Origin of the sequence: Pseudooceanicola sediminis (assembly GCF_003575965.1) — a bacterium.
Classification (GTDB): domain Bacteria; phylum Pseudomonadota; class Alphaproteobacteria; order Rhodobacterales; family Rhodobacteraceae; genus Pseudooceanicola; species Pseudooceanicola sediminis.
This window is the reverse complement of sequence record NZ_QWJJ01000009.1, coordinates 57,672-114,406: the sequence shown is the minus strand read 5'-3', so window position 1 is coordinate 114,406 and position 56,735 is coordinate 57,672. Positions and strand designations below refer to the sequence as shown.

At 64.1% G+C, this 56,735-nt stretch carries 53 protein-coding genes, 1 other RNA gene and 2 riboswitches (2 of these 56 cut by a window edge); of the genes, 30 read left to right on the top strand and 24 right to left on the bottom strand.

Annotated features, from left to right (window positions below):
- From DL237_RS11710 to DL237_RS11690, 5 genes are all read right to left on the bottom strand, one after another.
- Positions 1-324: the 5' portion of a GNAT family N-acetyltransferase gene (locus DL237_RS11710; RefSeq protein ID WP_233544968.1), read on the bottom strand. The gene continues 105 nt to the left of window position 1, outside the view; 324 of the gene's 429 nt are visible here — the first part of the coding sequence; it begins with the start codon at positions 322-324; its stop codon lies beyond the left edge, outside the window.
- Positions 321-956, bottom strand: coding sequence for a tRNA (adenosine(37)-N6)-threonylcarbamoyltransferase complex dimerization subunit type 1 TsaB (tsaB, locus tag DL237_RS11705; RefSeq protein WP_119399246.1), 636 nt, complete (start codon positions 954-956; stop codon positions 321-323). The genes DL237_RS11710 and tsaB overlap by 4 nt, the downstream gene beginning before the upstream one ends.
- Positions 946-1,512: a NifU family protein gene (locus DL237_RS11700; RefSeq protein WP_119399245.1), complete on the bottom strand. Its 567-nt coding sequence runs from the start codon at positions 1,510-1,512 to the stop codon at positions 946-948. The genes tsaB and DL237_RS11700 overlap by 11 nt, the downstream gene beginning before the upstream one ends.
- 412 nt (positions 1,513-1,924) lie before the next feature.
- Positions 1,925-2,827: a hypothetical protein gene (locus DL237_RS11695; protein WP_119399244.1), complete on the bottom strand. Its 903-nt coding sequence runs from the start codon at positions 2,825-2,827 to the stop codon at positions 1,925-1,927.
- 170 nt (positions 2,828-2,997) lie between these two features.
- Positions 2,998-3,453, bottom strand: coding sequence for a universal stress protein (locus DL237_RS11690; protein WP_119399243.1), 456 nt, complete (start codon positions 3,451-3,453; stop codon positions 2,998-3,000).
- A 225-nt stretch (positions 3,454-3,678) separates the two neighbouring features.
- On the opposite strand from DL237_RS11690, the gene rnpB reads away from it, so the two are divergent.
- The 4 genes from rnpB to DL237_RS11670 all read left to right on the top strand — a co-directional run bounded on the left by rnpB (position 3,679) and on the right by DL237_RS11670 (position 6,349).
- Positions 3,679-4,103, top strand: an RNA gene (rnpB, locus tag DL237_RS11685) — RNase P RNA component class A.
- 343 nt (positions 4,104-4,446) lie between these two features.
- Entirely contained in the window at positions 4,447-5,187 is a 741-nt protein-coding gene (locus DL237_RS11680) for a PRC-barrel domain-containing protein (RefSeq protein ID WP_119399242.1), read from the top strand.
- A 200-nt stretch (positions 5,188-5,387) separates the two neighbouring features.
- On the top strand, positions 5,388-5,555 hold the full coding sequence (gene rpmG, locus DL237_RS11675; RefSeq protein ID WP_076648137.1) for a 50S ribosomal protein L33: 168 nt from the start codon (positions 5,388-5,390) through the stop codon (positions 5,553-5,555).
- A 134-nt stretch (positions 5,556-5,689) separates the two neighbouring features.
- Positions 5,690-6,349 carry a GNAT family N-acetyltransferase gene (locus DL237_RS11670; RefSeq protein ID WP_119399241.1) on the top strand — a complete coding sequence of 220 codons (660 nt, stop codon included), beginning with the start codon at positions 5,690-5,692 and terminating at the stop codon, positions 6,347-6,349.
- 91 nt (positions 6,350-6,440) lie between these two features.
- Here the strand turns inward: DL237_RS11670 and DL237_RS11665 are convergent, their stop codons facing one another.
- Positions 6,441-7,178 (bottom strand): Bax inhibitor-1/YccA family protein, encoded by a 738-nt coding sequence (locus tag DL237_RS11665; RefSeq protein ID WP_119399240.1) that lies wholly within the window; start codon positions 7,176-7,178, stop codon positions 6,441-6,443.
- A gap of 312 nt (positions 7,179-7,490) precedes the next feature.
- Positions 7,491-7,709, bottom strand: coding sequence for a DUF1127 domain-containing protein (locus DL237_RS11660; RefSeq protein WP_119399239.1), 219 nt, complete (start codon positions 7,707-7,709; stop codon positions 7,491-7,493).
- Between the two features lie 126 nt (positions 7,710-7,835).
- Here DL237_RS11660 and DL237_RS11655 point away from each other — a divergent pair, with 126 nt between their 5' ends.
- Positions 7,836-8,732 (top strand): LysR family transcriptional regulator, encoded by an 897-nt coding sequence (locus DL237_RS11655; RefSeq protein WP_119399332.1) that lies wholly within the window; start codon positions 7,836-7,838, stop codon positions 8,730-8,732.
- 3 nt (positions 8,733-8,735) lie between these two features.
- Here DL237_RS11655 and DL237_RS11650 read toward each other — a convergent pair whose 3' ends face one another.
- On the bottom strand, positions 8,736-9,707 hold the full coding sequence (locus DL237_RS11650) for an NADPH:quinone oxidoreductase family protein (RefSeq protein WP_119399238.1): 972 nt from the start codon (positions 9,705-9,707) through the stop codon (positions 8,736-8,738).
- A 331-nt stretch (positions 9,708-10,038) separates the two neighbouring features.
- Here DL237_RS11650 and DL237_RS11645 point away from each other — a divergent pair, with 331 nt between their 5' ends.
- From DL237_RS11645 to DL237_RS11630, 4 genes are read left to right on the top strand one after another with little or no spacing between them, the layout of a single operon-like run.
- Positions 10,039-10,407 carry a helix-turn-helix domain-containing protein gene (locus DL237_RS11645; RefSeq protein WP_119399237.1) on the top strand — a complete coding sequence of 123 codons (369 nt, stop codon included), beginning with the start codon at positions 10,039-10,041 and terminating at the stop codon, positions 10,405-10,407.
- Positions 10,408-10,463: 56 nt separating this feature from the next.
- Positions 10,464-11,267 (top strand): histidinol-phosphatase, encoded by an 804-nt coding sequence (gene hisN / locus DL237_RS11640; RefSeq protein WP_119399236.1) that lies wholly within the window; start codon positions 10,464-10,466, stop codon positions 11,265-11,267.
- Between the two features lie 3 nt (positions 11,268-11,270).
- Positions 11,271-12,611 carry an 8-oxoguanine deaminase gene (locus DL237_RS11635; RefSeq protein WP_119399235.1) on the top strand — a complete coding sequence of 447 codons (1,341 nt, stop codon included), beginning with the start codon at positions 11,271-11,273 and terminating at the stop codon, positions 12,609-12,611.
- An 11-nt stretch (positions 12,612-12,622) separates the two neighbouring features.
- A complete protein-coding gene (locus DL237_RS11630; protein WP_119399234.1) occupies positions 12,623-13,114 on the top strand; it encodes a CAP domain-containing protein in 492 nt (163 codons plus the stop codon).
- Positions 13,115-13,118: 4 nt separating this feature from the next.
- On the opposite strand, the gene guaD is transcribed toward DL237_RS11630, so the two are convergent.
- Positions 13,119-14,414: a guanine deaminase gene (gene guaD / locus DL237_RS11625; protein ID WP_119399233.1), complete on the bottom strand. Its 1,296-nt coding sequence runs from the start codon at positions 14,412-14,414 to the stop codon at positions 13,119-13,121.
- A 190-nt stretch (positions 14,415-14,604) separates the two neighbouring features.
- On the opposite strand from guaD, the gene mgtE reads away from it, so the two are divergent.
- From mgtE to gltX, 4 genes are all read left to right on the top strand, one after another.
- Complete coding sequence (gene mgtE, locus DL237_RS11620) at positions 14,605-16,029, top strand: magnesium transporter (RefSeq protein WP_119399331.1); 1,425 nt, start codon at positions 14,605-14,607, stop codon at positions 16,027-16,029.
- A complete protein-coding gene (locus DL237_RS11615; protein ID WP_119399232.1) occupies positions 16,029-16,589 on the top strand; it encodes a 5-formyltetrahydrofolate cyclo-ligase in 561 nt (186 codons plus the stop codon). Before mgtE ends, DL237_RS11615 begins: the two co-directional genes overlap by 1 nt.
- A gap of 107 nt (positions 16,590-16,696) precedes the next feature.
- Positions 16,697-17,776, top strand: a complete 1,080-nt coding sequence (locus DL237_RS11610; RefSeq protein WP_119399231.1) for a zinc-binding metallopeptidase family protein — start codon at positions 16,697-16,699, stop codon at positions 17,774-17,776.
- Positions 17,777-17,803: 27 nt separating this feature from the next.
- Positions 17,804-19,126: a glutamate--tRNA ligase gene (gene gltX, locus DL237_RS11605; RefSeq protein WP_119399230.1), complete on the top strand. Its 1,323-nt coding sequence runs from the start codon at positions 17,804-17,806 to the stop codon at positions 19,124-19,126.
- A 257-nt stretch (positions 19,127-19,383) separates the two neighbouring features.
- Here gltX and DL237_RS11600 read toward each other — a convergent pair whose 3' ends face one another.
- Positions 19,384-20,055: a gamma-glutamylcyclotransferase family protein gene (locus DL237_RS11600; RefSeq protein ID WP_321186039.1), complete on the bottom strand. Its 672-nt coding sequence runs from the start codon at positions 20,053-20,055 to the stop codon at positions 19,384-19,386.
- A gap of 134 nt (positions 20,056-20,189) precedes the next feature.
- On the opposite strand from DL237_RS11600, the gene DL237_RS11595 reads away from it, so the two are divergent.
- From DL237_RS11595 to gcvP, 5 genes are all read left to right on the top strand, one after another.
- Positions 20,190-20,657, top strand: a complete 468-nt coding sequence (locus DL237_RS11595; RefSeq protein ID WP_119399229.1) for an RrF2 family transcriptional regulator — start codon at positions 20,190-20,192, stop codon at positions 20,655-20,657.
- Positions 20,658-20,694: 37 nt separating this feature from the next.
- A riboswitch (glycine riboswitch) is annotated at positions 20,695-20,782 on the top strand.
- 3 nt (positions 20,783-20,785) lie between these two features.
- A riboswitch (glycine riboswitch) is annotated at positions 20,786-20,849 on the top strand.
- A 77-nt stretch (positions 20,850-20,926) separates the two neighbouring features.
- Positions 20,927-22,051, top strand: a complete 1,125-nt coding sequence (gcvT, locus tag DL237_RS11590; protein WP_119399228.1) for a glycine cleavage system aminomethyltransferase GcvT — start codon at positions 20,927-20,929, stop codon at positions 22,049-22,051.
- A 19-nt stretch (positions 22,052-22,070) separates the two neighbouring features.
- A complete protein-coding gene (gene gcvH, locus DL237_RS11585; RefSeq protein WP_119399227.1) occupies positions 22,071-22,430 on the top strand; it encodes a glycine cleavage system protein GcvH in 360 nt (119 codons plus the stop codon).
- 4 nt (positions 22,431-22,434) lie between these two features.
- Positions 22,435-22,788, top strand: a complete 354-nt coding sequence (locus DL237_RS11580; RefSeq protein ID WP_119399226.1) for a VOC family protein — start codon at positions 22,435-22,437, stop codon at positions 22,786-22,788.
- Positions 22,789-22,831: 43 nt separating this feature from the next.
- Positions 22,832-25,684, top strand: coding sequence for an aminomethyl-transferring glycine dehydrogenase (gene gcvP, locus DL237_RS11575; RefSeq protein WP_119399225.1), 2,853 nt, complete (start codon positions 22,832-22,834; stop codon positions 25,682-25,684).
- Between the two features lie 295 nt (positions 25,685-25,979).
- Here gcvP and DL237_RS11570 read toward each other — a convergent pair whose 3' ends face one another.
- Entirely contained in the window at positions 25,980-28,514 is a 2,535-nt protein-coding gene (locus DL237_RS11570) for an ABC transporter permease (RefSeq protein WP_199672072.1), read from the bottom strand.
- Positions 28,511-29,248, bottom strand: a complete 738-nt coding sequence (locus DL237_RS11565; RefSeq protein WP_119399329.1) for an ABC transporter ATP-binding protein — start codon at positions 29,246-29,248, stop codon at positions 28,511-28,513. Before DL237_RS11565 ends, DL237_RS11570 begins: the two co-directional genes overlap by 4 nt.
- Before the next feature lie 73 nt (positions 29,249-29,321).
- Here DL237_RS11565 and DL237_RS11560 point away from each other — a divergent pair, with 73 nt between their 5' ends.
- Positions 29,322-30,020, top strand: coding sequence for an arylesterase (locus DL237_RS11560; RefSeq protein ID WP_119399328.1), 699 nt, complete (start codon positions 29,322-29,324; stop codon positions 30,018-30,020).
- A 160-nt stretch (positions 30,021-30,180) separates the two neighbouring features.
- On the opposite strand, the gene DL237_RS11555 is transcribed toward DL237_RS11560, so the two are convergent.
- The 3 genes from DL237_RS11555 to DL237_RS11545 form a co-directional block, all read right to left on the bottom strand.
- Positions 30,181-30,387 (bottom strand): cold-shock protein, encoded by a 207-nt coding sequence (locus DL237_RS11555; RefSeq protein WP_119399223.1) that lies wholly within the window; start codon positions 30,385-30,387, stop codon positions 30,181-30,183.
- A 278-nt stretch (positions 30,388-30,665) separates the two neighbouring features.
- On the bottom strand, positions 30,666-31,883 hold the full coding sequence (locus DL237_RS11550; RefSeq protein WP_119399222.1) for a geranylgeranyl reductase family protein: 1,218 nt from the start codon (positions 31,881-31,883) through the stop codon (positions 30,666-30,668).
- A 30-nt stretch (positions 31,884-31,913) separates the two neighbouring features.
- Positions 31,914-32,813: an alpha/beta fold hydrolase gene (locus DL237_RS11545; protein ID WP_119399327.1), complete on the bottom strand. Its 900-nt coding sequence runs from the start codon at positions 32,811-32,813 to the stop codon at positions 31,914-31,916.
- A 145-nt stretch (positions 32,814-32,958) separates the two neighbouring features.
- Between DL237_RS11545 and trxC the strand changes: the two genes are divergently transcribed.
- The gene (gene trxC / locus DL237_RS11540; RefSeq protein ID WP_119399221.1) at positions 32,959-33,390 is read left to right on the top strand and encodes a thioredoxin TrxC; all 432 of its coding nucleotides are present in this window, start codon (positions 32,959-32,961) and stop codon (positions 33,388-33,390) included.
- Between the two features lie 53 nt (positions 33,391-33,443).
- On the opposite strand, the gene DL237_RS11535 is transcribed toward trxC, so the two are convergent.
- The gene (locus DL237_RS11535; RefSeq protein ID WP_119399220.1) at positions 33,444-34,004 is read right to left on the bottom strand and encodes a L,D-transpeptidase; all 561 of its coding nucleotides are present in this window, start codon (positions 34,002-34,004) and stop codon (positions 33,444-33,446) included.
- A 662-nt stretch (positions 34,005-34,666) separates the two neighbouring features.
- On the opposite strand from DL237_RS11535, the gene rfbC reads away from it, so the two are divergent.
- The 5 genes from rfbC to DL237_RS20865 all read left to right on the top strand — a co-directional run bounded on the left by rfbC (position 34,667) and on the right by DL237_RS20865 (position 39,265).
- A complete protein-coding gene (gene rfbC / locus DL237_RS11530) occupies positions 34,667-35,230 on the top strand; it encodes a dTDP-4-dehydrorhamnose 3,5-epimerase (RefSeq protein ID WP_119399219.1) in 564 nt (187 codons plus the stop codon).
- Positions 35,227-36,264, top strand: coding sequence for a dTDP-glucose 4,6-dehydratase (gene rfbB / locus DL237_RS11525; protein WP_119399218.1), 1,038 nt, complete (start codon positions 35,227-35,229; stop codon positions 36,262-36,264). The genes rfbC and rfbB overlap by 4 nt, the downstream gene beginning before the upstream one ends.
- Positions 36,261-37,109, top strand: coding sequence for a dTDP-4-dehydrorhamnose reductase (rfbD, locus tag DL237_RS11520; protein ID WP_119399217.1), 849 nt, complete (start codon positions 36,261-36,263; stop codon positions 37,107-37,109). Before rfbB ends, rfbD begins: the two co-directional genes overlap by 4 nt.
- On the top strand, positions 37,106-37,978 hold the full coding sequence (rfbA, locus tag DL237_RS11515; RefSeq protein ID WP_119399216.1) for a glucose-1-phosphate thymidylyltransferase RfbA: 873 nt from the start codon (positions 37,106-37,108) through the stop codon (positions 37,976-37,978). The genes rfbD and rfbA overlap by 4 nt, the downstream gene beginning before the upstream one ends.
- Before the next feature lie 123 nt (positions 37,979-38,101).
- Positions 38,102-39,265 (top strand): DUF2793 domain-containing protein, encoded by a 1,164-nt coding sequence (locus DL237_RS20865; RefSeq protein ID WP_233544967.1) that lies wholly within the window; start codon positions 38,102-38,104, stop codon positions 39,263-39,265.
- A gap of 101 nt (positions 39,266-39,366) precedes the next feature.
- Here DL237_RS20865 and DL237_RS11505 read toward each other — a convergent pair whose 3' ends face one another.
- Positions 39,367-40,176, bottom strand: coding sequence for an ABC transporter permease (locus tag DL237_RS11505; RefSeq protein ID WP_407691906.1), 810 nt, complete (start codon positions 40,174-40,176; stop codon positions 39,367-39,369).
- A 140-nt stretch (positions 40,177-40,316) separates the two neighbouring features.
- Between DL237_RS11505 and DL237_RS11500 the strand changes: the two genes are divergently transcribed.
- Complete coding sequence (locus DL237_RS11500) at positions 40,317-41,585, top strand: capsule biosynthesis protein (RefSeq protein ID WP_233544966.1); 1,269 nt, start codon at positions 40,317-40,319, stop codon at positions 41,583-41,585.
- Between the two features lie 11 nt (positions 41,586-41,596).
- Positions 41,597-42,259, top strand: coding sequence for an ABC transporter ATP-binding protein (locus tag DL237_RS11495; protein ID WP_119399215.1), 663 nt, complete (start codon positions 41,597-41,599; stop codon positions 42,257-42,259).
- Positions 42,260-42,618: 359 nt separating this feature from the next.
- Here the strand turns inward: DL237_RS11495 and kdsA are convergent, their stop codons facing one another.
- From kdsA to DL237_RS11460, 7 genes are all read right to left on the bottom strand, one after another.
- Positions 42,619-43,458 carry a 3-deoxy-8-phosphooctulonate synthase gene (gene kdsA / locus DL237_RS11490; protein WP_119399214.1) on the bottom strand — a complete coding sequence of 280 codons (840 nt, stop codon included), beginning with the start codon at positions 43,456-43,458 and terminating at the stop codon, positions 42,619-42,621.
- The gene (locus DL237_RS11485; RefSeq protein WP_119399324.1) at positions 43,455-44,252 is read right to left on the bottom strand and encodes a 3-deoxy-manno-octulosonate cytidylyltransferase; all 798 of its coding nucleotides are present in this window, start codon (positions 44,250-44,252) and stop codon (positions 43,455-43,457) included. Before DL237_RS11485 ends, kdsA begins: the two co-directional genes overlap by 4 nt.
- A 28-nt stretch (positions 44,253-44,280) precedes the next feature.
- A complete protein-coding gene (locus DL237_RS11480) occupies positions 44,281-45,282 on the bottom strand; it encodes a KpsF/GutQ family sugar-phosphate isomerase (RefSeq protein WP_119399213.1) in 1,002 nt (333 codons plus the stop codon).
- A 500-nt stretch (positions 45,283-45,782) separates the two neighbouring features.
- Positions 45,783-46,757 carry an AAA family ATPase gene (locus DL237_RS11475; protein WP_119399212.1) on the bottom strand — a complete coding sequence of 325 codons (975 nt, stop codon included), beginning with the start codon at positions 46,755-46,757 and terminating at the stop codon, positions 45,783-45,785.
- A 41-nt stretch (positions 46,758-46,798) separates the two neighbouring features.
- A complete protein-coding gene (locus DL237_RS11470; RefSeq protein ID WP_119399211.1) occupies positions 46,799-49,072 on the bottom strand; it encodes a hypothetical protein in 2,274 nt (757 codons plus the stop codon).
- The gene (locus tag DL237_RS11465; protein ID WP_119399210.1) at positions 49,069-49,821 is read right to left on the bottom strand and encodes a hypothetical protein; all 753 of its coding nucleotides are present in this window, start codon (positions 49,819-49,821) and stop codon (positions 49,069-49,071) included. Before DL237_RS11465 ends, DL237_RS11470 begins: the two co-directional genes overlap by 4 nt.
- Before the next feature lie 312 nt (positions 49,822-50,133).
- The gene (locus DL237_RS11460) at positions 50,134-51,231 is read right to left on the bottom strand and encodes an AAA family ATPase (protein WP_119399209.1); all 1,098 of its coding nucleotides are present in this window, start codon (positions 51,229-51,231) and stop codon (positions 50,134-50,136) included.
- Between the two features lie 1,026 nt (positions 51,232-52,257).
- Here DL237_RS11460 and DL237_RS11450 point away from each other — a divergent pair.
- The 3 genes in view from DL237_RS11450 to DL237_RS11440 are tightly spaced (each overlapping or abutting the next) and all read left to right on the top strand, a layout consistent with a single transcriptional unit that may run on beyond the window.
- Positions 52,258-53,748 (top strand): ATP-binding protein, encoded by a 1,491-nt coding sequence (locus DL237_RS11450; RefSeq protein ID WP_119399207.1) that lies wholly within the window; start codon positions 52,258-52,260, stop codon positions 53,746-53,748.
- Positions 53,745-56,501: a Z1 domain-containing protein gene (locus tag DL237_RS11445; RefSeq protein WP_119399206.1), complete on the top strand. Its 2,757-nt coding sequence runs from the start codon at positions 53,745-53,747 to the stop codon at positions 56,499-56,501. The genes DL237_RS11450 and DL237_RS11445 overlap by 4 nt, the downstream gene beginning before the upstream one ends.
- On the top strand, positions 56,479-56,735 hold the 5' end (the start) of the coding sequence (locus DL237_RS11440; RefSeq protein ID WP_199672070.1) for a PD-(D/E)XK motif protein. The gene runs 721 nt beyond the window's last position; only the first 257 of its 978 coding nucleotides appear in the window; the start codon lies at positions 56,479-56,481; the stop codon falls past the right edge of the window. Before DL237_RS11445 ends, DL237_RS11440 begins: the two co-directional genes overlap by 23 nt.

Genomic DNA, 56,735 nt, shown 5'->3' with positions numbered 1-56,735 from the left:
GAGCGCAAGGGCGGCGGTGTTGTCGGCTGCGACCTCAAGATAGGCGTTTTCAACGCCTTTCGCGCGACAAATGCCTTCAAAATCATGAATAAGCGCGCGGGCCTGGCCCTGTCTGCGTGCAACCGGATCAATGGCGAGCGTCAAGATTTCCGCTTCGTCCAGAACGGCGCGGGCCAGTAGGAAACCTTGGGCGGAAGTGACGAGAAAACAGGCAGAATCAGCCAGAAGCTGAGTCAACTCAGCCTCGGACCAGGGGCGCGGGGTGGTGAAACTGGCCGCGTGGATCCGCGCCAGCTCGGCGGGCGGCAAATGCGGCGGCGTCACGCAATGATCCGTGGCGGCGCGTCGCGGGGCGGCGCGGCATCTGCCGGACGCAGGTAAACCGGCGCGGGCGGCGGCGTGGGATGACCCAGGGCGAGGCGCGCCCGGGCGATGCGGGCAATGGCGGGCGCGGGGTTGGCCGGGCCGGGGGTGGCACCGGGGGCGGCGCCGATCAGCGGGATGTTCGCAGGGTGCAGGTCGGCGGGGATCTGATCGGCTGGGAACATCTGCGGGGCAGAGGCGCCCGAGGCGCTGCGCAGCTGGCCATAGAGGTGGTCACGCGGGGCGGGCAGGGTGGCGAGATGGGGCAGCGCCTGGCCCTGCGACAGGGCCTCGAACCCGGTAACGCCGATGGCGGGGATCGACAGGCCGAGGGACAGGCCACGGGCCAGCGAAACGGCGATGCGAATGCCGGTGAAATTGCCCGGACCCGTGCCAACGGCCAGCGCCGAGAGGTCGGGCCAGTCATGCCCGCCTTCCCTAAGTACCTGTTCCAGAAGGGGAACAAGGCGTTCCGCCTGCCCACGGGCCATGTCTTCGCGGGCTTCGGCCAGAACCCTGTCGCCAGACAGCAAAGCGGCCGCGCAATGCGCGGCCGATGTGTCGAATGCCAGTATCAGCGTCTCAGACGGCAACAGGGCGAACCTCGGTCACTTCGGGGATGTAGTGACGCAGCAGGTTCTCGATCCCCATCTTCAGCGTCAGGGTCGAGGAGGGGCAACCGGCACAGGCGCCCTGCATGTGCAGATAGACAACGCCCCGATCAAAGCCGTGGAAGGTGATGTCCCCGCCATCCTGCGCCACGGCGGGCCGTACGCGGGTGTCCAGCAGTTCCTTGATCTGGCCGACGATTTCGCCATCGGGGCCGTCATGGGTGGCATGACCCGATGCGACTGGCGCCTCGTTTCCGGCCATAACCGGTTGACCGGATTGGAAATGTTCCATGATCGCGCCCAGCAGGGCGGGCTTCAGGTGGTCCCATTCGCTGGCGTCGGATTTGGTCACGGTGACGAAATCGTTGCCGAAGAAGATCCCCGTCACGCCATCGACGCCGAACAGGCGGGCGGCCAGCGGAGACTTTTCGGCGGCTGTGGCCGAGGGAAAATCTGCGGTGCCCGCGTCCAGCACGGTCTGGCCGGGCAGGAACTTCAGCGTGGCGGGGTTGGGTGTGGATTCGGTCTGGATGAACATCTGCGGACCCTTTTCTGTCTGGCCACCGATATGCGCCCTTCGACCCGAACTGTCAAGATTTAGAGCCGTTCTAAATTCTGTCGCGGCGTTAAAACGGACCAATCTGCAACGTCGGTATCCTGTCGGTATCGTGACGGACACCGAGCGGTGCATCGTCGCCACCGGCGGGCCGCCATGGGATGGTCCCGAACGGGGTGCCAAGGGGGCAGGGGTGACACGCCGGTGTCCGCACGTCCTGGCCGCGCGGTAGGAATGTGGGCGGCAAGAGCGGAGGCGCGAAGGCGCGGGGGGCGGAGGAGCGGGGGCCAGACGGCCGGGCGGGATCAGGGGGGCGAAGCGTGCCTGTCGAAGCCATGTGTTCGGGCGCGTTCCTGGAACCGGGGCGGGGGAGCCGACCTCTGATGCAGGCGGTCTAGAGCGGCTGGTCCACCGGGGCAGCCGGGTCGTCGACCCGGCGGGGCGAGGGGACGGAATAGCGCGCATCCGACAGGTCGGGGTGCGCGGCGAGAATTCGGTCGAGCAGGCTGCCGGGGTGAATCTGCGGTGCGGCGTGGCGACCGGGGCGGGCCGCGCTGGCGATCAGGCGGGCGCGGGTCAGATCGCCCGGCGCGGCGCGGATGACGACCGAGGTGTCCAGCGGCGTGCCGAAGGTGCTGTTCAGATAGGCCCAGCGACCGCCGGGCAGATAGCCGTTCGTGCTGGCCGACCTGTCGGTCTCTCGGTGGCCATGCAGGTCGGATCTGTCGATGCCGGCCTGAAGGGCCGCGTGCATGTCCAGCGTCGCCTGCCGGTCGGTGCGGATGATGCGAAAGAACACCCGGTCGTGCGCCAGGTGGTCATCGTAGCCGCCGCCGGTATCGTCCTGCGTGACGAGGGCACGGGGGTAGGTAAAGCTGAGGTCGATGTCCGGCGCATAGAGATTGACCCAATCGTTGCGCGCAACCTCGGCCGAAAATCGTTCGGCCAGGACGCCAGCGTCGCGCAGGGTGGGTTTCACGCTACCGAACTGGCGGGCGACGTAGCCGATCAATGCGTCGTCGCTGTCGATGCGCCACTGGCCATCGGCCACGCCGGTATAGTCGCCGGTAAAGATGAGGGCACGTTGCAGGAATTCCAGCTCGTCGGCGGTGAAGGCGCTGGCGTCGAAGGGGTGCGACAGGTCCACCGGCGCGGGGGCCTGGCTGGGCTGGGTCGGAGAGGCCGGAGCATCGGCCATGGGGACGGAGGTTTGCGCGGCGGCAGGCAGGGGCGAGGCCAGGAACGCCGGTGACAGCAGCAAGGCCAGCATCGGCAGGGTGAGCCGCCAGAGAGGCACCGGGCCGGTTCCTTTCATGGGGATGTGGGGTGCAGGCGCCCCGGCCAAGGGCGTGCAGCGCATGTTTGAAAGGCGTGCTGTGGCGCGGCGCGATGCGGGCGCTGGCGATGACCGGCCCGTCGCGGGGTCAGGCGGTGCCTGCAAGTGCGGTTGACGGGTGGCGGAACGGGTCAGGTGATCGCCTCCAGACGCTCCTTGGAGAGATCTTCGGGGACGATGGTGATCGGCACGGGCAGAGAGCCTGCGTTGCGCGACATCTGGTTGACCAGCGGGCCCGGCCCGCCCTTTCCGGTCGAGGCGCCGAGCACCAGCACGCCGATTTCGGGGTCGTCCTTGATCTGGGCAAGGATCTGTTCGTAGGGTTCGCCTTCGCGCACCACCAGCTCGGGGTCGATGTTCTGGCGGTCGCGCATCCATTTCGCGAAAACCTCGAAATGTGCCTCGATCCGTTCGCGGGCCTCGGCGCGCATGATGTCGCCAACGCCGATCCAGTGATTGAATTCGTCGGGCGAGATGATCGACAGGATGGCGACGCCACCGCCGCTGTTGGCGGCACGCATCGCGGCAAACCGCATGGCGTTGAGGCATTCGCGGCTGTCATCGAGGATGACGAGGAACTTGCGCATGATGTCTTCCTTTACGATGCGGGATCATGACGGAAACCTCCGGGCGCGGCAACGGGAATTGAACGGGAATTCGCCGCCGGGGCAATGCGCCGCGCGCAGGGGATGCCGCAGATCGCAGCGGGCGCGTATGTTTAGGGAAGCGGGCGCGTATGTTTAGGAGTGTCGCGCCGTCGCTGTCGAAGGCGATTGACCGGAGGGCGCAGAAACGGCTAAGGCAGCCCTCGCGCGGAGGGCCGGATGGCCGCGGGGGTGCAAGCCTTCGAGGAAAGTCCGGACTCCACAAGGCAACGGTGCCGGGTAACGCCCGGCGGGGGCAACCCCAGGGAAAGCGCCACAGAGAAGAGACCGCCCTGATCGGCCCGCATGGGCCAGGTTCGCAGGAACGGTCAGGGTAAGGGTGAAACGGTGCGGTAAGAGCGCACCGCGGGACGGGTAACCGGACCGGCACGGCAAGCCCCACCGGGAGCAATGCCGAATAGGGATCTCGGGCGGGTCACCCTCGGGGGTGACGCCGCAAGGCCGCCTTGGCCTGGAGATCCGGGTTGGCAGCTAGAGGCGCGCGGGTAACCGCGGGCCGAGATGAATGGTCATCGAACCGGTTCCGGAGACGGGCCGGGGAACAAAATCCGGCTTACAGGCCCTCCGCGCGTTCATCACATCGGCAACTGGAAGCACACCGGGATCTGGCACGGGGCGCGGCCGGGCGCCGGTTGGCCCGTGTGGTGGCGCTGGTCGGGGGTGCGGTCCCTGTGCGGGGGCCAAGAAAACGACGGGGAGGGCGTATTGAGAGGGAACCCGCCGATGCGCGCAGGGCCATGCGCCAGTTTCCGCGCATAACGGCGATGCACGGGGCGCGGGTGGTGAGATCGTTTGGAACACGCGGCGGTGATGGGTCGTTGCTTCTCCATACGCAACTCGACCCCGCCGCGAACGGCCAGACGAAATGGCCCGGACATGCGACAGGCGGGAGATGCCCCTTAAGGAGGAGTAGACATGACCAATCTGTTCAAGACCACCAGCCGCGCCGCCCTTATCGCAATGATCGCCGCAGCCCCGATCGCGGGCTATGCGCAGACCGCCGACACGGGCGCCGAAGTGAAGAAACCCGAAGCCTCTGCCGAGGCGACTGCCGACGCGCAGACCGGCACCGAGATGCCGAAAGCCGACGCCAAGGATGACATGGCCGCAGACACGGCCACCGATCCCGCAGCCCCGGTGGATGGCGAAAGCGACATGGCCGCCGGCGAAGCGCCGATGGACGACAGCACCGACATGGCTGCCGGTGACGCGATGACGGCCGACCCCGCAGCCGAAGACATGGCCGAAGCGGAAGAGCCCGCCAAGCCGGTCGATGGCCAGATCACCATGCAGGATGACGACACGATCCTGGCGGACGATCTGATCGGTGCGACCGTGTTCAACGGCACGGATGCAACCGTCGGCGATATTGATGACCTGATCATCGGCATGGACGGCACCGTCAAGGGCGTCGTGATCGGCGTCGGCGGCTTCCTCGGCCTGGGCGAAAAACACGTCGCCATCGAGATGGCCAGCCTGGATGTTGTCAACGACGACGCCGGCAACCCGCGCCTGATCACCTCGGCCACCGAGGAAGACCTGAAGGCCGCACCGGAGTTCGTCACCGCCGAAGCGCAGCAGCGTGAGGCCGACAACGCCGCGATGCAGTCCGAAGGCACCGGTTCGGGCACCATGGACGCCGCACCCGTGCAATAAGACGCGCGGATGATGCGACCCGTCACAGGGTAGGGAAGGGGGCAGCTTTGGCTGCCCTTTTTCACGTTTTCCAGAAAGAATACGCTTTTGCGCGAAGAATCCCCGAATGGGTGGTTGACTCGGGGGCGCTTCCGGGTAAAAGGCGGTCCTCATGAGATTTCGCAGGCGTGCACAGGTGCGCCCGCAGTAGGAGATGAAAAATGGCGAAGCCGACGACCATCAAGATCCGTCTTAACTCGACCGCGGGCACGGGCCATTTCTACGTGACCAAAAAGAACGCTCGTACCATGACCGAAAAGATGACCGTACGAAAGTTCGATCCGGTGGTGCGCAAGCATGTCGAGTACAAGGAAGGCAAGATCAAGTAAGATCTTAAAACCTTAGAAGACCATGCAAAAGCCGCGCCACAGAGCGCGGCTTTTTCTATTTTCGGGCCGCGCCCTGTCTCACCCCCCCTCCCCCTGCCGATCCGCCAGGCGGATCTGAGACAAGGACCCCTGCGATGTCTGTTTCAAGCGATATACCGCCCGAAGAGCTTTTATCCGAAGAGAGGCTGCCCGCCCGGAGCGGCACCCTGTCGGCAAGTCCCGCACCACGCCCGCTGAGCGGGAGCCTTGCGCCCCGCACGGCACAGCCGGAGCCAGAGCCGGACCGCTGGGCGGATGTGATCATCCGGCCCGCGCTGCCGGCCGATACCGAATCTGTCAGCCGGATGCTGGCGCGGTCCTACCGGGCGCTGCTGGCCCCGGATTACGAACCCGGCCTGCTGCGCGAGGCGCTGCCGCTGATCGGGCAGGCCCGGCCCAGCCTGCTGACCTGCGGCACATACTTCATTGCCGAGCAGGGAGAGCGCGTGCTGGCCGCAGGTGGCTGGACCGACTTTTCCCCGCATGGTGCGCCGGGGCGGGCAGGCGAGGGGCACATCCGCCACGTCGCGACCGATCCCGATGCCGCCCGGCAGGGGCTGGGCCAGCGCGTTCTGCGGCGCATCCTGCGGTCCGCGCGGGCAGCCGAGGTGCGCGTGCTGCACTGTCAGTCGACGGTCACGGCGGCCCCGTTCTATGAAAGCCTGGGGTTCGAGGCGCGGGCGCATATCGATGTGCGGCTGCCGACGGGGTTGTTGTTTCCCGCCGTGCAGATGCGCTGGCAGGCAGAGGCGTAGAGTGCAGCGATGGCAACCTGGATGCACAAATGAAAAGGCCGGCCCCTGTGTGGGACCGGCCTTTGTTCGTTTCGCGCTGTGATCGTGCCGATCAGTTGCGGTTGCCGAAGAGTTGCAGCAGGAACATGAACATGTTGATGAAGTCCATGTAGAGCTTGAGCGCACCCATGATGGCGGATTTGCCCAGCCATTCACGATCGCCCGACTGGGCCATCTGGATGTAGGTGTTCTTGATCTCCTGCGTGTCATAGGCGGTCAGGCCGGCAAAGATCAGCACACCGATGGCGGAGACGGCAAATTGCAGCGCCGCGCTGGCCAGGAAGATGTTGACGATCGAGGCGACCAGCAGGCCGATCACACCCATGATCAGGAAAGAGCCCCAGCCGGAGATGTCCTTTTTCGTGGTGTAGCCCCAGAGGGACAGGCCAGCGAAGGAAATCGCGGTGATCAGGAAGACCTGGGCGATCGAGATGCCGGTGAAGGCCACGAAGATCCAGCTGAGCGAGAGGCCCATGACGGCGGCGAAGGCATAGAAGAACAATTGCGCGCCAGCCGCCGACAGCTTGTTGATCGCCGCGCCGAAGCCGAAGATCATCAGCAGCGGTGCGAACATGATGACGTAGCCCAGCATGTTCGGCTTCATCGTCATCGGATCGCGGAAGATGCTGAGCATTTCCGGGCTGGTCCCGACGGCCCATGCCACGAGGAACGTCAGCAACATGCCGACGGACATCGTGCCGTAAACCTTGTTCATGTGGGCGCGCAGCCCTTCGTCGATTGCGGCGGTGCGGGTACCAGCCGCAGAGCGCATCGTTCTGTATTCAGCCATTTGAAGCCTCCGGTAAAATCCCTGTTTTCCCCTGACGGGGCTTTCTGGTTCAATATCGGTGACGTGGGGGCGCATTTCAACTGTTTCACGGTCGGTTCCAACGCAAACGTGACCGAAAAGAAAAAAAGCCCTGCCAAGGCCGATCCCCGGGGGTGCCAGAGGCGCCGGGGCGGTCTTGTGCAGGGCGCAGCGGCAGGGCCGCTGAGGGTGTTCCTTTTCCGCATGGGGCGGAAAAGTCACGGGGGGCCGAAAAGCCGGGGTGCGCGCGGCCTCAGGGGCCGCGCGTCCGAGGGGGGCGGGAGGCAGGCCGGTTCAGGCGCGCCAGCGTTCGGGCGCGTCCCAGGCCGGGCGCCGCGCCTCTGTGCGGGCCTCGTGCCGGGTCAGACCGATGTCGCGCAACAGGGCGTCATCAAGGTGGTGCAGCGCGCGGCGTTCGCGGTGGATCCCCAGCAGCATCGCGAGACGGGACAGCGGCGACTTTGCGATCCGGGGCGCCTTCGCGGTTGCGGAGCCAATCAGGGGGTGTGCCATCGTACGATCCTTTCCGTTTCGTGATGTGAGTCGTTGGGGTGATGATTTCTATTGATGTGTATGCGCCCGTATGATCAATATTGAAAATGAATGTTTCTGGACGATGCCATCAAGGATTGTGATGTTATGAGAAACCTCGACATGACCTCTCTGCGCAGTTTCGTGGCCGTGGCCGACCATGGTGGCGTGACCAAGGCCGCAGGTATGCTGAATTTCACCCAGTCCGCCGTTTCGATGCAGTTGAAGCGGCTGGAGGAAATGCTGGGCATCACGTTGCTGGACCGGACCAGCCGCCGGGTGGCGCTGACGGCGGCGGGCGAGCAATTGCTGGGCTATGCGCGGCGTATCATCGAGATGAACGACGAGGCGATGACTCGGCTGACCAGCAAGAGTTACGAAGGGGAAATCGTCCTCGGGGTGCCGCATGACATCGTGTATCCGGTCGTACCACGGGTGTTGCAGCAGTTCGCACAGGAATTTCCGCGCATGAAGGTGCAGCTGGTCTCGGCCTATACGTTTTCCCTGAAAGAGCAGTTCGACCGGGGCGAGGTCGACATCATCCTGACGACCGAGGCCGAGCCTGACGCCCGCGCCGAGGTGCTGGATGAACGTCCGTTGTGCTGGATCGGTGCGCCGGGCGGCACGGCCTGGCGGCATCGGCCGCTGCGCTATGCGTCGGGGCGCAATTGCCTGTTCCGACCGCTGACGATCCGCGCAATGGAGGAAGGCGGCATCGACTGGGAAAACGCCGTCGATACCTATTCCGATCGCACGGTCGAGGCGACGGTTTCGGCCGATCTGGCGATCAGCACGATGATCCAGGGCACCGAACCGGCGCAGCTGGCGCAGGTCGAGCATGGCGGCGAACTGCCCGCGTTGGGGATGCAGAAGATCTGCATGTACCGCCAGGACCGGGGCGCGCGCGAGGTGTCCAAGCGCGTCGCCGAGATGCTGCGCCAGAGTTTCACCAATACCGCCCCGCGTCCGGCCCCGCGCGAGGTGCCGCAGGCGATCCGCGCCTGAGGGTCAGATGGTGATCACGACCTTGCCGGTGGCCTGACGGGTGCGCAGCAGCTCCAGCCCGTCGGCGGCACGCTCCAACGGCAGGCGGTGGCTGATGTGAGGCGTGATCAGGCCCTGCGCATGCCAGTCCATCAGCGTCGCGATCGACCCGGTGACGACCTGCGGGCGGAACGTGAGATACGATGCCCAGTAAAAGCCCATCAGGTCGATGTTCTTGACCAGCATGTGATTCGGCTTGGGCTGGGGCACCGTGCCGCTGGCAAAGCCGATCACCAGGATCCGGGCCTCGGGGTTGCAGGCGCGAAAGGCGGCGTCGAACATGTCGCCCCCCACCGGATCATACACGACGTCGGCGCCGCCAAGCGCCTTGACCTCGGATCGGACGTCCTGGGTGGCGGAATCGATGAATACACCTGCCCCGGCCCGTAGCGCGATGTCGCGTTTTTCCGCGCCGCGCGCCACGGCGATGACACGCGCCCCCATCAGCTTGCCCAGCTCGACCGCGGTCAGGCCGACGCCGCCCGTGGCCCCGAGCACCAGCAGCGACTCGCCTTTTTGGAGTCGTGCGCGATGGGCCAGGGCGACGTGGCTGGTGCCATAAGCGATCTGCAACGCAGCGGCGTCCTCGAACGTCATGGTATCGGGCAGGGGGATGACCCGGTCCGCCGGAAACACGCCCTGTTCCGCCAGCCCGCCCGCGCCGCCAAAGACCGCGACGCGGCTGCCCGGTTTCAGGTCGACGCCGGCACCGCAGGCGGAAACGATTCCCGCAACTTCGAGACCAAGGGTGAAGGGGGCGGGAGGTGTTTCCTGGTATGTGCCCCGGATCATCAGCAGATCGGCGAAATTCAGGCCGCAGGCCTTGATCTCGATCAGCACCTGGCCGGGGTCCGGGCGGGGTGCGGCGATACGTTCCAGCACCGGGGATACATCTTTGCCATGGCAGCGGAATGCGCGGATCGAGTCGTTTTTCATTGTCGAATGATTTCCTGTGGATAGCGTGGCAATGCGCGAAAAATGGGCGGTCCCTGATCCGCGCAATGATGCTGCGCCGCAGAACGTGATGCAACTATTGTGAACACTGCGTGTGCTTATGTGAACTTGATACTCAGCCGGTAATTGAGTTAACCATTCGCGCAGTCCCCTCTTTCGAGCCGGGCTAACTTGCGTAAAAGTTGAAAACTGTTACGATCTCGGGGACGCTGTAGGGATGTGCGGCGTGTCTAAATGCAACCCTAGCCCTACATACCCGCGCGACGGCTCCCCCGAACGTGGATACGACAAGGGTATTCATCAGGAGCCGCGAATGACTCATCCGGTTGACGTCCACGTTGGTAAACGTATTCGGCACCGCCGCTGGTTGGTTGGAATGACCCAACAACAGCTGGCGGAACGTGTTGGTATCAAATTTCAACAAATCCAGAAGTACGAGACGGGTGCAAACCGCGTCAGTGCCTCTCGGCTGTGGGATATCGCCGACGCGCTGGACGTCGCAGTCAGCTTTTTCTTCGAAGGTCTGGAAGCGGACAATGCGAATGGCGATCACGCGAACGTGCCCGCCGACGTGATGGGCGACAAGGAAGCACTGGACCTGGTCCGGTCCTACTATGCCATCCCGGAAAACCAGCGTCGCCGTCTGTTCGAGCTTGCAAGAGTTCTGAGCGACGTCGCTTGAGTTGACCTGCCCCACGCGATAGCCAGTTCCTGACACAGACATGACAGGGGCGAGCCATGGACGACGCGCAGGGCAAGGACTTACTCGATACAGCGCATGAGATGGCCGACGCCGCAGGCGCGGCCATCTTGCCGTTCTTCCGCTCTGCCGGACTGACGGAAGACAACAAGCTGGCCGGGGGCTATGACCCGGTGACCGAGGCCGACCGCGCCGCCGAACAGGCGATGCGTGGGGTTCTGGCCCGGCGGCGCCCGAAGGATGCGATTCTGGGCGAGGAATTCGGCACGAAGGACGGCGACAGCGGGTTGACCTGGGTGTTGGACCCGATCGACGGCACCCGCGGATTTGTCAGCGGCACCCCGACCTGGGGCGTACTGATCGGTCTGTCGGACGATACCGGCGTGCATATGGGCATGATCGACCAGCCTTATACCGGCGAACGGTTCTGGGGCGGTTTCGGGCAGGCGCAGATGCGTGGCCCGATGGGAACCCGGCCCCTGACGACGCGCCAGACGCAGCGCCTGCCCGAGGCGATCCTGTTCACCACCTTTCCCGAGGTCGGCAGCGATGCCGAGCGCGCGGCGTTTCAGGCGGTCGCGGGGCGGGTCAAGCTGGTGCGCTATGGCATGGATTGTTACGCCTACGCGCTGGTTGCGGCGGGGCAGGTCGACCTGGTGATCGAATGCGGGCTGCACACCTATGACGTGCAGGGGCCGATCGGCGTGATCCAGGCCGCCGGGGGCATCGTGACCAACTGGCAGGGCGGCCCGGCGCATATGGGCGGGCAGGTGATTGCGGCGGCAAATGCTGCACTGCACGCAGAGGCACTGGACATTCTCGCGGGAATGTCAAAATGTTGACACATGGATAAACCGATACTGATCCGCGGGGCGGATCATATCCTGACGATGGATGATTTCAGAACCGAGCTTTTCGGTGCCGACATCCTCATCTCTGGTGGTACCATCCGCACCATCGGGCCACGGCTGAGCGTGCCGGGCGCCGAGGTGATCGATGCCACCGGGTGTATCGTGACGCCAGGCCTGGTGAATACCCATCACCATCTCTACCAGACGCTGACGCGGGCCGTGCCCGGTGGGCAGGATGCGCTGCTGTTCGGCTGGCTGAAGACGCTGTACCCGATCTGGGCCAAGTTCGGCCCGGAGGAGATTCACGTCTCGGCCGTGATCGGGCTGGCCGAGCTGGCGCTGTCGGGTTGTTCGCTGAGTTCGGATCATCTGTACCTGTACCCCAATGGCGCGCGGCTGGAGGATACCATCGAGGCGGCACAGCGCGTGGGCCTGCGGTTCCACCCGACACGGGGCGCGATGAGCATCGGCGAGAGCAAGGGCGGCTTGCCGCCCGATAGCCTGGTCGAGGACGAGGCGGCGATCCTTGAGGATTGCATCCGGGTGATCGACGCCTTTCATGACAGCAGGGACGGGTCGATGTGCCGGGTCGGGGTTGCGCCCTGTTCGCCGTTTTCCGTCAGTCGGGAGCTGATGCGCGACGCGGCGCTGCTGGCGCGTGACAAGCGGGTCATGTTGCACACGCACCTGGCCGAGAATGATGAGGATATCGCCTATAGCAAGGCGCAGTTCGGCTGCCGGCCCGGTCAATATGCCGAGGATCTGGGCTGGACCGGCGACGATGTCTGGCACGCCCATTGCGTCAAGCTGGACGCGACCGAGATCAGCCTGTTCGCGCGCACCGGCACGGGCGTGGCGCATTGCCCCTGTTCGAACTGTCGTCTGGGGTCCGGCATCGCACCGGTGCGCGAGATGCGCGATGCGGGCATGAAGGTGGGGCTGGGCGTTGACGGATCGGCCAGCAATGACGCGGGCAACCTGGTGGCAGAGGCGCGCCAGTCGATGCTGTTGCAACGGGTGTCGCGTGGCGCGGACGCGATGAGCGCGCGCGAGGCGTTGGAGATCGCGACACGGGGTGGCGCCGATGTGCTGGGGCGGCCCGACTGCGGGCGTCTGGCCACGGGCAAGCGCGCCGATATCGCGATATGGAATGTCTCCGGCATCGAAAGTGCCGGAAGCTGGGACCCGGCGGCGCTGTTGCTGGCGGGCCCGATGAAAGTGAAGCATCTGCTGGTCGAAGGACGCCAGATCGTGCGCGACGGGCAGATGACCCACCTGGACCTGCCGGCGCTGATCGCACAGCAAAACAGCCTCGCCCGCCGGCTGATGGAGTGACAATTATCCGAATGATGACGTTTGCGTCGCTGCTGGCCCTGGGGGCCTGCGGCGCGCCCCATATGCAGGAGGTAACGCCCCCGGCGGGTACCTTCAGACCCGCCCCCGGCGCCGAGGGGCAGGGACGGCCCGCCCCGGCGCTGATCGCCGCCGTGAACGCCGCACGGCAGGCGGAGGGGCTGGCGGAGCTGGCGGTTTCCCCGGCCGCCAACCGCGCCGCGCAGGTGCAGGCGGGCGACATGGCGACAGCGGGGTTCATGGATCACACAGGCAGCGATGGCAGCACGCCGGGCGAACGGCTGACGGCGGCGGGGCTGGATTGGTGCATCGTGGCGGAAAACGTGGGCTATGGTTATCCGACTGCCGCGGCGGTGGTGGAGGGGTGGCTGCGCAGCCCCGGACACCGTCGCAACCTGCTGTCGGAGACGACGCTGGTAGGGGCCGCGACAGCAGGTCCGAAGGCGCGGCCCTATTGGTCTGCGGTTTTCGCGCAGCCCTGCTGAGGCGCTAGCCGAGCGCGGGTCGACCGCCGATCCAGACGGCGCGCACGGCCCGGTCATCGCCCATCATGATGGTGGGAAAGACGGCTTCCCACAGGTCGTTGGCGCGGCTGGACCGCTGGGCGATGGCGGGGGTCGAGGCAAGGTCGAGCACGACGACGTCCGCCTCGGTTCCCGGCGCCAGCGTGCCGATGCGATCCACCATGCCGATGGCGCTGGCCGAGCCTGCGGTGGCCAGCCAGAGCAGTTGCGCCGGGTGCAGGGCGGTGCCACGCAGTTGCGCGACCTCATAAGCCGCGCCCATCGTGCGCAGCATCGAGAAATCCGAGCCGCCGCCGGTGTCGGTGGCCAGGCCGATACGGTGGCCATCGGCCTTGAGCCCGGCCATGTCGAACAGGCCCGAGCCGATGAATGTGTTGGAGGTCGGGCAATGCACCAGCGCCGCGCCAACCTCGCGCAGGCGGTCCTTTTCGCGGGGTTCAAGGTGGATCGAGTGACCGTAGAGGCCGTTTGCCCCGAGCAAGCCATGCGCCTCGTAGGTATCGAGATAGTCGCGTGCGTCGGGGAACAGGCCCTTGACCCATTCGACCTCGTCCACCTGTTCGGACAGGTGGGTCTGCATCAGGCAGTCGGGGTGTTCGGCCCAGAGCGCGCCCATGGCCGAGAGCTGATCCGGCGTGGAGGTGGGCGAGAAACGCGGCGTGATGGCATAGGAAATCCGGTCGACACCGTGCCACTTTTCCAGCAGCGCCTTGCTGTCGTCATAGGCGGATTGGGCGGTGTCGCGCAGCCCGTCGGGGGCATTGCGATCCATGCAGGTCTTGCCCGCAATCACGCGCTGGCCGCGCGCCTGTGCCTCGGTAAAGAAGGCATCGACGCTGGCGGGATGGATGGTGCAGAAACTGACCATGGAGGTGGTGCCGTGGGCCGTCGTCAGATCGAGGTAGCGCGCCGCGATTTCCGCCGCATAGGCGGGATCGGCAAAGCGCATTTCCTCGGGGAAGGTATAGGTATTGAGCCAGTCGATCAGCCGTTTGCCCCAGCTGGCGATCATCGCGGTTTGCGGGAAATGCACATGGGCGTCGACGAAACCGGGCAGGATCAGCGCATCGCCATAGGAGATTTCGCGCACATCGGGGTGGGCGGCGCGCAGGGTGTCGGCGGGGCCGCGGGCGGCGATCTTGCCGCCTTTGACCAGCAGCGCGCCATCTTCTTCGATCACGCAGCAATCCTGCCAGGGGGCGGTAAAGGGATCAGCGGTGAAATCCAGAAGCCGCCCTGTCAACAGCACGTCGGTGCCCATAATGCCGATCCTTTCGCGGGATTGTTTTGCAATGTTCGCCGGTCACGTTATCTGCCCTTCGAGACGGGGTAAATTGCGTGTGCAGCATTGTTTCCCGACCCCGGCCTAAACTAAGGTCCGGATGACCACGAAAGGGCGGCCCATGAGCGAAACCAGGCACGACAAGGAAGATGACATCCGCCCGGAGGAGATGGAGCGCAACGACGCTGACATCGGACACGGGCAGGAGGGGTCGGATCAGGACGTGCTTGAACCGCTCGATGAGGAGGAGGGGGCCTATGCGCTGACGCGCAAGACCGTCGCCGCGATCCTGTTTGCGGTTGATACCGATGATCGCGAGCAGTTGGTCGAGCTGATGGAGCCGCTGCACGCGGCAGACATCGCCGACCTTCTTGAACAGATCAACGCCTTTGACCGGCGGCGCCTGGTGCGCCTGTACGACAAGGAATTCGACGGCGAGATCCTGTCGGAACTCGACGAATCGATCCGCGAAGAAGTCATCATGCTGCTCAGCCCGGACGTTCTGTCCGACGCTGTGCGCGAGATGGACAGCGATGACGTTGTCGATTTCGTCGAATACCTCGAGGAGCCGCAGCAGGAGGCGATTCTCGACGCGCTGGAAGACAGCGACCGGGTCGCCGTTCAGCAGGCCCTGACCTATCCCGAGGAATCCGCAGGCCGCCTGATGCAACGCGAAGTGGTCGCGGTGCCGGACATGTGGACCGTCGGGCAGGCGATCGACTTCATGCGTCAGCGCGAGGACCTGCCGGAGCAGTTCTATCACGTGATCCTGGTCGATCCACGGATGAAGCCGATTGCCCATGCCACCCTCGGCAAGCTGATGGCGAGCCCGCGCGAAACCCTGCTGGCCGATATCACCGAGCCTGGCTTTCGCACCATCCCGGCGTCGCAGGACGAAGGCGACGTGGCCTATGCGTTCAACCAGTACCACCTGATCAGCGCGCCGGTTGTGGATGAAAACGACAGGCTGGTCGGCGTCATCACCATTGATGACGCGATGATCGTGCTGGACGAGGAACACGAGGAAGACATCCTGCGACTGGCCGGTGTCGGCGAAGGCAGCCTGAACGACCGCGTGACCGAGACCTTGAAGCAGCGGATGCCCTGGCTGGCCGTGAACCTTGGCACTGCGATCATCGCCTCGCTGGTGATTTCGCTGTTCGAGGGGACGATTTCGCAATTCGTCGCGCTGGCGGTTCTGATGCCCATCGTCGCCTCGATGGGGGGCAATGCCGGCACGCAGAGCCTGACGGTGGCGGTGCGCGCCATTGCCACGAAAGACCTTACCGGCAGCAACGTCTGGCGGGTGATCCGGCGTGAGGCGCTGGTCGGTCTGGCCAATGGTACGGCCTTTGCGGTGGTCATGGGCGTGATCGGTCTGGTCTGGTTCGGGGATGGGCGGCTGGGTCTGGTGATTGCGGCCGCGATGATCATCAACATGGTGATCGCGGGGCTGGCGGGCACCATGATCCCGGTCGTGCTGGAAAAGCTGAAGGTCGACCCGGCGCTGGCCAGCGGCACTTTCGTCACCACGGTCACCGATGTCGTCGGCTTTTTCGCCTTTCTGGGGCTGGCCGCGCTGGTGTTGCTGTGATGCAGATGGCCGAGCGCAAGGCCGCGGCGCGCAAGGCGGCCTTTGCGCAGCGCAAGGCGGCACATGACGGGCACGGTCCCGGGCGCGCGGGTGTCTTGTCGTCGCTGCTGGCGGGGTATCGCGGCGTGCCGCTGGCAGGCTACATGCCGATCCGCAGCGAGATCCCCCCGCTGGCCGCGATGGAGGAAGCCGCAGCCCATGGACCGGTTGCCGTGCCGGTGATCACGGGCGCGGGGATGCCACTGAAATTCGCGCGATGGGAGCCGGGCTGCGCCATGCGCGCCGGCCCTTTCGGGGCCGAAATCCCGGTGGCCGAGGAATGGATCACGCCGCAGATCCTGATCGTGCCGCTGGTCGCCTTTGACCGGCGTGGCTATCGCCTGGGCTATGGCGGCGGTTTTTATGACCGGACGCTGGAAGAGCTGCGCGCCGCTGGGTCGGTTCTGGCCGTGGGCTTTGCCTATGCCGCGCAGGAGGTGGATGCGGTGCCGATCGAGGCGACGGATCAGCCGCTGGACCTGATCGTGACGGAAGCCGGGGTCGTCACCCCCGAAAGCTGAGTGGCGGGGCGAGATCGGCCAGAAGTCTTGAGGTTCTTCGCCATGACGCATTGACGAAAGGCCGCAACTGGCTACCTCCTGCACTCCTGTCCCTGTGGAGGCACGTCATGCGGCTTTTTACCTGTACCTGCGGAAACACGCTGTTCTTCGACAATACGCAATGCACGTCCTGCGGGCGCAGGACCGGCTGGTGCCAGAACTGCGAAGCCGTCACCGCCCTGGAACCGGCGGGGGATCACTGGCGCTGCCTGGGGACACCCGTGGGAGAGCCTTGCGGCACCGAAGTGGCGCTGTGCGAGAATTACGCCAAGGCCAAGGTGTGCAACCGCACCGTGCCTTTGGGGCAGGGGCGGTTCTGCGATTGCTGCCGCTACAACGACACCGTGCCGGACCTGTCGGTCGAGGGAAACTGGGAACGCTGGGCGCGGCTGGAGGCGGCCAAGCGGCGGCTGTTCTATGGGCTGGACCGGCTGGGGTTGCCCTATGGCACGACGGGCGACGGGATGGAGCCGCCGCTGACCTTTGCCTTCATGGGCGATCCGCTGGACGAAGGGCTGTGGCGCAAGGCGGGTGAGGCGGAGCGCGTCTTTACCGGCCATGCCAGCGGCAAGATCACCATCAACATTCGCGAGGCCGACCCCGCCGAACGCGAGCAGATCCGCGTCGACATGGGCGAGGCGCATCGCACGCTGATCGGGCATTTCCGCCACGAGGTCGGGCATTACTTCTGGGACGTGCTGATCAAGGACCGACCCGAGGCCGAGGCCAGCTTTGCCGCATTGTTCGGGGACCCGCGCAACCCGACATATGGCGCGGCGCTGGAACGGCACTACAAGGAGGGCCCGCCGCCCGATTGGCTGGGGCATTACGTTAGTGCCTATGCGACGATGCACCCGTGGGAAGACTGGGCCGAGACCTGGGCGCTGTACCTGGACATTGCCAGCGTCATCGACACCGCCACCAGCCTGGGGTTGCTGATGGAGGAGCCGTTGTCGGACATTCGCACGCTGGTGCGGCGTTACCGTGCGCTGGGGCTGGTGCTGAACGAACTGAACCGCGAAATGGGTCTGCTGGATTTCGTGCCGGAGGTGATTTCGGACACGGTGGCCGAGAAGCTGGGATACGTGCATGACACGGTGCTGGCGGCCTCGACAGGCGGATTTCTGGACAAAGCCCGCGCCATGTGACATGCCGCGCGCAACAGGAGTTCCGCCATGACCGTTACCCGTTTCGCCCCATCCCCCACCGGCTATATCCACGTCGGCAACCTGCGCACCGCGCTGTTCAATTTTCTGATCGCCCGCAAGGCGGGTGGCACATTCATCCTTCGGATCGACGATACCGATCCCGAGCGGTCCAAGCAGGAATACGTCGACGCGATCAAGTACGATCTGGATTGGCTGGGCCTGCACTGGGACCGGGTCGAGCGGCAGTCCGAACGGCTGGATCGCTATGCCGAGGCGGCGGACAAGTATCGCGAGATGGGACGGTTCTACGAGGCGTTCGAGACCCCGGTCGAGCTGGACCTGAAGCGCAAGAAGCAGCTGAACATGCACAAGCCGCCGGTCTATGACCGTGCCGCGCTGGCGTTGTCGGAGGCTGAAAAGGACAAGCTGCGCTCCGAGCGTGGCGATGGTGTTTGGCGGTTCCTTCTGGATCAGCAGCGCATCGAGTGGGCGGATGGCATCCTGGGCGATCTGTCGATCGATGCGGCGAGTGTGTCGGACCCGGTGCTGATCCGGGCCGATGGGCAGGTGCTGTATACGCTGGCCTCGGTCGTGGATGACACCGACATGGGTGTCACGCACGTGGTGCGCGGGTCGGACCACGTGACGAACACCGCGACGCAGATCCAGATGATCCAGGCGCTCGGCGGGACGGTGCCGACGTTTGCGCACCATTCCCTGCTGACCGGCCCGCAGGGCGAGGCGCTGTCCAAGCGATTGGGCGTGCTGGCGATCCGCGACCTGCGCGAGCAAGGCGTCGAGCCGATGGCATTGCTGAGCCTCATGGCGCGGCTGGGGTCGAGCCAGCCTGTCGAGTTGCGCGAGAGCGTCGAGGAGATCGCGGCGGGGTTCGAGCTGTCGCAGTTCGGCTCGGCCCCGACCAAGTTCGACGAGCAGGACCTGTTTCCGCTGACGGCCCATATCCTGCAATCGCGCCCGCTGGAGGCCGTGAAGGACCGCGTGCTGGCGGCCGGGGTGCCCGAGGACAAGGCCGAGGCATTCTGGATGGTGGTGCGTGACAACATTACCGTGTTGTCGGACATGGACGCCTGGTGGGCGTTGTTCCGCGACGGAGCCGAGCCGGTGATCGACGACGAGGATCGTGACTTTGTCGCGGAGGCAATGGCGCTGTTGCCCGAGGGCCCCCATGACGCGGAGAGCTGGGGCAAATGGACCGCCGAGGTGAAGGCGGCGACCGGGCGCAAGGGCCGGGGCCTGTTCATGCCGCTGCGCAAGGCGCTGACGGGGATGCAGCACGGACCCGACATGTCCCAGGTTCTGCCCCTGTTGCAGGTCATCCGGGCGAAATAGGCGCGGATCACGCGGCGCGTGCCATCTTCGGCAGGGAGCGGCAGGGAGCAACGGCCGCGCGCCAGAGAAAGACGGCCCTCTGCCAGAGAAAGAGGTCACCTCCGGCAGAGAACGCGGCCGCCTCCGGCAGAGAAAGAGGCCGCCTCCGGCGGGGGTATTTAGGGCCAGATGATAAAGAGCGGGTGCGAGGTGCGCCCGCTTTTTTCATGGGACGGGGCGTGGACGGAGCGTGGACGGGACCGGGGGGCGGGTGTCGGTCAGGCGGGAATTATCTCGGATTGCAGTCGGGCGAGGTGGTCGTCAATGAAGGCGGTCTCGTCGGGGCTGAGGGTTTTTGCGCGGGGATAGAGGGGGGCGGCACGATCGTTCAGGATCGGGGTTTCCCAGCCGTCTGTCGTGTCGAAGAATCGCTGCGCGCCGGCGGGCCCGAATTCGCGCAGATACCCTTGCAGGACCACGTCGAGATAGCTGAGCAGGATCGGTGTGGGGGCCTTGGCGGCGGGGTGTTTGGACGCGGGAATCGTATAGATTGCAATGTCGATCGGCTGGCCCCGTGGCAGGGCCTGACCGTGCGCGATGTCCGGCGTGGCGATGTGGCGGTCATAGGCGAATTCGCGGGCGTCCAGTGCCGCCCAATCGGCATTCGGCACCGGGGCGATCAGGCCGTCGATGACGGTGCCGGGGCTGGGCACGGCCGTCAGGATCGCGAAATTCCGCAGGGCGGTGTGTCGCCAGAGCCGCCGCCATCCCTGTGCTGTGGCCGGATGTGCCGGGGCATAGATATGCGTGTCGCGGTTCACGAGGCTGCCATAGCCGAAGAAATAGGGATGTGCGGTCTGGAACGGGATCATGCGGGCCTCGGGGTTCGGCGTGGTTTGCGACGGATTCGATTGATGTGGATCAAATACATCTTGAGTGAATGCCCCCATACCATGGTCCTGCGCTGCGTGCGAATTGTGCGGGCGAGTGAAAATGGGTCGTGATGGCCCGGCAGCGATGGGGTGCGACAGGGGCAGGGGCCGCAGGGCCGTGCCACATGTCCACCGCAGGCTGAGGAGGGACCATGCGCCTGACCAAGCGAACCAATATTGCCATGCGCGTGCTGATGTACTGCGCGGTGAACGGCGACCGGATGGTGATCAAGTCCGAGATCGCAGAGGCCTGCAACATTTCGGAAAACCATCTGGCGCAGGTGATCAACCGGCTGGCGCGCAGTGGATTTCTGAAAACCCATCGGGGGCGCAGGGGCGGCATGACGCTGGCGGTGCCGGCCGGTGGCATCCGCGTGGGCGATGTCTTTCGCGCAACCGAAGCCGAAGTGCCGATCACCGAATGTTTCGCGGATGAGGCGAACACCTGTCCCTTGATCTCGGCCTGTCGGCTGCGTGGCGCGATTGCCGTCGCGGTCGAGGCCTTTTACACGGCGCTGGACGGGGTGACGCTGAGCGATCTGACCTGCGATAATGCGCCACTTGCTGAACTTATGACCCCTGTCGCTTGTTCTCGCTCCAGTGTCGCTTCTGACGTCTGATCGGGCTTGCACGCCCGGCAGGCAGCGGCTATCGGTTGGGCATTGGATCGGGAGAACTGGCGAAAGTCAGTGCCGAAGGAGCAACCGCCCCGGAAACTCTCAGGCTTCAGGACCGTCCGATACACAGACTCTGGAGAGAGGCCCTTTGACGGGTCCGCCGAAGGGATAGCGATCTCAGGCAAAGGAACAGAGGGGGCATCACCGCGTGGCTTTTCGCCGCGCCCATGATGCCCGGGGGAGTTCCGCCCAGGCCAGACCTGGAGAGACGGATGAGCGATCTACCCGACGAATTGCGTGGCCTGCCATTGCATGATCTGCACCGCGAACTTGGTGGCAGGATGGTACCCTTTGCCGGCTACGAGATGCCTGTGCAATACGGCGCCGGGGTGATGAAGGAACATCTGCATACCCGCGCCGCCGCAGGTCTGTTCGACGTCAGCCACATGGGGCAGGTGATCCTGCGCGGGGCCGATGCCGAAACGCTGGCCCTGGGGCTGGAGAGCCTGATCCCGGCGGCGGTGGTGGGACTGGCCGAGGGGCGGCAGCGGTACGGCCTGCTGACGAACCCCGCGGGCGGCATTCTGGACGATCTGATGTTCGCCAACCGCGGGGATCACCTGTTCGTGGTGGTCAATGCGGCGTGCAAGGCCGCCGATATCGCCCATCTGCGCGCCGGTCTGCCGGGGATCGAGGTGGTCGAGGTGACCGACCGTTGCCTCTTGGCGGTGCAGGGGCCGGGGGCGGAGGCCGTGCTGGCACGTCTGGCGCCGGACGTCGCAGACATGCGTTTCATGGATGTGGCGACCGTCACGCTGGAGGGAGCGGAGTGCTGGATCTCACGCTCGGGCTACACGGGCGAGGATGGATACGAAATTTCCGTGCCCAACGACGCGGCCGAGGCGCTGGCGCGCCGTCTGCTGGCCGACGATGCGGTGCTGCCCATCGGCCTTGGCGCGCGCGACAGCCTGCGGCTGGAGGCGGGGCTGTGCCTTTATGGCCATGATATAGACACCACCACGACGCCGGTCGAAGCCGCGCTGCACTGGTCGATCCAGAAGGCGCGCCGCAGCGGTGGCGCGCGCGCAGGCGGCTTTCCCGGTGCCGAGCGCATCCTGGCCGAGCTGGAGGGCGGTGCCGCGCGGCTGCGCGTCGGGTTGCGCCCGGGTGGCCGCGCGCCGATGCGCGAAGGCGTCGAGCTGTTTCAGGGCGCAGGCCCGGTCGGGCGGATCACGTCCGGGGCCTTTGCCCCGTCGCTACAGGTGCCGATTTCGATGGGGTATGTGCCGCGTGCGCTGGCCGCCCCGGGAACCCAGATCGAGGCCGAGCTGCGTGGCAAGCGCGCGCCGGTCACGGTTGACAGCCTGCCCTTCCTCCCCGCCAATTTCAAACGCTGACAGACAGGGAATCGCATCCATGAAATATACCGAAGAACACGAATGGCTCCGCCCGGAAGACGATCTGATCGTCGTCGGGATCACCGAACACGCCGCCGAGCAACTGGGCGACATCGTCTTTGTCGAACTGCCGGAGGTGGGTACGGAAGTGACCAAGGACGAGGAATGCGTGGTGATCGAGAGCGTCAAGGCCGCCTCGGACATCCTGGCGCCGTTGGATGGCGAAATCGTCGAGGTCAACGACATGCTGGTCGAGAACCCGGGCAAGATCAACGACGACCCGATGGGCGATGCGTGGTTCTTCAAGATCAAGCCATCCGAACCCGAGCAGATGGACGAATACATGGACGAGGCCGTCTATAACAAGATGATCAGCTGATCGGATGGCGGTGCTGCGGATCACTGCGAACCTGGGCACCGCCGATCCAACGGCCCTGTCGGCCTTTTATGCCGGCCTTTTCGGCATGGATGTGGCGATGGACCTGGGGTTCATCGTGACATTGCAGGCCAATGCCCGCCAGTCGCCGCAGCTGTCTTTCGCGTCGCAGGGCGGTTCGGGGACGCCGGTGCCCGATCTGTCCATCGAGGTCGATGCCCTCGATCCGGTGCTGGAGCGGGCGCGGGCCGGCGAACTGCCCCTCGAATACGGTCCGGTCGAGGAACCCTGGGGCGTGGTGCGCATGATGTTGCGCGACCCCGAGGGGCGACTGGTAAACGTCTTGACCCACAAGCGATGACGCCCCGGCGTCTTGCCCTACTCTGTTCAGTACAGGAGCTTTCATGCCCTTCACCCCGACGGAATACCGCCCCTACGATTTCGCAAATCGCCGCCACATCGGCCCATCGCCCGCCGAGATGGAGGAGATGCTGAAGGTCGTCGGCGCACACAGCCTGGACGGGCTTATCAGCGATACGGTGCCGCAGGGTATCCGCCAGGATGGCGCACTGGATTTCGGTCCGGCGCTGTCTGAGGCGGACCTGCTGAAGTTCATGCGCGGTGTGGCAAATCGCAACACGGTGCTGACCAGCCTGATCGGGCAGGGCTATCACGATACGATCACTCCGCCCGCGATCAAGCGCAATATCCTGGAAAATCCCGCATGGTACACGGCTTACACGCCCTACCAGCCCGAGATTTCGCAAGGGCGGCTTGAGGCCCTGCTGAATTATCAGACGATGGTCTGCGATCTGACCGGGCTGGATATCGCAAATGCATCGCTGTTGGACGAGGCGACGGCGGCGGCCGAGGCGATGACCATGGCGCAGCGTGTCGCCAAGTCGAAGGCGAAGGCGTTCTTCGTCGATGAAAATTGCCATCCCCAGAATATAGACGTGATCCGCACGCGGGCCGAACCGCTGGGGATCGAGGTGATTGTGGGGGCCCCGGCGGATCTGGTGGCCGAGGATGTCTTTGGCGCCGTGTTCCAGTATCCCGGCACCCACGGCGACCTGACGGATTTCACGCCACAGATGGCGGCGCTGCACGATGCCCGCGCGATCGGCATCATGATTGCCGATATCATGGCGCTCTGCATCCTGAAGGAACCCGGTGCGATGGGGGCAGATATCGCCGTGGGATCGACGCAGAGGTTCGGCGTCCCGCTGGGCTATGGCGGTCCGCATGCCGCCTACATGGCGACGCGCGATGCCTACAAGCGGGCGATGCCGGGGCGCATCGTCGGCGTATCGATCGATGCGCGCGGCAACCGCGCCTATCGCCTGGCGCTGCAAACCCGCGAACAGCATATCCGGCGCGAAAAGGCCACCAGCAACGTCTGCACGGCCCAGGCCCTGCTGGCGGTAATGGCCAGCATGTACGCGGTGTTTCACGGACCCGATGGCCTGAAGGGCATCGCACAGCGCATCCACCGCAAGACGGTGCGCCTGGCCCGCGGCCTTCAGGAGGCAGGGTTCGAGGTCGGCCCCGAGGCGTACTTCGATACCATCCATGTCGAGGTGGGGGCGTTGCAATCGGCGGTGATGAAGTCGGCGCTGGACGAGGGTTTGAACCTGCGGCGCGTCGGCACCACCAAGATCGGCATCAGCCTGGATGAATGCACCCGCCCCGCCACCATCGAGGCGGTCTGGCGCACCTTTGGCCTGTCATTGCCCGGTCAGGCCAGCGAAACGCCCTATCAGTACCGGATCCCGGATGATTTCGCGCGCGAAACGCTGTACATGCAGCACGAGATCTTTCACATGAACCGCGCCGAGACCGAGATGATGCGCTATATGCGTCGCCTCGCGGATCGTGACCTGGCACTGGATCGGGCGATGATCCCGCTCGGCTCCTGCACGATGAAATTGAACGCCGCCGTCGAGATGGAGCCGATCTCCTGGCCTGAATTCAGCGCGCTGCATCCTTTTGCACCATCGGATCAGGCGGCAGGGTACGGCGCGCTGATCAAGGACCTGTCGGCCAAGCTGTGCGATATCACCGGATACGCGGGCTTTTCGCTGCAACCGAATTCCGGTGCCCAGGGCGAATATGCGGGGTTGCTGACAATTCGTCGCTACCTCAGCGCAAAGGGAGAGGGGGCGCGCAACATCTGCCTGATCCCGACCTCGGCACATGGGACCAACCCGGCCTCCGCACAGATGGTCGGCTGGAAGGTCGTCGCGATAAAGGCGCGCGACAATGGCGATATCGATCTGGATGACTTTGCCGAAAAGGCGGAAAAATACGCCGATCAGCTGGCGGCCTGCATGATCACCTACCCCTCGACGCATGGGGTCTTCGAAGAGACGGTCAGGCAGGTCTGCCAGATCACGCATGATCACGGTGGCCAGGTCTATATCGACGGGGCCAACATGAATGCGATGGTTGGTCTGGCACGACCGGGCGACCTTGGCGGTGACGTCAGTCACCTCAACCTGCACAAGACCTTCTGCATTCCCCACGGCGGCGGTGGCCCCGGCATGGGGCCAATCGGGGTGCAGGCGCACCTGGTCGAACATCTTCCGGGCCATGTCGCCAACGACAGCGACGGCGCTGTATCGGCCGCGCCCTACGGCTCGCCCTCGATCCTGCCGATCAGTTGGGCCTACTGCCTCCTGATGGGGGGGGCCGGGCTGACGCAAGCCACCAAGGTCGCGATCCTGAACGCCAATTACATCGCGGCACGTCTGAAGGGGGCCTATGATGTCCTCTACAAAGGGCCGTCGGGGCGCGTTGCACACGAGTGCATCCTCGACACCCGCCCCTTCGAAAGAAGTGCCGGCGTCACGGTCGACGACATCGCAAAGCGCCTGGTGGACTGCGGCTTTCATGCGCCGACGATGTCCTTTCCGATCCCCGGTACATTGATGGTAGAACCGACCGAGAGCGAAACCCGAGCCGAGCTGGACCGCTTCTGCGATGCCATGCTGGCCATCCGCGCCGAGATCGCGGAGATCGAAGCCGGTCGTGTCACCCCCGATGCCAGCCCGCTGAAGTTCGCGCCGCATACGGTCGAGGATCTGGTGGGCGACTGGGATCGTGCCTATGATCGCGAACAGGGCTGTTTCCCACCCGGGGCGTTCCGGGTCGACAAGTACTGGCCGCCGGTCAACCGCGTCGATAACGCCTGGGGGGACCGCAACCTGACCTGCACATGCCCGCCCATGTCTGACTACGCCGAAGCGGCAGAGTAAGTCGGAGTCACAGACCCGGTTCCTCGGCGCCGGGTGTCGCTTCGGGATGGCACCGCTTCACTTCTGCCGGTCATTTTCGGCGTCGGTAGCGCGTCGGTATCCGGGCGGTGAATCGCGCCGTTACAGTCTGTGTCTGACGAAACGACGCGTTGGTCCTGATACAAAAGGTCCGATGCCTCCGGCGGGGGTATTTCCGGCCAGATGACAGGGGGAGCACTCTGCATGTTTCCCTGTTGGAAATATCCCGGGGGAGGCGCGCGGGACGCGCGTCGGGGGCAGAGCCCCCAAACCGCCGTCAATCCATGGTACGCAGCACCCGGGCAGGGCGCGCGGCCAGTGGGCGCAGCGCGAAGGCAAGCCCTGCCAGAAGGTTGGCAATGAGACCTCCCAGCACGATGGCGATGGCGGAAGGCCAGATCACTTCGTAACTGGTCTCGAACACGTAATGGCAGACGGCCCAGCCGCCTGCTATTCCGGCCAGGAGGGCAACGAGGCCGGCGCCGATGCCGAGCAGAGCCGAGCGCAGCGCGAGGCTTGTCAGGATGCGGGCCCGCGATGCGCCGAGCGTTTTCAGCACCGCCGCTTCGTAGACCCTGGCCCGTTCCCCCGAGAGGGCCGCGCCGATTAGGACGAGGAACCCGGTCAGGAGCGTTGCCAATGCGCCATACGACGTTGCAGCCGCGATTCCCTGCAGCAGGTCCGCCACACGGTCGATCGCATCGCGGACCCGGATCGAGGTGATGTTGGGGAACGACCGTCCGAGGTCGCGCATCAGCGGCCCCTCTGCCTGTGGGTCGGCATAGATCGAGGCAATCCAGCTATGCGGCGCACCTTCCAGCGCGCTTTGGTTCATCACCAGGACGAAGCCCATGCCGGCCGTCGAGAAATCGACGTCGCGGAACGAGGTGATGGTGGCGGTGATATCCCGCCCGAGGATGTTGACCGTCATCGTGTCGCCAAGTTCCAGGCCCATTTCTTCGGCCGCGTCGGCGGAAAAGCTGATCTGGGGATCGCCGCCATAGCCTGCGCCCCACCAGGTTCCGCTGGTCAGTGTGGTGTCGGCGGGCAGGCTGTCGGCATAGGAGATCCCCCGGTCACCGCGCAGCACCCAGTGATCGCCTGCGACCTCTTTCGCCGGCTGGCCGTTGATCTGCGTGATCACGCCGCGCAGCATCGGGGCGCGGTCGGTACGGCTGACGCCGGGATCGCCGTCGACCCGGTCGAGAAAGGCGGGCATCTGGTCGTTCTGGATATCCACCACGAAATAGGAGGGGGCACGGTCGGGCAGGTCACGCTGGATCGCGGCGCGCATGTTGCCATCGATCTGGCCGACGGAGGCAAGCACGGTGAGGCCGAGACCGAGGGAGAGCACGACTGGCAGTGCCTCGTTTCGCGGGCCCGAGATGGAGGCAATGGCCCATCGGAGCGCCGGGCGGCCGCGCACGATGGGGCGCAGGCGCGCCGCCGACCAGCGGATCGCGCGCGCCGAGAGGGCAAGCAGGATCAGCGCAGCGAGGATGCCCGCCGCGGTCCAGAGCGTGAGTGTCGCCGCCCCGGAAAGCCAGGCGGCAGAGCCGACCAGAACGACCAGCAGAGCGGCGATGATCAGCAGGGTCGGCAGCGGCGGCAAGACGCGGGTGGCGGAGTAGTCATCCCGAAACAGCGCCGCCGCGCGGATCTGGTCTGCGCGTGCCAGCGGCCATAGGGTGAACACCAGCGCGGTCAGCACCCCGTAGAGCGCGGCCTGTGCAAGCGCCGCGGGAAACACCGTGAACACTGCCGGGATCGGCAGTTGGGCCTGGATCACCGGGGCCAGCAGCAGCGGGATGAGCGCGCCCATCACCAGTCCGATCCCCACGCCGATCGTCGCCAGCGCCCCGATCTGGCTGAAGTAGGTCAGGAAGATGATACGGCGCGTTGCCCCAAGCGTGCGCAGGGTGGCAATGACGGCCGTCTTGCCCGCCAGGTAGGCGCGCACAGCCGAGGACACGCCGACGCCCCCCACCGCCAGCCCGGACAGGCCGACCAGCGTCAGGAACGCGGCGAGCCGGTCAACGAAGGTTGCGATGCCGGGGGCGCCGTTGCGCGCGTCGCGCCAGCGTATGCCGCTGTCGGCGAATTGGGCCTGCGCCCCGGCTTCGAGCGCGGCAAGGTCCGTGCCGGGGGGCAGGGTCATGCGATAGCGGCTGTCGAACAGGGTGCCGGGCGACAGCAGAGGCGTGCCGTCGAGCGCGCTGCGCTGGACGATCGTGCGCGGCCCCAGCGAAAAGCCCGAGGCATTGGCATCAGGTTCGTGTGAAATCGCCGCCATAAGGGTAAAATCGACGCCGCCGAGCTGGAAGGTCTGTCCCGGCGACAGGTCCAGGCGGTCTATCAGGGTCGCGTCCATGACGGCGCCGGGGTGGCTGCCGTCGCCGCCGAGCGCCTGGGACAGGGGCATGTCGGGGGTAAGGGTCAGCGCGCCTTTCAGCGGGTAGGCCTCATCGACCGCCTTGACCTGCGTCAGCGTCCGATCATCCCCGAGCGCGGCCATCGAGCGGAACTCGGCAACCTCGGAACTGGCGCTGGCGCGGGCGTCTATCCAGGCGCGTTCCGCTGCCGTGGCAAATCGGTAGGTCAGCGAGATTTCGGCATCCCCGCCCAGCATGGCTGCGCCTTCGCGGGCCAGCCCGGCGTCGATGGCGGAGCGGACGGAGTTGACGCCGGCAATGGCGGCGACACCCAGGGCGAGGCAGGCAATCAGGATGCGAAAGCCCGACAGCCCGCCGCGCAATTCGCGGGCGGCAAAACGCAGCGCCAGGCGGAAATCGCGGGCAAGGCCGTTGTTCACTGTGCGGCCTCTGTCTGGGTCTGGGTCTGGGTCTGGGGCGTGGTTTGGGGCGGGGTCTGGGACTGGGTGTCGAGGTGGCCATCGCGCAGGCGGATCACGCGGGAACATTGCGCAGCGAGTTCGGGGGCGTGGGTGACCATGATGAGCGTCGCGCCATGGCGGTCGCGCAGGGAGAACAGCAGCTCGATGATGGCCTGGCCATTGGTGCCGTCCAGATTGCCGGTGGGTTCGTCGGCCAGCAGGATCTGCGGCCGGGGGGCCGAGGCGCGCGCCAGGGCAACCCGCTGTTGTTCGCCGCCTGACATTTGCGCCGGGTAGTGGTCGGCGCGATGCGCGAGGCCGACCGCGTCGAGTTCGGCGCGGGCACGGTCGAACGCATCCGTGGCACCGGCAAGTTCCAGCGGGGTCGCGACATTTTCAAGCGCCGTCATTGTCGGCAGAAGGTGGAAGGATTGGAACACCACCCCCATATGTTTCGAGCGGAAGCGGGCCAGAGCGTCTTCGGACATCGTGGTCAGGTCCTGGCCCAGGGCTTCGATCCGTCCGGCGGTGGCGCGTTCCAGCCCGCCCATGAGCATGAGGAGTGACGATTTGCCAGACCCCGACGGCCCGATGAGACCGAGTGTTTCGCCCTTTTCCACGCTGAGATCTATTCCGTGGAGGATTTCGACGCGGCCGGCATTGCCATCAAGGGCCAGCCGGGCCCCGCTGAGCTGGAGTATGGGCTGGGTCATGTCGGCCTTTCAGGGAGTGCTGCGCTGTTGTGCATATGGGCGGTTCGCGCGCGCGGGCAAGGTGTTGACGACAATGTTAGCCATTGTGGGGGCTGTGATCCCGGTTTCGGTCGCGGTCTCGGCGCGGGCGGAGGATACGGCACGGGAGACGGTACGGGGGGCGGCGGCCGGGGCGGCCGAACAGCCGGCGGTGACGCTGCTGGCGTTCGGTGACAGCCTGACGCAGGGCTACGGGCTGGAACAGGGCGATGGTCTGGTGCCGCAGTTGCAAAGCTGGCTGGCCGCGCATGGCGCGGGTGCGGTCGACATCGTGAATGGCGGCGTGTCGGGGGATACCACGACCGGGGGGCTGGCCCGGATCGATTGGTCGCTGACACCGGATATCGATGCGATGATGGTGATCCTGGGCGGCAATGACCTGTTGCGGGGCACCGACCCTGCGGTCACGGGGGCGAACCTTGACGGTATCCTGGACGCCGGGCAGGCAAAGGGACTGCCGATGATGCTGGTGGGGATGCAGGCGACGGCGAATTTCGGGGCCGGTTTCAAGGCGGAGTTCGACGCGCTTTATCCCGATCTGGCAGCGCGATACGACACTGTCTTCGTCCCCAGCTTTTACGCGCCGCTGACCGGCGGGTCCGACGACCCGGTGCAGATGCGCAACCTGTTGCAGGCTGACGGCATTCACCCGAACCGTGACGGGGTCAGCAAGATCGTGGCGACGCTTGGGCCTGCCGTGCTGGAGCTGTTGGACCGTGTGGAGGCACCCTGAACCGCGCGACAGAAACAGCACAAGGCCTGATCAGGCACAACTGAACAGGCCGCTTCGGGGCGTGGCGTCTCGCGTGTGCAAAGAGGCCCGCGTGTGCAAAGAGGAAGGAACATGCGCCCACGGAGAGGGGCGCAGGGAGAGAAGGTGTGCGGTGGCCGGTCTATACGACCTGAAGGTTCATCGCGGATTCGCGACCGTCGCGGCCTTCCTTGATTTCAAAGGTGACGCGCTGATTGTCGACGAGGGCCGTCAGGCCCGATCTTTCAAGCGCGGCGGCATGAACGAAGATATCCTTGGCCCCGCCTTCGGGTGCAATGAACCCGTACCCCTTTTCCGTATTGTACCATTTCACGATGCCGGTGGTCATTTGGCGTCCTTACGCAGAGATACTGTCCACGAAATTGCGACAGCACGGCGCAGCCCCTGAGAGTGCAAGCGCTTTGGACTGAATATGACCATGACGCAGCACTGTAACCTTGCAGCAAAACTGTGGGGGGGAATGCACGTCAGCGCAAGTGTTAACCATTGAACCGCCAGACACCTCAGTTTCTGAATATGTCCGGACCGGGCCGGGCCGGACGGTGTCAGTTTCTGGGACGGTCGGAGGGCGAGGTGGGGGCGAGGAAGGGGCGCCCGCCTGCGGCGTCAGTGCGGGCGGTCCCGTGTTCCATTCCGGGGCTCGGGCCGTTCGCGGCGCAACAGCGGCGACAGGCGCCGCGCCACGACCTGTCCCAGCACGCGGGGCAGGCGGCGAAGGGTGGCACGAGCAACCTGATCATATTCGATTTCGCCCGCCAGCAGGCGCAGGTAGAGGTGGCGCAGGGTGCCAGAGCCGCGAAACGCCCGCACGAAGCTGGCCTGAAAGACCGGCGCAAAGATCAGTTGGCGCAACCGGCGGGCCTGTCGCAGGGCCTTGTGAATGGGCCGCAGCTTTTGCTGGTACAGATGCAGGGCACGATCTGCCTGACCGGCGGCAAGCGCCTCGATCGCGGCCTGCGCGGCTAGCTGGCCGCTTTTCATCGCATAGGCGATACCCTCGCCGGTGATCGGATCGACCAGGCCTGCGGCGTCGCCTGCCAGCAGCACGGCCCGACGCCCGGCACGACGGCGAAAATCACCGAACGGCAGAAAGTGCCCCTTGCAGGGCATCGCCGGGTCATGGCCCAGCTGCGCCAGATAGGCGGACATTGCGGTCTTCAGGTCGGGGTTGCGCGACAGCACGCCACCGATACCGATGGTCGAGCTGCCACTTTTCGGGAAATGCCAGCCATAGCCCCATTCGGCTGCGCCGAAATCAATGCGCAGCGGGGCGGTCAGGTTGTCGGGGGCGGCGGGGGCCTCGACCTCCAGTCCGAAGCCGACGCGGGTTCTGTCATGGCTGGCGCCGAACAGCGCGCGCGCAACCTGGCTGTTCACGCCATCGGCGCCGATCAGCACGCGGGCAGTCAGGCGCGTGCCGTCGCCCAGGGTGACGCAGGGTTGATCGACATCCAGCGCGGCAATGCGGCTGCCGGTGAAATCGACCGCTCCGCCAGCAACGGCGCGCCGGTACATGTCATCGTCAAAGCTGCGGCGCATGGCCATGTGCATCGCGGGCATGTCGTTGATCCGCGCCAGTTCCTGTCCGAAGGCATGAAAGGTGACAGCGGTCTTGGTTTCGATCAGCGCGGCGGGCACCGGTGTGCCGTAGATCTGCGCAAAATAGCTGTAGCTGCGCCCGGTGAGACCGCCGCCGCACAGCTTTTCACGGGGAAAGCGCGCCTTGTCGATCAGGGCAACAGACAGGCCCCCGCGGGCGGCGGTAAAGGCGGCGGCGGCCCCGGCAGGCCCGGCACCGATAACGATCACGTCAAAAGCAGTCATCTGAATGGTAAGCTCCCGTCGGGCGGGCGCTTAGTCGGCGCGCACGTCCAGCTCGAAAAAATGTCGGATGTCGTCAAAAAGGCGTTCTGAGGTCATGTATAGCAGGTGCCCCTGCTGGGGGTAGGTAAAGAATTTGTCGGCCTGAACGTGGCGGGCAAACCGGCGTTGTGCGCGGATCGGGAACACCGGGTCCTCGGCGCCATGGAAAAACCCGATCCGGTCGTCCGCCAAGTCCAGCGCGTGGTCCGGTGTCCACAACAGCAGGCTGGCCGTGTGGGCCATGGTCATGCGGAACTTGGGCGTTTTCATGTTGGGCCGCTGGGCCTCGGCCTCGACCGCGCTTTCCTGCGCCTCGACCGGGTCGGAGTAGTGATCGCGGCCATACAGGAGGGTCCGGTAGTTTTCCGTCCAGGCGTCCTGGGGGGCGGTGGAATGGGCGCGGGTCATGGCGCGGATCACGTCGAGCGAACTGCGCGCCGAGGCCAGCATGGCCGAGGGCATCGGCCCGGCAGAAGAGATCAGCGCCATCGAGACATCGGGCGCCTCCAGCTGGTCGGCGGTTTCCAGGGCGATGGGGCCGCCGGTGGAAAAGCCGATCATGTAGACTTCCTCGGGGTGGGCGGTGTTGACGTAGTCCGCGATGATCTTTGCCGATCCCCTGATATCGACCCGGTGATCCACCGGCAGCCCATCGAGGCCGGGAAAGCGGTAGGCGACGATGGCGCTGTCGGGCACCTGCCAGTTCAGCACCTGCTGAAAGATCCCGACCGAGGCGAAGGCCCCGGGGATCAGGACGATGACACGCTTGATACCGGGTTTGAAATTCGCCGTCTCGACCAGGGGAAAGGTGCCGGCTCTGTCCGGTCCGGGCAAGGTGGTGCAGGCGGCGGGGGCAAGGGCCAGCAGCAGGGCGGCAATAAGTCTGATCAAGGGCATCTGAATCCGGGAGTTGGGTTTGCCGCGCGGGCCTGTTCGGGGCAACTTAGCGGCGCGGCGGTCCTTGACCAGTGGCCTTTGCACCGGCGGGCGGGATGCCTATATCACCGCCAAGGCGCAACGCGACAGGAGAGCGGCAATGGCGGACGGCAAGAAACTGACATGTCTGGAATGTGCGCAGGTCAATCGCGTGCCCGAGGACCGGTTGGACAATGCGCCCAAATGCGGCACCTGCGGCGCGCCTCTGATGAGCGGAAAGGCGACCGAGATCGACTTTGCCACGCTGCAAAAAGCGGCAAGGACGGATGACGTTCCGCTGGTGGTCGATTTCTGGGCCCCCTGGTGCGGCCCATGCAAGATGATGGCACCCGAGTTTTCCCGCGCGGCAGGAGAGGTCCGTGGCCGTGTCCGCCTGGTCAAGATCAACACCGAGGAGCACCCCAGGGCCAGCCAGGCCTATGGCATTCGCGGTATTCCGACGATGATCGGCTTTTCCGGCGGCCGCGAGCGCAAGCGGCAGTCCGGCGCGCAGCGCAGCCCCGAGATCGTCGCTTGGGTCAGGGGGATCTGACGCCAAGCTGCCGCCAGCCCCCATTTCAGTATGGCCGCGCCGTCAGGACGTCGTCAGAGAACGGTGACGCGTGTGCCCGTCGGGACCTTGTCGTACAGCGCGATGACATTCTTGTTCACCATGCGGAAACAGCCGCTTGATGCGTTGTGGCCGATGGATTCGGGATGCGTCGTGCCGTGGATGCGGATGTAGGTGTCCTTGCCGTCCTGGTACAGATACAGCGCCCGCGCCCCCAGCGGATTGTTCGGCCCACCGGGCATGCGGTCATTGTTGCCCTTGAACTTGGCATAGGGCGCATCGCGTTCAATCATCTCGGGTGTCGGGCGCCAGCTGGGCCATTCGACCTTGCGCCCGATGACGGCCGTGCCGGTAAAGCCAAGGCCGACGCGCGCCACGGCGATGCCATACCGCATGGCCTGACCCGGTGCGGTGACGTGGTATAGGAAATAGGAGCGGGGCAGGATCACGATCTGACCGGTCTCATAATCGGGCGAAAAGGTAACCGGCGTCGGGTCGAACATGGACGGGGCGTGGGCGGCCTGCCCCATGACGGGCAGGGCCGACACGAGACCGCTGGCGATGCCGCTGGCAAGAAAGGCGCGACGTGTGGGCATGGGGTAACTCCTGTTGATCGGGGCCAGGCGAGGCTGTTCAGGCTGCCTCTGCGCTGGCAAGGCACATTCTGCGCCTGGTTCATGGGGCTGTACAGGGCGGGCCTGTACAGGGTGGTTACATGGCGGCGGGATGCAGGGCTTGTCCTGCACACCAGGGGACCTTCACATCAAGGTCGCGTCGGGCGCGTATCAAGACGCGATCCCTGTGATCGGTCCTCACCGCACGTGCCGCCATGGGGGCGGTATTCCTGCGGCAGCGTGCCGGTGCCATTCTAATGACGATGCCATTCTAGTGCCTGTCCCATCCTGCCGCTGTCTGGGTAAATAAACACTTCGCCATCGCCATGGGTTCCAGCGACATGCGCGCGCATAGCACGGACTGTCGCCAGAAAGGCACAGTTGGCGACATGCCATCCCCATGCGTGATTTCCCGCCGCTGCCAGCCTGTGCTAATGCGCGTCAGATTGCTGTCTGCGCCTGACTGCGATACTGGCGGCGCAAGTGCCGATCCGGGCCGGCAGATTGGCTGAATGCAGTTTTTCGCATTTGTTTCATGTCTTGTTGGTTTGGGGCTGGTAGTTGTTTTGCCTCTTCGCAGGTCCTAGAATCGGCAAATGAAATCAAAGGTCGCACCCCGGCACACGAAATTTAACGGAGATGGCATGGACGTTTCGGCCACATCGCTACCAGAAGTATTCATCCTGACGCCGCGCCGGTTTGGTGATGACCGCGGTTTTTTCAGCGAGAGCTGGAATGCGCAGCGCATGGCCGGCGCCGGGCTGGATATCGCCTTTGTGCAGGACAACCATTCGTTTTCGGAAAAGGCAGGCACGTTGCGGGGGCTGCATTACCAGTCGCCGCCCCATGCGCAGGGCAAGCTGGTGCGTTGCGGTCGCGGCAGCCTGTATGACGTGGCCGTGGATTTTCGTCGCGATTCGGAGACTTTCGGCAAATGGGTCGGGGTCGAGCTGAGCTATGAGAACGGCAAGCAACTGTGGATTCCGCCGGGTTTCCTGCACGGCTTTGTCACGCGCGAGGCTGGCACGGAAATTATCTACAAGTGTACCGATTACTACGCTGCGGACTGCGACGGCGCGGTGCGGTGGGACGACCCCGACCTGGGCATCGACTGGGGCGTCAGCGCCCCGGTGCTGTCCGACAAGGATGCCAAGGCCCCTGGTTGGGCCGACGTCGAAAGCCCCTTCACGATGGAGAATGCGCAATGAAACTGCTGGTCACTGGGGGGGCGGGCTTTATCGGGTCCGCGGTCGTACGCCTGGCAATTGCCGACGGTCACGAGGTGGTCAACCTCGACGCGCTGACCTATGCGGCCTGCCTCGATAACGTCGCTTCGGTTGCGGATAACCCTGGCTATGCGTTCGAGCAGGCCGATATTCGTGATGCCGCCGCGTTGAAGCGCGTCTTTGATGCGCATCAGCCCGACGCCGTGATGCATCTGGCCGCCGAAAGCCACGTAGACCGGTCGATCGATGGACCGGGCAGCTTTATCGACACCAATGTCACCGGGACCTACACGTTGCTGGAGGCCGCGCGGGCCTATTGGGATGGCCGCGGGCGGCCTGCCGGCTTCCGCTTTCACCACATTTCCACCGACGAGGTGTTTGGCACGCTGGGCGACACCGGCATGTTCACCGAAGAAACGCCCTATGCCCCCAACAGCCCCTATTCGGCCAGCAAGGCGGCGTCGGATCACCTGGTGCGCGCCTGGCACGAAACCTACGGCCTGCCGGTGGTGCTGTCGAACTGTTCCAACAACTACGGGCCGTTCCACTTTCCTGAAAAGCTGATCCCGGTGGTTATCCTGAACGCGTTGGCGGGCAAGGATATTCCGATCTACGGTGCCGGTCTGAACGTGCGCGACTGGCTGTTCGTCGAAGATCACGCCCGCGCATTGCTGACGGTTGTCACCAAGGGCGAGATCGGGCGCAGCTATAACATCGGTGGCAATGCCGAGGCGCGCAATATCGACCTGGTGCAGATGATCTGCACCCTGCTGGATGATCTGCGCCCGGCTGCAAAACCCTATGCCGATCAGATCCGCCATGTCACGGACCGACCCGGCCATGACCTGCGCTATGCCATCGACGCGACGCGCATTCGTGATGAGTTGGGCTGGCAGCCCACGGTGACGCTGGCCGAAGGATTGGCCTTCACAATCCAGTGGTATCTCGACAACGAGGCCTGGTGGACGGCCTTGCAAAATCGGGAGGGCGTTGGAAAACGCCTTGGTGTCGCATGAGAATACTCGTTTTCGGGTCAACAGGGCAGGTGGCGCAGGAATTGCAGCGCCAGGCCAAGGTGACCGCCCTGTCGCGTGAACAGGCCGATCTGTCCGTGCCCGGCGCCTGCGCCGAGGCCATCGCGCAGTTCGACGGAGAGCTGGTGATCAACGCCGCAGCCTACACGGCCGTCGACCGCGCCGAATCCGAAGAGGCGCTGGCGCAGCGGATCAATGGCGATGCGCCGGGCGAAATGGCCCGGGCCTGCGCCGATCTGGGCATTCCGTTCCTGCACGTGTCGACCGACTATGTCTTTGACGGCGGTGGCAAGCGCGCGCGCACCGAGGCCGGAAAGGTCAATCCGATCAACGTCTATGGTCGTACCAAGCTGGCGGGCGAAAAGGCCGTGCGCAAGGCGGGCGGCAAGACGGCCGTGCTGCGTACCTCCTGGGTGTTCTCGTCGCATGGCGCGAACTTCGTCAAGACGATGCTGCGGCTGGCCGAGACACGCTCGGCCCTGACAGTGGTCGACGATCAGATCGGCGGGCCGACACCGGCCGCCGACATCGCCAAGGCATTGCTGAGCATGGGGCGCGCGATGGCGGGCGGCCATCCCGGCGGCCTGTATCACTACTCCGGCGCGCCGTCGGCCAGCTGGGCCGATTTCGCGCGTGAGATCTTTGTGCAATCGGGGCAGGACGTGGCGGTGACGGGTATTCCATCGTCGGATTATCCCACCCCCGCCGCACGCCCCCTGAATTCGCGGCTGGATTGCCGCAAACTGACCGAGGATTTCGGCATAGCGCCGCCAGACTGGCGCGCCGGGCTGACCAAGGTATTGGCCGAACTGGGAGTTATGGCATGACGGCACGTAAGGGGATCATTCTGGCCGGGGGGTCTGGCACGCGGTTGTATCCGATCACCATGGGGGTGTCGAAACAGCTGCTGCCGGTCTACGACAAGCCGATGATCTACTATCCGCTGTCGGTGCTGATGCTGGCCGGCATCCGTGAAATTGCCATCATCACCACGCCGGACGACCAGGATCAGTTCCGCAGACTGTTGAAGGACGGGGCGCAGTGGGGGCTTGAGTTCACCTTCATCGTTCAGCCCGCACCCGAAGGCCTGGCGCAGGCCTATCTGCTGGCCGAGGATTTCCTGGATGGCGCGCCAAGCGCGATGGTGCTGGGCGACAACCTGTTCTTCGGTCATGGCCTGCCGGACCTGTTGCAGGCCGCGGGCCGGCAGGACACCGGCGGCACCGTCTTCGGTTATCGCGTGGCCGATCCCGAACGCTATGGCGTGGTGGATTTCGCAGAGGATGGCACGGTGCGCCGCATCATCGAGAAACCGACCAACCCGCCGTCTTCCTACGCGGTGACGGGTCTGTACTTTCTCGACGGCACCGCCTCTGAACGCGCCCGCATGGTGCAGAAATCCGACCGGGGCGAGCTGGAAATCGTCAGCCTGCTGGAAAGCTACCTCAAGGATGGCACGTTGAGCGTGCAGCAGATGGGGCGCGGTTATGCCTGGCTGGACACGGGAACGCATTCCAGCCTGCTAGACGCGGGCAATTTCGTGCGCACCCTGTCTGAACGTCAGGGCCAGCAGATCGGCAGCCCGGATGAGGTCGCCTATGTGCAGGGCTGGATCGACGACGCCAAGTTGCTCGACCGTGCCAAGCTGTTCGGCAAGAACGCCTATGGCAGCTACCTGCGCTGGCTGGTCGACTGACAGCAGTAGCGGCGAAACGCGATGACGCTGGGCGCCGGGGGGCACCGTCACGGTGGGATGAGGTCATGTTAAGGGGCGCTGAATAGCTTTTCGGTCAGACGATCTGACCCAGGAGAGGCTTTCATGTCCGACACTTCCGCGATCCTGTCGATGCCCTATATCCAACCGGCGCAGGCGCAAAAGCACGTCACCCATAACGAGGCGCTGACAGTGCTGGATGCCATCGTGCAGCTTGCGGTAACCGATCGTGACCGCACCGCGCCCCCGGCCTCGCCCACCGAAGGCGACCGTCATGTCGTCGCGCCCGGGGCCACGGGCGACTGGGCCGGGCGTGATGGTGCGGTGGCGGTCAGCGATGCGGGGATGTGGGCCTTTCACACCCCCAACCCGGGCTGGCAAGCCTATGTGCTTGACGAGGATCGCGTCATCACCTGGCGCGACGGCGCCTGGCAAGACGCTGGGGATCAGCCCTTTCAGACGTCGGAACTGGGTATCAATGCAACTGCCGACAGCACCAACCGGCTCAGCGTTTCGGCTCCAGCAACGCTTTTGTCCCACGCCGGGGCCGGCCACCAGCTCAAGCTGAACAAGGCTGCGACCGGCGAAACGGCAAGCCTCTTGTACCAGAGCAATTGGAGCGGACGCGCCGAAATGGGCCTGGCGGGCAGCGATACCTTTGCCATCAAGGTGTCGGGTGACGGCGCGGCCTGGACCACGGCGCTGGCCTTCGACGGGGCAAGCGGCATCGCCAGCGGCGCGGCGGTGCAATCGGGCGCGCTTGACGATACCGCTGGGCGCCTGCTGGGGGTGGGGGCCTTTGGTCTGGGCGATAGCGGAAGCGGCGTGGCGGCGCCCTCGGACGATGCCGATCTCTGCGTTGCGGCGGGGACCTACAGCCTGACCGCCGCTGGCAGCAACACGCCCGTCGCCGATCCCTCCGGCGGCAGCCTGATGGTGCTGCGTGGCGGTGCGGGTACGGCCCGCCAGATCTATGTCGCCGAAACCGGCCAGCGGGTCTGGAGCCGTGGTTACGCGGCAGGCTGGCAGCCCTGGGTCGAAATGTTCACGCAGGCCTCCGTTGTCGGACCGGTGGCGCAAACCGGCGGCACCCCAAGTGGCGCGGTGATCGAAAGCGGCTCCAACGCCAATGGCGAATACACCCGATGGGCCGATGGCACGCAGATCTGCACCAATGGCAATGCGGCGATCACCACGGATCCGGCAGCGTTTTCCGGCACGGTGACCAGCATCGACGGTGACAAACTGCGCATCGGGCGATGGTTCTGATCCGGGTGCAGCGCAGGCCCGCCTGAGCGCCGCCACCCACCGACCACCGCCATGGCGCACCACCATCGTCCTCCGCCGGTCGCCCCCTGTCAGACGTTGCGCTAGCGGTTCAGGATGACGCGGTGAAAACGCCGCAGGAAAAACATCCCCGCCGCCAGTAACGCCATTGCCAGTCCCGCCACGTAGGCCGGGCTGGCAAATGCCGCATCATACCCACCATAAAATCCGCGTCGCATCAGGCCGATGACATGCACCAGCGGGTTGTACCACAGCATGTCACGCCATGGTTGGGGCACGCTCTCGAACGTAAAGAAAATGGTCGAGATCAGGAACATCGGACGCATCAGGATGGACCACGCATGAACCCAGAGGGGGAACAGCCCCGTCAGCAGGCAGTTCAGCGTCCCGACACCCAGCCCCAGCAGTGCCGCCAGCCCATAGGCGGCAAGGATATCCCCGAAATCCAGAATGGCGCGGGTGCGAAACAGCACCAGGATCCCGGCCAGGATCAACTGACCGACCATCAATTGCGTGACAAGGTTCAGCAGGAACCGTGCCAGGACCGCATCCAGCCAGGTCACCGCCGGATAAGCCATCAGCGGGCGTGAGAAATCGATGCTCTGCGCGATTTTCGCGGCGAGGTGGCTGAACATCATGAAGGGCAGCATTCCCGTGGCATAGAACAACGGAAAGTTGACACCGAGCGAGGGGGCCCGGAACCCCATCGAAAACACGGCCGAAAGCAATGCGATGCCCGCGACAGGCTCCAGCACCGCCCACAGATAACCGCCGGGCGACCGGCCATAGCTGGTCGCCATCTCGCGCAGCATCAGCGCGGCGATGGTGCGCAGCGACCCGAACCGCCGGGCGCGGGCGGGGCCGGTCCGCGGGGGGACAATGGCCTGCATCATGGCCCCCCTGTTGGCTGCGTCGCGTGTAACATCGGCCTTGCCCCTGTCCGCTGGCATTTTGCGCAGCGCCGTTCACCTTTTGTGATCATCTTGGCCCTAGTTTCGTGGGGAAGAGTGAACAAATCACGAATGGATCCGGGATGCAGACGATCCGTCAGACAGCGGCCACCAGGACATCGCAGGAGGGGGCCTCTGCCGCCTCCGCCGCCGTGTCGCCGTCGCCTTTTCCCGCGGCCACGCTGGCGTCGCAGACGGCGCGCGTCGCCCCGCCGGTGCCGCGCAGCCGGCTGAAACGACGACACTGGCTGCTGCTTGGCAGCTTTGCCGCGCTGGTGGTCGCGCCCCTTGTGCTGGCCGCATGGTACCTCTGGGCGCGCGCGGCGGATCAATATGCCTCGACCGTCGGGTTTTCCGTTCGAACGGAGGAACAGAGCCCCGCCATCGCCCTTCTCGGCGGTATCACCGATCTGTCCGGCTCAAGCTCCAGCGACACCGATATCCTCTATGAATACCTGCACAGCCAGGAATTGGTGGCCGACATGGATGCGGCGCTGGATCTGCGCCACCTGTGGGCCGGGGCGGGCAGCGACTGGCGGCAGCCGGGCTCGGACCCGGTGTTCGCCTTCGATCCTGCCGGCGCGATCGAGGACCTGGTGGAGTATTGGCAGCGCATGGTGCGCATCCGCTATGATGGCGGCACCGGATTGATCGAGGTGCGGGTGCTGGCCTTTCAGCCCGAAGATGCAACGCGGATTGCCGGGGCGCTGCTGACCCGCGCCTCGGACATGATCAACACGCTGAGCGCGATTGCCCAGGCCGATGCGATCCGTACGGCCAGAACCGAACTGGCGCTGGCGCGGGATCGCCTGAAAGAGGCGCGGCGCGCGGTAACGGCATTTCGCAACCGGCATCAACTGGTCGATCCGGGCACCGACATCGCCAGCCAGGCGGGGCTGCTGGCGCAATTGCAGGCGCAGCTGGCCGAGGCGCTGATCGACGTCGACATGCTGCGCGAGACCGCGCGCGACAGCGATCCGCGGCTCAAGCAGGCGACGCGTCGCATCGTGATGATCGAACGGCGCATCGCCGCGGAACGCGCCAAGCTGGGCATGGGCGCGCCGCAGGGCACGGGCGATGTGCTGGCCAATCTTGTCGGGCAATACGAGGCGCTGGTGGTGGATCGGGAATTTGCCCAGCAAAGCTATACCACCGCACTGGCGTCCTTCGATGCCGCCCAGGCCGAGGCGCGCCGCAAGAGCCGCTACCTGGCCCCCTATATCCGCCCGACCGGGGCCGAAACCTCGCGCTTTCCGGAACGGGGTATCTGGATGGTCTACCTGGGGGCCTTTGCCGGCCTCGGATGGCTGATCGTGGTGCTGGGCGGCTATGCGATAAAAGATCGCCGGTAAGGGAGGGCGAAATGATTCAGCTGGATGACCTGTCGATGATCTTTCGCGCCGGACGTGCCCGCAAGGTGGTGGCCGACCGGATCACGGCGACCTTTCCGACCGGGCGGGCGGTGGCGCTGCTGGGGCGCAATGGCGCGGGCAAATCGACATTGCTGCGGATCATCGCGGGCACCCAGGATCCGACGCGGGGCCGCGTGGTGTCGAGCGGGTCGATTTCCTGGCCGGTCGGGTTTGCCGGATCGTTCCACCCAAAGCTGACCGGGGTGCAGAATACCCGCTTCGTGGCGCGGATCTATGGCGCGGACACGGATGCGCTGGTTCGCTTCGTCGAGGAGTTTGCCGCGCTTGGTCCACACTTCCGGCTGCCATGCGGCACCTATTCGGCGGGGATGCGATCGCGGCTGGCGTTCGGCGTTTCGATGGGAATGGGGTTCGACACCTACCTGGTGGACGAGGTGACATCGGTCGGAGACGCAGCCTTTCGCGCCAAGAGCGCCGAGGTGTTTCGCGCCCGGATGCAGAAATCGGGCGCCATCGTCGTCAGCCATTCTATGCCGCAGATCCGCCAGTTGTGCGATATGGGTGCCGTCCTGGAGGCCGGCCAGCTGCACCTTTACGAGGACCTGGAAGAGGCGATTGCCGTGCATGAGGCGAACATGGCCGTGGCGGCCTGATCCCGGGGCCCGGCTGCGGGACGGCACCGCTGTGCGCCGGGGATGCCGGGGGTCATGCGCGCGGGCAGATGCCACCGGTGGTTACCAGCGGGCGGTTGCCAGAGGTCGGTTGCCAGAGGTCGGTTGCCAGAGGGCGCGGGACAGGCCCGGACCGTCAGGCGGGGGCAGTGCCCGGGGGCTTGCCCGGCGACGTCCGGTTGGGGGCGGCGGGGATTCACGCGGGAAACAAGGAGAGGGGGACATCGCGGGGCAAACGTAGCGGAGAGGCAAGGGGGGGCCAGCCCCCCGTCGGCTGCGCCGCCGCCCCCCGGGATATTTCCAACAGGGAAACATCGGGGAGGCGGCGATGGTGTCGTGCCTCAGGACATCAGGCCGAGGGTCTGCTTGGTCAGGTCGTCGTAGGCACGCAGTTGCCCGATCAGGCCCTGCATGCGGTCGACCTGGATCATGTTGGGGCCGTCCGAGGGGGCATTGTCGGGGTCTTCGTGGGTTTCGATGAACAGGGCCGAGACGCCGACGGCGACGGCGGCGCGGGCCAGCACGGGGGCGAATTCGCGCTGGCCGCCGCTGGTCGTGCCCTGCCCGCCCGGTTGCTGGACGGAGTGGGTGGCGTCGAAGACGATCGGGTAGCCGGTTTGCGCCATGATCGGCAGGCCACGGAAATCGCTGACGAGGGTGTTGTAGCCGAAGGAGGTGCCGCGATCGCAGAGCATGATCCGGTCATTGCCGGTCGAGGCGATCTTTTCCGCGACGTTCTTCATGTCCCAGGGGGCGAGGAACTGGCCCTTCTTGACGTTGATGGCGACGCCGGTTTCGCCCGCGGCCAGCAGCAGGTCGGTCTGGCGACACAGGAACGCCGGGATCTGTATGACGTCGACGGCCTCGCCCGCGGGGGCGCATTGGCGGGCATCATGCACATCGGTCAGCACGGGGCAGCCGAATTCATCGCGGATCTTGGACAGGATGCTCAGCCCTTCGTCCATGCCGATGCCACGCTGGGTGGTGATCGAGGACCGGTTGGCCTTGTCGTAGCTGGCCTTGAAGATGAAGCGCGTGCCGGTGGGGGCGCAGGCCTCGGCGATGCGTTCGGCCATCATGCGGGCGTGATCCAGGCTTTCCAGCTGGCAGGGGCCGGTGATCAGGGCGAAGGGGTGGGTGCTGCCGATCTCGATATCGGCGACTTTGACGATCTTGCTCATTGGGCATCCAGACTTTTCAGCGCGGCTTCGATACGGGGCACATCGGTTGGGTTGTTGAGTTCCCAGAAGACACGGCCACGGGCGTCGACTTCGACGCAATGGACGGGCGTGCCGGTTTCCAGAAAGCGCAGCTGTTCCAGCCCTTCCAGCTGTTCCAGCGGGGTTTGCGGCGCGGCGACATAGGACGCCAGCGCGTCGGGGCGGTAGGCATAGACACCGACGTGGTGAAAGACGGGCACCGGATCGGGCAGTTTCGCCGGATCGACGAAGGGGATGACTTCCTTGGAGAAATAGAGGGCGCGCCCGGTGGTGCCGAACACGGCGGTCGTGCCCCCGACACGGCCATTGCGGCGATCCTCGACAAAGTTCTGGTAGGTCGTCAGGTCGCAGCGCAGCACCGGCGTGGCCATCGGGATCGACGGATCAGCCTGCATTGCGTCGATCAGGGCCTCGACGAACCAGGGCGGGGTCAGCGGGGCATCGCCCTGGAAATTCACCACCAGGTCGGCGCTCAGCCCGCTGCGCGCCAGGGCATCGGCGCAGCGTTCGGTGCCATTGGCGCACTCCTGCGACGTCATCACCACCTCGGCGCCGAAATCACGGGCGGCCCCGGCGATACGGTCGTCATCGGTGGCGACATAGACGGCATCGACGCCCCTGATCCGGCTGGCGGCCTCCCAGCTCATCTGGATCAGGGATTTGCGGCTGCCGTCGGGCAGGCCCAGCGTGGCCAGCGGCTTGCCCGGATAGCGGGTCGAGGCATAGCGGGCGGGGATGAAGACGATGGTTTTCAAGGGCATATCCTGGGGCAAGGGCAGGGTGTCACATCACGCCGGCGCGCAGCAGGTCATGGATGTGCAGCACCCCTTGCGGGCGCTGTTGCGCATCCACCACCAGCAGCACGTTCAGCTTGCGGGCGTTCAGCAGGGCCAGCACCTCGGGGGCCAGCATGTCGGGCGGGGCGGTCAGGGGGTTCTGTGTCGCGACCTCGCGTGCGCTGCGCTGCATCAGCCCGTCCATGTTGCGGCGCAGGTCGCCATCGGTGATCACGCCGACCAGCTTGCCGTCCTGCGTCAGACCGGCGATGCCGAACCCCTTTGAGGTCATGGTCAGCAGCACATCGTTCATGCCGCTGTCGGCGTCCAGCACCGGCAGGTCGTCGCCGCCGTGCATCAGGTCGCTGACCCGGGCCATCTGCGCGCCCAGTTTGCCGCCGGGGTGATAGATGCGGAAATCCTCGGGCAGGAAATGCCGTTCTTCCATCAGCGCCACGGCCAGCGCATCGCCGATGGCCAGGGTCAGGGTGGTCGATGTGGTCGGCGCCATGCCGATGGAACAGGCCTCGGGCAGGTTCGGCAGGGTCAGGCGATAATCCGCGGCCTGCATCAGCGTGCTGCCGGGCCGTGAGGAAATCCCGATCATCGGGATCGAGAACCGCTGGCTGTGATAAACCAGATCGCGCAGTTCGGAGGTTTCCCCGGAGTTCGAGATCAGCAGGCAGATGTCGGCGGGCGTCACCATGCCCAGATCGCCATGGCTGGCCTCGGCGGGGTGCACGAATTGCGCCGGTGTGCCGGTCGAGGCCAGCGTGGCCGCGATCTTGCGCCCGATATGGCCGGACTTGCCCATCCCCGAGACGATGACGCGGCCTTTCGACGCCAGGATGCGGGCCACCGCGCCGGTGAAATCGGCGGGCATGTGATCGGCCAGATGGGCCACGGCCTCGGCCTCCGTGCGCAGCACGCGGCGGGCAATATCAAGCACTTGCGACGAGAGTCCGATGGGCGTCGCGGGGGTGTTTCCGGGCTTTGCCACCTCCGGCATATCAGAGTCCTCCGATAGGGCCGGGACGCCCCGGCGCGACGTTTCGTTTTCAGACCCCGCTGGTATCATGAAGTTTCGGGCATGGCTATAGAGGCGGGCGGCCCGCGCGGGCCAACAGCCCGGCCCGCCGGACCCGCCGCGACAGCGCGACCGGTCGGGCGACAGGCGCCCGTTGCACGCAGGACACCCCGCACGCCGACCCGTGCGTCAGGGTCGGCGTGGGGTGTCAGCTGTGATTACCTGGAAACATGAATCCGGGGTGTGCCTCGCCGGCCTGCGGCCATTTGCACCTGTGTCAATGCACCATAAGTTTGCACACCCAGTTGATTCGGCGGCTGCGCCGCGCATAAATATCTTATGTATTTCAGACGCTTGCCGTAGGGCGCTCTTCACCGCAAGGCATAAGCATGCACAGTTGACACATAAGCATGCAGGGCGGCGGCCAAAAAAAGGGCCCGCAATGCGAGCCCTGAAACGTCCATACCCGTATTGGCCAGCCGCTATTCGTCCAGTACCATCTCCATGAGTTTGTCGCCGTCGATCATGTCGCGATAACCGGGGGCCGTGAAGGGGCACAGGCCCTGAGGCAAGCGGGAGTTCTGGGCGTAGGCCTCGGAGAACATTTTGACCGTGGCGCTCTTCTGGCTGCGAAGTCTGCACAAGCCAAATGCGCGGATCAGCAGCTCGATGACGAGGCCCCACCTGGAAGCGCAGGCAAAATCGAGGCGCTGCAGAAAATCGACGTCAACAAGCTCTTCGACATCGATATCGGCGCGTTCGGCATAGGTGTAGACGAGCTTGTTCAGTTCGATCATGTCCGGATCCCTTGTCGGATCAGCGAACCTGCCCAAGTGGATCTCATCGAAATGAATGTGGGAGAGGAGATGGGCGATCTGCTCTTCAGAGTTCACATGACTGGCCAGAACCGGGACGCCTGACAGAATGAGCATCAATGGCCATTCCGGTTCCTTCATCAGCGCCTTGAAGCGGTCGAGGAGCTTTTCGTTGGACTTTGCGCCCGACGTAAAGGCGTGTTGGCATTCGTCATAGTAGAGGCCGATGACGCCCTGTTCGCGGCATTGATGGCGAACCATGTTCCAGAGTTCACCCTGGGTGCGCCGGGGGTTCGCGGGGTAACCGAGAGCTTCGAGCGTCTTGTGACCAAGATCCTTCCAAGTGATCGACCCATCCAGCTTGCAGTAGATAATCTTGCCAACCTTCCCGTTGGGCATTTCCGTCATGCTGGCGTTGAATTTCTCCACAAGCCGGACGGTCTCCAAGGTCTTGCCGACCCGCGATTCCCCAGTCACCAGCAAGCCGCGTGCTTCGAAATGCCCGCCGATTGAGGCCTTGACGTAGTAGTCGTGCAGGCAGTTTTCGAAAGCTTCACGGAGCTTTGCCGCGCGCGGGAAAGTATAGTGGCCACGCTGCAGAGCAACCGATGCGTTGACGCGGTTCTGGTCGATGAAACTCATGGGTATCCTTGAATTGCTGGACGTCGTTGAGATGGCGGTAGTTACGAGAGCTCGCCCGTCTCGGCGGGGCGGCCGAGCCTGACAGGGGGGGGCAAAGACGGTTTCTCCGCCTTGGGCTTCGATGTCCTGGCTGGTATTGCAGGCGTAGAGGTCGGCTCCGCAGGCTCGTGATCGATGAGGCTTGCTCCGCCGAGAGGAAGGATCCCCGGGCCCGAGATCGCGGTGGCCAGGGTACCTGGGGCGACCGTATCGAGCGGCACGTGCGTGGTGACCGGCCGAGATGCGGCAAACAGGCTCTTGGCCTTCTTGCAGGTTTCGGCCTGAGTGACATAGCTCCTCGGCAAACGCCGCTCGACGCCGATTTTCTTGAGCTGATCATGCCTCTCGAGGCGAACCTTTGCGATCCGGTCTTCGTAGAGTGTTGTCACCTCGGGGTTTTCACGCCGGTACTGCGTCATCAGCTCTAGGAATTCGGATGCGGTCAGATCGGCGAAGACGGTCGTCTGTAGTGCAAGCTTGTATGTCTTTGGATCACGCGGGATCACTGCGGTCGCAAAGCTCAGATCGTCCGGATCGATATAAACGGTGACCTTGCCCTGGTGGTGTTCGCGGGCGGCCTGGAATTCGTCTGACGCATAGAAGAGGCCTTCAAGCACCCGCACACCCTCATCGTTGGGCTGCAACTTGAATGGCCAGCCCAAGTGGACGCGACGGAGATCTTCATCCAAAAGACGAAATGTCTCCCTGGTCTCATTCAGTTCTTGATAGACCTCTGCAGGGCGGCGCCCTCCCATCCCGACGCCCATGTGTTTCAGGGACGGGTATTCATCGATGAAGAACTTGGCCAGGATCTCATAGAGGAGGTCGATATCCAGCACGCCCGATGCCTTGGCGTCATAGCCGGGCAGCTCTCCTGCTTTGCGACCCGTGTATCCGTGAAGCAGTTTGAACAAGACGGATTCCGTGGTACCGAACATCCGTTCAGCATACGGCTTGTCTGCCGACGCGTAGGTGCGAACATCGGTATTCGCCGATGCGATCCCCATGAGCGCGGACTTGACCTCGGCGTTCCGCAGGCCGGTACCGTTGTCGTTGCGCACCATGCCGAGCCCCATGGCCGGCATAGCCTCGCCCTCGCAACCGTAGATGCGCCTCTCGCGGGTCTTGTCGCGCGTTGCCATCCGCAGCAGCTGCATCGTGGCTTCCGCTTTTGGCTGGTCGCTGACAACCCAGGCCAGCGGCATGCGTGTTGCGACATCGATCATGACAAGGATGCTGAGGCGACTGCGGATCTCCTCATCCGCCCATTCCATAGCCTTCTTCATATCTTCAGACAGCGTATGCCAATAGCCTTTGGCCTTGGCCGAGGTAATCAGGGACGCCCGACATTCGTCCATCTCGCAGAATTCGCCGATCATGAGCGCCCGCACGTCAGTACTGCCGCGGCCCCGCTTGTTGCGCGCGTGGCGCTCGCCCTTCGTCGCGACCATGTATTCGGTCGGCGTGAGCAGCTCCTTGCGGTGACGAAGAACGGATTGATGGGATGGGACCGGGAGCGCGGGGAGGTCGTTGAGCGCCCGCTGCCGGTTTTCCCTGTTGATCAGCGCTGCAAGGTAGCCATGCACGTTCGCCACCGACGGTCCCTTGAGATCCAGGCCGATCTCCTCCCACGCCTCTGTCATGAGTTCTTTCAGACGCAAGGGCAGACGCGTTGTCTCGTTGCCTTTGAGGTGGTCAAGTGTTGCCAGCCCAGCGATGACATCATCACCGTCCTGGAGACCCTGATAGATCCCGTAGTATTTCTTCAGCGTCCGCCCTTTGTAGAGAAACCAGCTCTTCTGCCGGCCGCCCTTCAAGGTGGCTGCACCCAGATGCACGCGGTCGCCAAAAAAGGCTTCGACGAGCGGACGCAGGAACTTCCTGTTCGCGGGGTCGTTCAAGGTGCCGATCGAAATCCGGAAGTCCTCATCGCCCTCGACAATGGTCCGGTGCCGATGGAGCTCGTCGATCGCCCTGCATATCGCGTAGTGGAAGCGGCCATATGTCTGTTGCTCATCGGAGAGTTGAGCCGCGACGCTCAGCCCACCCAGCCTGAGCTTGGCACTTCCCTCCGGCAACAGTTGCGAAGGGGCGAAAGTCACGGCGCCGGATTTCATCAATTCGACGAAGGACGAGAACCCGAGGATACTCATCTGGCCGCCCATCGGGTCCGCCAGCTCATAGCCTTGCGAACCGACCTTGCGGAGCAGGAGGTCGCGCCCCTGGACTACGATTTCGGTTCCGGCTTCGAAGTTGTAGCGAGGCGCGATCGTCATGACGCAACCTCGATGCGCGACCATTCCGCGACCACATGGTCAAGGTTTGCGGTCAAGGCGCCGCGTGCGATCAGGCGATGGCAAGATTTGAAGACCGTCTTCTGCGGCAAATCGAGCAGCGGGAAAAGATCACGCATCAGCCAGAGCGCGCGATGATTGCGGGCGGTCCAGAACACGATGTCGTCGATTTCAGGATCGGGTGTCTGGATGGCCTCATGCAGCCGGAACAGGTTCTCCCGTCGCTGCCGCGAGTAGCGACCAGCATCGACGATGCTCATGCTATCTGCAGCGCTCGAGGGTGTCGCCGCTTGGATCGCTTCGATATCGCGCCGCGTCTGAGGCTTTCGCAGGCTGTCGGAGTTGCGAACGAAGATGAGCGTGCGCCGTCCATCCACGAAAGTGGCAAGCAGGTCATGCGTATAGCTAGGACCTTTGCGGTCTCCAGGACGCAGATAGACCTTCAGCGGCTGGAATTGCAGATCATAGAGGAGAGGCGAGAGCAGCAGCTCGTGGGCGACGGCGGCCTCGGCCGCGCTTTCAGCGATGCCGACCTCAGGCCGGTGATCATTGGCCGCGGTCCGGTAGGTCATCCACACCCGATGCGAGCTCGAGCTCCGGAAGCCGGGATTGCGAACGCCGGTGAAAGGCAGGACTCCGTGGATCCGCCCGAGTTTGATCTTGGACTGCCTGGGCAGCTTCGCCGGCGAATAGTTCCAGCTGTCATGATCAATAGTCTGATCGGCAGACATGACTTCTCCGTTCCCGGAACAGCGTTGCGCCGGGTGCATTTTTGTTTCTTTTCAAGAGGACATGCCACTCTTGCCACGCTCAACCGCTGTCGGTAGCGTGACAGATGTGATGATGCGGCAGTACCTCTGCTTCTGGTGCCCGTCTTGGGCGAAATTCCGTCCTGCCCCACCCGGTAGTGCTTGGGTGGGCCATGCGCTCATTTTCCGCGAAGTCGGCGAAAATCCCAATTGAAAACGGGTCGCCAAGCCTTCATGAATGTGGAGAACTCATTTAACCATCTGATTTATAATGGATATTCCAGTTGGCCCCAGTCAATGGAGCATCGGCCGGCCCTGTTGGTCCGAGCCCAGCTCCAGCATCCGTTTGACGGTCCGGATGTTGACCTGATGGCCTGCCTCGAACGCCCCAGCCAGCGCGGCCGTGATGGCCGCTGAGATAGCGGGCGATAGCTGCCGCTTCTCGGCCTCACGCAGGACGAGTTCATTGATTTGTTCCTGGGTGGGAGACGGGACACTGACGATGCGGATCCGTGACAGGAGCGGTTCCGGCAGGCCGCGCAGGCTATTGGAGGTGAAGACCCAGTTGATGAACGACATATCGAACTGGTTCTGGAAATAGGGGCAGGTCCACCTGCTTGCTGTCAGGTCTTCAAGCAGCGGCAGGAGGGCATTCGGAAGGCTGAAGGCGCGCCCCTTGTCGGACACGGGCGTACCGGATTTCTCAATTTCGTCGATGATGACGAGCGGATTTGCAACCTGCCGCATCAGCATCAGGCTAATGAGCCTGCCGGGGCCGGCATTTGACCAGCCACGTTGGCTGCCTACGAGTCCGAAGCTGGCATTCTCACCTGTCGCGTCTACGATCATATCCGGCGTTTCCAGAAGCTGCGCGAGACGACGTCCCCAAGCGCTTTTGCCGATGCCCGGCGGGCCATCGAGAAGAATTGGCGCAAACCGGGCCCCGGGAATGCCTTCTTTCAGGTTAAGGTGAAGGCTGCGCCAAACAAGGGTTGTCGCTTCCGCGATCCAGGGAAACTCCGCATGAAGCGACGTTGCGATCTCGTCGATATGATGCGCCGATCGCAGGTGGCATATCTCGGCGCCATCGCGACAGCCCTGCAGCATGGCACGGTCTTCTCGCGACAGGCGCGTTGGCTCGACCTCCTTCAGATGGCGGCGGCGGATCTTCTGCGCCCATCGCCGGATCCGGATCTCGAGCGATTTCGGGAGCTCATTCTGCGGGTAGCGCCATAATTCATTGTGCGCCGCGCGCTCTTCCTGGGGGATGCCTTCGGAAATCTGCCGCTTGTCCTGCAAGGCGGTGTAGAATTCCTTGAGACGCTTGATGATGGCGGCCTCCTCGAGCGCGGGATCAGGCTGTTTGCTTAGGATGAAGCGGATTTTGGGCATGGATGGGGTCTTTCGTCATAGCTCCGCCAGCCGCCATGATGACAGACATGCGGGCAGAGCTTCAGATTGCAAGGAAGGCTGAGTTCGCTGTGCGTCGAACATCTCTCTGAGCCGGAGGCTGGCCGGCCAGGAAGAATTCAGTGTCGGCTAAGGGTATGTAGAGCAGGTATCATCGGGCACTCGCAGAGGACAGACATGGGAAGGACGCACCATTCCATCTGGAGTGGACGATTACTCGGCGAGCCCATGCCACAGCGATAAAATCACTGCAAGTGATTCTAAGGTGCTGATATTAGTCCGAAAAAATGGATTTGGTTTTTCGCAAAAGCGAGACCGACTGGCCGGCAGGTGTCCTGGGCGGCGCCCGCACTTCACCAAAAGCGTGAGCCATGCGACCCACTAATTTTTATTGCTGCGCTGCTGCAAACTTGACCGAGGCTGTAGGTCCCGTAGCGGCCGTTCGGCATGCCGCCCATGAATGATTGATTAGCGATGCCATTGATACCTCGCCTGGCCAGACAGGAAGAACCTTCACGATTGCTCACCTTGCAGCCTGAGTGGCGCATTGCAGCACTGACAGATCGGGCGCTTCGCCTTCAACTCCGCGAGGAGATGCAGCGGCGCACTTTCCACAAACCTCTTAACCCGTTCAGGGTCAACATGGGCCCGACGGACACAATCCTGGTAGACCAGCCAGCAATGGATAGACCCTACGAAGCTGATCACCATGCCAGCTATGCAGATCAACGGACCGATCATGCGCTTTCCTTTCTGACTGAGGATGCCGTCATGCTGAGAGCATGCCTGTGGAAAAATACTCGCGCTAGCACGTGTCAGGGTCAAGCTCGCGCCGTTCGTGTGAGTCTGGCTGAGGCTCACATTCCAATGGGCTCACGGCCATCGCAACGCTCCAAAAGAAAATGCTTTTCATCTTCAACTTACGTGTGCCGTGTGTTCACATTGAAATGCAACGGCTCGCGAGAGGGAGGGCCATAGCGAAAATGTATTGCTCAAACGCAGAGAAGTATGGTTGTGCGTACAACAAAACGACAGGCAGACGCGACTCCGTACGCGGCATCACTGATCGAAGGTATGAGGGATTTCGGTTATACCTTGGAAACTGCAATGGCAGATGTCATCGACAATTCGGTGACTGCCAAGGCGACCAAGGTCGAAATTCTCGCAGAAACGGCGACAGTTGAACCGTGGATCGCAATCGTCGACAACGGGACAGGCATGACCGAACCCGAGTTGATTGAAGCAATGCGGCCTGGGACGAAGAATCCGCTTCAGGAACGGGAAGGTTATGATCTCGGACGGTTCGGCTTGGGCTTGAAGAGCGCGAGCTTTTCGCAATGCCGCCAGTTGACCGTGATCTCCAGGAAGGATGGTCAGACATCTGCCGCGACATGGGATCTCGACAAGGTTGCGGAGAGCAATGACTGGCGCGTAGACCTCGAGGATGACCTGACAGATATACCCGCTGCGGACAGGCTGCCGAATGCCGGGACCATTGTGCTTTGGCGCAAGCTCGATCGGCTCTCGACGAACTTCCGGAATGATGTTGCAAAGCGCTCAGCTGAAATCAACAAGGCCATTTCGGGTGCGGAGCGCCACTTGCGGCTCTGCTTCCATCGCTACATGGAGGGCAGCAAACCCGCTCTGCGGATACTGCTGAACGACCGAAAGCTCTTGCCGATAGACCCCTTCGCGACGGATCACCCGGCAACGCAGACGGATCCCGAAGATATCTTGCCGTTGCTCAACGGCGAAGTGGTTACCCAGTGCTTCACGCTTCCCCATCACAAAAAGATGTCGAAGACGGCTTGGGAAGACCTCGGTGGCCCCGAAGGCCATCTAAGGTCCCAAGGCTTCTACATCTATCGTGAGCGCCGTCTCATCATCGCCGGCAGTTGGCTGGGCCTTGCACGGCAGACAGAACTGACGAAACTGGCAAGGGTGCGTGTCGACATCCCGAACACCATGGATTCTGACTGGAAGATCGACGTTCGCAAGGCATCGGCCCAGATGCCGCCAGTTGTGCGCGAACGATTGCGGAGGATCGTTGAACGGCTCCAGGGAACATCGAAGCGAACCTACCAGCGCCGGGGCCGAAAGCTCGTGTCCGATGAGTATCTGCCGCTCTGGAACCGCGTGCAGAGGGATGGTGGCATCGTCTACCGCCCCAATGTCGAGCACCCCTCGATCACCGGTTTCGCCGCCGCGCTGCCTGAAGAGTTTCGGCATGGGTTCAGGACCTGCATCAGTCTTCTGGGCAGCGGCTTGCCCATTGCTGCATTGCACGCGGACATGCTGGGCGGCGCCGAGGATGTGACCCAAGACGCGGCAGATTTCGCGGATTTCGCCGACTCGGCCGAGATCGCCATCAGGGCTTTGCTGCATTCGAACATGACAGGAAATGACGTGGTGCGAGCCCTATGCTCGACCGAGCCGTTCATCCACCACAAGAACGCGATTCGACGGCTTGTCGAAGAAATACAGGGAGAACCCTCGTGACCGCAGAGCTCAAGCATCTTGATGATGTCGTTTCGCAATCACTGGCACATCAGCGCAAAAGCGGCAGCGAACTGCGGACGTTCATAACTACGATGAACGGGGCGTTGAACGTGAATGCCGGGCCGGATGCCCTCGAGCAGCTCGCACGTGACATTGAGGAGCGTTTCGGCATCACCATGGGGCTCGGGGCGATGGTCGATGACGAGAGCTTTCGCCCCTGGCTGGACGAGGCCAAGGCGTCCATCGACCCGTTCTACTGGGACCGTTACAAAAAGCTGCTGCACAAGAACGGCCTGCCACAAGACGTCATCACCACCACTGACGAACTGACTGACCGCATCCTCGGTCGCTTGGGCAATCCGGGACTCGATGAGAAATGGGATCGCCGGGGGATGGTTGTCGGCCACGTCCAGAGCGGCAAGACGGCGAACTACACCGGCTTGATTTGCAAGGCGGCGGATGCGGGCTACCGACTGATCGTCGTGATCGCGGGCATCCACAACAATCTGCGCAACCAAACCCAGGAAAGGATCGACGAAGGCTTCATCGGCCGTGATACCGGGCGGCTGGCAACGCAGGGCAAGAAGGGGAACCGCGCCATCGGTGTCGGACTGTTTGATGACCGCCATGTCCCGGTTGGCTTGACGAATACACTCGCCGACTTCCGAAAGGACACGGCGTCCACCAACACCAGCCAGATCGATTCATACAAGGTGCCGGTGGTTCTGGTCATCAAGAAGAACCACAACACGCTGCGCAACCTGTTGGACTGGCTGCGCGAGAACAGTGCCAGGGGCGACGATCAGATGATCGACCAGCCGATGCTGCTGATCGATGACGAGGCCGACAACGCTTCGATCAATACGAAGTATTCGAAGGACGAGATTACCAAGATCAATGGGCAGATCCGCGATCTGCTGAACATGTTCCACCGCAGTTGTTACGTGGGTTACACGGCAACGCCCTTCGCCAACATTTTCGTCGACCCGGACCAGTATGACGAAGCGCTCAAGGAAGATCTTTTCCCGAAGCACTTCATCGTGGGGTTGGATGCGCCGTCGAACTACTTCGGCGCGAAGAAGATTTTCATCGACGGAATTCCCGATGATGGCGCCCCTGTCTGGCTGCGCTACATCACTGACAACGAAGACGTTCTGCCGATGAAGCACCGCATCGACCAGACGGTCGATGAATTGCCTGAAAGCCTGAAAGAGGCCGTGCGAGCGTTTCTGATCGCGCGGACAATCCGGAATCTGCGCGGCCAAGCCTCGAAACACTGCTCGATGCTGGTGAATGCGAGCCGCTTCACGAAGGTGCAGGGTCTGCTGCGGAACCGGTTGCACCAATACGTCGGCGGCATTCAGGATTCGCTGCGTGTCACCGGTGCGCGTGGTGACGCCGCTTTGCGCGACGCGATGATTGCGGATCTGCATGAGACTTGGGAGAGGGAGTATTTCGACGCCGAGCCGGACTGGTCCAAGGTGCTTGCGGCCATGCTTGAAGCGGTCGCCGCGGCGAAGGTCGTCGAGGTGAACAGCCGCGCCAACGGCCTCGACTATACCGGCGAGTCCAACGTTGGCCAGACAGTCATTGCCGTTGGCGGCTTCTCGCTGTCGCGGGGCCTCACTCTCGAAGGCCTGACGGTCACCTGGTTCCTCCGCAACACCATGATGTATGACACGCTGATGCAGATGGGCCGATGGTTCGGCTATCGTGGCGGCTACGAGGATCTGTGCCGCATCTGGATGCCCTCCGATGCGATCGACTGGTATGCTCACATCGCCGAAGCGAGCGAGGAACTGCATCTCGAGTTGAAGAAGATGGAGAAGGCCAAGGCGACGCCTTCCGACTTCGGCTTGGCCGTGCGCAGCCACCCAGCATCGCTCTTGGTGACTGCCCGCAACAAAATGGGGTCAGGCCAGAAACACATCCTGATCGGCCTGTCCAACGCTTGGGTTGAGACCGCAAAGATCACGGCCAAGCCAAAGGAACTTGCAGCGAACCATGAAGCCGCCGTGCGCCTGCTGGAGGGCATGGCCGCACGAGGACTTGGACCGGCGGCAGCTGACAAGGTGAACGGTGGGCATCTTCTGAAGGACGTGCCGGTCGAATTGATCGACCAGTTTCTGCTCGCCTGGCGCAACCATGAACAAGCCTTCCTGACCCAACCCGGGCCGGTTCGCGGCTACATACGCGATCGGCAAGATGACGAACTGAAAGAGTGGGACGTTCTTGTCACCGACGTGAAGAGCGAAGCCGACAACTTTGATATCGGCGGCTGGACCGTCGGACCGCAGATGCGCCGTATCGGTTACGCCGACCTCGGCGATCATCTTCTGTCCATGAGTGGCAAGCGCGCCCGCATTGCTTCCCGTGGCGTAGAGCGTATCGGGATCGATGAGGAAAAGGCCAAGCAAGCTGAAGCAGCATATCTGGCCGCTGAGAAACTCGATGGAACGGACGAGGAAAAGCGCCCGTCATTCCCAGACCGGATCTATCGCCAGGTCCGCGACAAGCCACTGTTCGTGCTTCATGTCGTGCAGGTTCGCCGGCCTGAGGAAAAGGACATTGATCAGTTGCGTGACAAGAGCGTGCGCGACCGGCTGCCCGAGCGTCCCGTGATCGGTTGGAGCATCAGCCTTCCCCCGTCCGCCAAACCGAATGATCGGGTGGAATACATCATCAACATGGTGAAGTTCCGCGAAATTTACGGCTCCGAAGAGGATGACGATGGCGCATATGAGGACGATTGAGGGACCGTGGGCCAGCCTCGCCGAGAACGAGGCGCGGCGTGTCGACAGCAAGGGGCGATTCGACTTCTTCTGGGTGAGGATGCCTGGCGGGGCTCCGGGTTTGGTGCTGCGCCTCTCGGCTGGCGTCGAAGAGGTGCGCCCATTGCCGAAGCTCAAGCATGTCGGCGTTTTCTACCGGGTCGTCGAGGGCGCCAACCACCTTTGCATCACGCTGTCCGAATTCGCCCATATCGA

Bases quoted from the DNA above. Each gene is read 5' to 3' on its own strand.
- DL237_RS11700 (WP_119399245.1), bottom strand. From the start codon at position 1,512: ATGTTCATCCAGACCGAATCCACACCCAACCCCGCCACGCTGAAGTTC.
- DL237_RS11690 (WP_119399243.1), bottom strand. From the start codon at position 3,453: ATGCGCAAGTTCCTCGTCATCCTCGATGACAGCCGCGAATGCCTCAAC.
- DL237_RS11680 (WP_119399242.1), top strand. From the start codon at position 4,447: ATGACCAATCTGTTCAAGACCACCAGCCGCGCCGCCCTTATCGCAATG.
- rpmG (WP_076648137.1), top strand. From the start codon at position 5,388: ATGGCGAAGCCGACGACCATCAAGATCCGTCTTAACTCGACCGCGGGC.
- DL237_RS11670 (WP_119399241.1), top strand. From the start codon at position 5,690: ATGTCTGTTTCAAGCGATATACCGCCCGAAGAGCTTTTATCCGAAGAG.
- DL237_RS11665 (WP_119399240.1), bottom strand. From the start codon at position 7,178: ATGGCTGAATACAGAACGATGCGCTCTGCGGCTGGTACCCGCACCGCC.
- DL237_RS11660 (WP_119399239.1), bottom strand. From the start codon at position 7,709: ATGGCACACCCCCTGATTGGCTCCGCAACCGCGAAGGCGCCCCGGATC.
- DL237_RS11655 (WP_119399332.1), top strand. From the start codon at position 7,836: ATGAGAAACCTCGACATGACCTCTCTGCGCAGTTTCGTGGCCGTGGCC.
- DL237_RS11650 (WP_119399238.1), bottom strand. From the start codon at position 9,707: ATGAAAAACGACTCGATCCGCGCATTCCGCTGCCATGGCAAAGATGTA.
- DL237_RS11645 (WP_119399237.1), top strand. From the start codon at position 10,039: ATGACTCATCCGGTTGACGTCCACGTTGGTAAACGTATTCGGCACCGC.
- hisN (WP_119399236.1), top strand. From the start codon at position 10,464: ATGGACGACGCGCAGGGCAAGGACTTACTCGATACAGCGCATGAGATG.
- DL237_RS11635 (WP_119399235.1), top strand. From the start codon at position 11,271: ATGGATAAACCGATACTGATCCGCGGGGCGGATCATATCCTGACGATG.
- DL237_RS11630 (WP_119399234.1), top strand. From the start codon at position 12,623: ATGATGACGTTTGCGTCGCTGCTGGCCCTGGGGGCCTGCGGCGCGCCC.
- guaD (WP_119399233.1), bottom strand. From the start codon at position 14,414: ATGGGCACCGACGTGCTGTTGACAGGGCGGCTTCTGGATTTCACCGCT.
- mgtE (WP_119399331.1), top strand. From the start codon at position 14,605: ATGGAGCGCAACGACGCTGACATCGGACACGGGCAGGAGGGGTCGGAT.
- DL237_RS11615 (WP_119399232.1), top strand. From the start codon at position 16,029: ATGCAGATGGCCGAGCGCAAGGCCGCGGCGCGCAAGGCGGCCTTTGCG.
- DL237_RS11610 (WP_119399231.1), top strand. From the start codon at position 16,697: ATGCGGCTTTTTACCTGTACCTGCGGAAACACGCTGTTCTTCGACAAT.
- gltX (WP_119399230.1), top strand. From the start codon at position 17,804: ATGACCGTTACCCGTTTCGCCCCATCCCCCACCGGCTATATCCACGTC.
- DL237_RS11600 (WP_321186039.1), bottom strand. From the start codon at position 20,055: ATGGGGGCATTCACTCAAGATGTATTTGATCCACATCAATCGAATCCG.
- DL237_RS11595 (WP_119399229.1), top strand. From the start codon at position 20,190: ATGCGCCTGACCAAGCGAACCAATATTGCCATGCGCGTGCTGATGTAC.
- gcvT (WP_119399228.1), top strand. From the start codon at position 20,927: ATGAGCGATCTACCCGACGAATTGCGTGGCCTGCCATTGCATGATCTG.
- gcvH (WP_119399227.1), top strand. From the start codon at position 22,071: ATGAAATATACCGAAGAACACGAATGGCTCCGCCCGGAAGACGATCTG.
- DL237_RS11580 (WP_119399226.1), top strand. From the start codon at position 22,435: ATGGCGGTGCTGCGGATCACTGCGAACCTGGGCACCGCCGATCCAACG.
- gcvP (WP_119399225.1), top strand. From the start codon at position 22,832: ATGCCCTTCACCCCGACGGAATACCGCCCCTACGATTTCGCAAATCGC.
- DL237_RS11565 (WP_119399329.1), bottom strand. From the start codon at position 29,248: ATGACCCAGCCCATACTCCAGCTCAGCGGGGCCCGGCTGGCCCTTGAT.
- DL237_RS11560 (WP_119399328.1), top strand. From the start codon at position 29,322: ATGTTAGCCATTGTGGGGGCTGTGATCCCGGTTTCGGTCGCGGTCTCG.
- DL237_RS11555 (WP_119399223.1), bottom strand. From the start codon at position 30,387: ATGACCACCGGCATCGTGAAATGGTACAATACGGAAAAGGGGTACGGG.
- DL237_RS11550 (WP_119399222.1), bottom strand. From the start codon at position 31,883: ATGACTGCTTTTGACGTGATCGTTATCGGTGCCGGGCCTGCCGGGGCC.
- trxC (WP_119399221.1), top strand. From the start codon at position 32,959: ATGGCGGACGGCAAGAAACTGACATGTCTGGAATGTGCGCAGGTCAAT.
- DL237_RS11535 (WP_119399220.1), bottom strand. From the start codon at position 34,004: ATGCCCACACGTCGCGCCTTTCTTGCCAGCGGCATCGCCAGCGGTCTC.
- rfbC (WP_119399219.1), top strand. From the start codon at position 34,667: ATGGACGTTTCGGCCACATCGCTACCAGAAGTATTCATCCTGACGCCG.
- rfbB (WP_119399218.1), top strand. From the start codon at position 35,227: ATGAAACTGCTGGTCACTGGGGGGGCGGGCTTTATCGGGTCCGCGGTC.
- rfbD (WP_119399217.1), top strand. From the start codon at position 36,261: ATGAGAATACTCGTTTTCGGGTCAACAGGGCAGGTGGCGCAGGAATTG.
- rfbA (WP_119399216.1), top strand. From the start codon at position 37,106: ATGACGGCACGTAAGGGGATCATTCTGGCCGGGGGGTCTGGCACGCGG.
- DL237_RS20865 (WP_233544967.1), top strand. From the start codon at position 38,102: ATGTCCGACACTTCCGCGATCCTGTCGATGCCCTATATCCAACCGGCG.
- DL237_RS11505 (WP_407691906.1), bottom strand. From the start codon at position 40,176: ATGATGCAGGCCATTGTCCCCCCGCGGACCGGCCCCGCCCGCGCCCGG.
- DL237_RS11500 (WP_233544966.1), top strand. From the start codon at position 40,317: ATGCAGACGATCCGTCAGACAGCGGCCACCAGGACATCGCAGGAGGGG.
- DL237_RS11495 (WP_119399215.1), top strand. From the start codon at position 41,597: ATGATTCAGCTGGATGACCTGTCGATGATCTTTCGCGCCGGACGTGCC.
- kdsA (WP_119399214.1), bottom strand. From the start codon at position 43,458: ATGAGCAAGATCGTCAAAGTCGCCGATATCGAGATCGGCAGCACCCAC.
- DL237_RS11480 (WP_119399213.1), bottom strand. From the start codon at position 45,282: ATGCCGGAGGTGGCAAAGCCCGGAAACACCCCCGCGACGCCCATCGGA.
- DL237_RS11475 (WP_119399212.1), bottom strand. From the start codon at position 46,757: ATGAGTTTCATCGACCAGAACCGCGTCAACGCATCGGTTGCTCTGCAG.
- DL237_RS11470 (WP_119399211.1), bottom strand. From the start codon at position 49,072: ATGACGATCGCGCCTCGCTACAACTTCGAAGCCGGAACCGAAATCGTA.
- DL237_RS11465 (WP_119399210.1), bottom strand. From the start codon at position 49,821: ATGTCTGCCGATCAGACTATTGATCATGACAGCTGGAACTATTCGCCG.
- DL237_RS11460 (WP_119399209.1), bottom strand. From the start codon at position 51,231: ATGCCCAAAATCCGCTTCATCCTAAGCAAACAGCCTGATCCCGCGCTC.
- DL237_RS11450 (WP_119399207.1), top strand. From the start codon at position 52,258: ATGGTTGTGCGTACAACAAAACGACAGGCAGACGCGACTCCGTACGCG.